This window comes from Desulfomicrobium salsuginis (assembly GCF_054657795.1).
The window spans coordinates 396346-453838 of the sequence record NZ_BAAHYA010000001.1 but is presented as its reverse complement, the minus strand read 5'-3'; the positions used below and the strand labels follow the sequence as shown (position 1 = coordinate 453838).

The 57493-nt window shown below is 65.2% G+C and carries 46 protein-coding genes, 1 tRNA gene and 1 pseudogene (2 of these 48 running past the window's edge); 27 read left to right on the top strand and 21 right to left on the bottom strand.

From position 1 onward, the window contains the following. The 12 genes from ACYQ3G_RS01975 to ACYQ3G_RS01920 form a co-directional block, all read right to left on the bottom strand. Positions 1–358, bottom strand: partial view of a rhodanese-like domain-containing protein gene (locus ACYQ3G_RS01975; protein WP_459821905.1) — the 5' portion only. 350 nt of this gene lie to the left of the window's left edge; 358 of the gene's 708 nt are visible here — the first part of the coding sequence; its start codon is at positions 356–358; the stop codon falls past the left edge of the window. A 63-nt stretch (positions 359–421) separates the two neighbouring features. Then, complete coding sequence (locus ACYQ3G_RS01970) at positions 422–3637, bottom strand: response regulator (RefSeq protein WP_459821900.1); 3216 nt, start codon at positions 3635–3637, stop codon at positions 422–424. 83 nt (positions 3638–3720) lie between these two features. After that, entirely contained in the window at positions 3721–4566 is an 846-nt protein-coding gene (locus ACYQ3G_RS01965) for a CheR family methyltransferase (RefSeq protein WP_459821895.1), read from the bottom strand. Positions 4567–4569: 3 nt separating this feature from the next. Further along, complete coding sequence (locus ACYQ3G_RS01960) at positions 4570–6627, bottom strand: chemotaxis protein CheA (RefSeq protein ID WP_459821892.1); 2058 nt, start codon at positions 6625–6627, stop codon at positions 4570–4572. A 23-nt stretch (positions 6628–6650) separates the two neighbouring features. Continuing rightward, on the bottom strand, positions 6651–7013 hold the full coding sequence (locus tag ACYQ3G_RS01955; RefSeq protein WP_028578452.1) for a response regulator: 363 nt from the start codon (positions 7011–7013) through the stop codon (positions 6651–6653). After that, a complete protein-coding gene (locus tag ACYQ3G_RS01950; RefSeq protein WP_459821889.1) occupies positions 7010–7327 on the bottom strand; it encodes an STAS domain-containing protein in 318 nt (105 codons plus the stop codon). Before ACYQ3G_RS01950 ends, ACYQ3G_RS01955 begins: the two co-directional genes overlap by 4 nt. A gap of 15 nt (positions 7328–7342) precedes the next feature. Next, on the bottom strand, positions 7343–9265 hold the full coding sequence (locus ACYQ3G_RS01945; RefSeq protein WP_459821886.1) for a methyl-accepting chemotaxis protein: 1923 nt from the start codon (positions 9263–9265) through the stop codon (positions 7343–7345). Positions 9266–9319: 54 nt separating this feature from the next. Beyond that, positions 9320–9814 (bottom strand): chemotaxis protein CheW, encoded by a 495-nt coding sequence (locus ACYQ3G_RS01940; protein ID WP_459821883.1) that lies wholly within the window; start codon positions 9812–9814, stop codon positions 9320–9322. 18 nt (positions 9815–9832) lie between these two features. Then, the gene (locus ACYQ3G_RS01935) at positions 9833–11866 is read right to left on the bottom strand and encodes a methyl-accepting chemotaxis protein (RefSeq protein ID WP_459821879.1); all 2034 of its coding nucleotides are present in this window, start codon (positions 11864–11866) and stop codon (positions 9833–9835) included. A gap of 200 nt (positions 11867–12066) precedes the next feature. Further along, the gene (locus tag ACYQ3G_RS01930; protein ID WP_459821875.1) at positions 12067–12552 is read right to left on the bottom strand and encodes a chemotaxis protein CheW; all 486 of its coding nucleotides are present in this window, start codon (positions 12550–12552) and stop codon (positions 12067–12069) included. Positions 12553–12570: 18 nt separating this feature from the next. Further along, entirely contained in the window at positions 12571–14598 is a 2028-nt protein-coding gene (locus ACYQ3G_RS01925; protein ID WP_459821871.1) for a methyl-accepting chemotaxis protein, read from the bottom strand. A 71-nt stretch (positions 14599–14669) separates the two neighbouring features. After that, positions 14670–16619: a PAS domain S-box protein gene (locus ACYQ3G_RS01920; protein ID WP_459821869.1), complete on the bottom strand. Its 1950-nt coding sequence runs from the start codon at positions 16617–16619 to the stop codon at positions 14670–14672. A gap of 411 nt (positions 16620–17030) precedes the next feature. Between ACYQ3G_RS01920 and ACYQ3G_RS01915 the strand changes: the two genes are divergently transcribed. The 5 genes from ACYQ3G_RS01915 (at position 17031) to ACYQ3G_RS01895 (ending at position 28366) form a co-directional block, all read left to right on the top strand. Further along, the gene (locus ACYQ3G_RS01915) at positions 17031–19886 is read left to right on the top strand and encodes a response regulator (RefSeq protein ID WP_459821866.1); all 2856 of its coding nucleotides are present in this window, start codon (positions 17031–17033) and stop codon (positions 19884–19886) included. Then, the gene (locus ACYQ3G_RS01910; RefSeq protein WP_459821862.1) at positions 19880–23164 is read left to right on the top strand and encodes a PAS domain S-box protein; all 3285 of its coding nucleotides are present in this window, start codon (positions 19880–19882) and stop codon (positions 23162–23164) included. Before ACYQ3G_RS01915 ends, ACYQ3G_RS01910 begins: the two co-directional genes overlap by 7 nt. Further along, entirely contained in the window at positions 23161–26148 is a 2988-nt protein-coding gene (locus ACYQ3G_RS01905; protein WP_459821860.1) for a chemotaxis protein CheB, read from the top strand. The genes ACYQ3G_RS01910 and ACYQ3G_RS01905 overlap by 4 nt, the downstream gene beginning before the upstream one ends. After that, a complete protein-coding gene (locus ACYQ3G_RS01900) occupies positions 26145–27908 on the top strand; it encodes an ATP-binding protein (protein ID WP_459821858.1) in 1764 nt (587 codons plus the stop codon). Before ACYQ3G_RS01905 ends, ACYQ3G_RS01900 begins: the two co-directional genes overlap by 4 nt. A gap of 62 nt (positions 27909–27970) precedes the next feature. Next, positions 27971–28366 (top strand): response regulator, encoded by a 396-nt coding sequence (locus ACYQ3G_RS01895; protein ID WP_028578144.1) that lies wholly within the window; start codon positions 27971–27973, stop codon positions 28364–28366. A gap of 9 nt (positions 28367–28375) precedes the next feature. On the opposite strand, the gene ACYQ3G_RS01890 is transcribed toward ACYQ3G_RS01895, so the two are convergent. Further along, entirely contained in the window at positions 28376–29446 is a 1071-nt protein-coding gene (locus ACYQ3G_RS01890) for a protein-glutamate methylesterase/protein-glutamine glutaminase (RefSeq protein WP_459821855.1), read from the bottom strand. A 93-nt stretch (positions 29447–29539) separates the two neighbouring features. After that, on the bottom strand, positions 29540–30202 hold the full coding sequence (locus ACYQ3G_RS01885; protein WP_459821853.1) for a CheR family methyltransferase: 663 nt from the start codon (positions 30200–30202) through the stop codon (positions 29540–29542). 70 nt (positions 30203–30272) lie between these two features. Here ACYQ3G_RS01885 and ACYQ3G_RS01880 point away from each other — a divergent pair, with 70 nt between their 5' ends. Next, a complete protein-coding gene (locus ACYQ3G_RS01880) occupies positions 30273–30833 on the top strand; it encodes a chemotaxis protein CheD (RefSeq protein ID WP_459821851.1) in 561 nt (186 codons plus the stop codon). Positions 30834–30919: 86 nt separating this feature from the next. Here ACYQ3G_RS01880 and ACYQ3G_RS01875 read toward each other — a convergent pair whose 3' ends face one another. The 3 genes from ACYQ3G_RS01875 to ACYQ3G_RS01865 form a co-directional block, all read right to left on the bottom strand. Then, positions 30920–33034, bottom strand: a complete 2115-nt coding sequence (locus tag ACYQ3G_RS01875) for a putative bifunctional diguanylate cyclase/phosphodiesterase (protein ID WP_459821849.1) — start codon at positions 33032–33034, stop codon at positions 30920–30922. Positions 33035–33230: 196 nt separating this feature from the next. After that, entirely contained in the window at positions 33231–34310 is a 1080-nt protein-coding gene (gene corA / locus ACYQ3G_RS01870; RefSeq protein WP_459821847.1) for a magnesium/cobalt transporter CorA, read from the bottom strand. 231 nt (positions 34311–34541) lie between these two features. Beyond that, positions 34542–34618, bottom strand: a tRNA-Pro gene (locus ACYQ3G_RS01865). A 170-nt stretch (positions 34619–34788) separates the two neighbouring features. Between ACYQ3G_RS01865 and ACYQ3G_RS01860 the strand changes: the two genes are divergently transcribed. From ACYQ3G_RS01860 to ACYQ3G_RS01850, 3 genes are read left to right on the top strand one after another with little or no spacing between them, the layout of a single operon-like run. Beyond that, positions 34789–36252: an HD domain-containing phosphohydrolase gene (locus tag ACYQ3G_RS01860; protein ID WP_459821845.1), complete on the top strand. Its 1464-nt coding sequence runs from the start codon at positions 34789–34791 to the stop codon at positions 36250–36252. A gap of 41 nt (positions 36253–36293) precedes the next feature. Then, positions 36294–37145 carry a pseudouridine synthase gene (locus tag ACYQ3G_RS01855; RefSeq protein ID WP_459821843.1) on the top strand — a complete coding sequence of 284 codons (852 nt, stop codon included), beginning with the start codon at positions 36294–36296 and terminating at the stop codon, positions 37143–37145. 13 nt (positions 37146–37158) lie between these two features. Continuing rightward, positions 37159–37578: a DUF1499 domain-containing protein gene (locus tag ACYQ3G_RS01850; RefSeq protein ID WP_459821841.1), complete on the top strand. Its 420-nt coding sequence runs from the start codon at positions 37159–37161 to the stop codon at positions 37576–37578. A gap of 38 nt (positions 37579–37616) precedes the next feature. On the opposite strand, the gene ftsY is transcribed toward ACYQ3G_RS01850, so the two are convergent. Both ftsY and ACYQ3G_RS01840 read right to left on the bottom strand, forming a co-directional pair. Continuing rightward, positions 37617–39215 carry a signal recognition particle-docking protein FtsY gene (ftsY, locus tag ACYQ3G_RS01845; protein WP_459821839.1) on the bottom strand — a complete coding sequence of 533 codons (1599 nt, stop codon included), beginning with the start codon at positions 39213–39215 and terminating at the stop codon, positions 37617–37619. Between the two features lie 34 nt (positions 39216–39249). Further along, positions 39250–39933: a Smr/MutS family protein gene (locus ACYQ3G_RS01840; RefSeq protein ID WP_459821837.1), complete on the bottom strand. Its 684-nt coding sequence runs from the start codon at positions 39931–39933 to the stop codon at positions 39250–39252. Between the two features lie 175 nt (positions 39934–40108). Here ACYQ3G_RS01840 and ACYQ3G_RS01835 point away from each other — a divergent pair, with 175 nt between their 5' ends. Next, positions 40109–41074: a response regulator transcription factor gene (locus ACYQ3G_RS01835; protein ID WP_459821835.1), complete on the top strand. Its 966-nt coding sequence runs from the start codon at positions 40109–40111 to the stop codon at positions 41072–41074. Positions 41075–41077: 3 nt separating this feature from the next. On the opposite strand, the gene ACYQ3G_RS01830 is transcribed toward ACYQ3G_RS01835, so the two are convergent. After that, the gene (locus tag ACYQ3G_RS01830; protein WP_459821833.1) at positions 41078–41926 is read right to left on the bottom strand and encodes an HDOD domain-containing protein; all 849 of its coding nucleotides are present in this window, start codon (positions 41924–41926) and stop codon (positions 41078–41080) included. A 138-nt stretch (positions 41927–42064) separates the two neighbouring features. On the opposite strand from ACYQ3G_RS01830, the gene ACYQ3G_RS01825 reads away from it, so the two are divergent. From ACYQ3G_RS01825 to ACYQ3G_RS01805, 5 genes are read left to right on the top strand one after another with little or no spacing between them, the layout of a single operon-like run. Continuing rightward, complete coding sequence (locus ACYQ3G_RS01825; protein ID WP_459821831.1) at positions 42065–43708, top strand: MBL fold metallo-hydrolase RNA specificity domain-containing protein; 1644 nt, start codon at positions 42065–42067, stop codon at positions 43706–43708. Positions 43709–43711: 3 nt separating this feature from the next. Continuing rightward, on the top strand, positions 43712–44326 hold the full coding sequence (gene rsmD, locus ACYQ3G_RS01820) for a 16S rRNA (guanine(966)-N(2))-methyltransferase RsmD (RefSeq protein ID WP_459821829.1): 615 nt from the start codon (positions 43712–43714) through the stop codon (positions 44324–44326). Continuing rightward, positions 44257–44799, top strand: coding sequence for a pantetheine-phosphate adenylyltransferase (gene coaD / locus ACYQ3G_RS01815; RefSeq protein ID WP_459821827.1), 543 nt, complete (start codon positions 44257–44259; stop codon positions 44797–44799). The genes rsmD and coaD overlap by 70 nt, the downstream gene beginning before the upstream one ends. Beyond that, positions 44796–45719: a tRNA (adenosine(37)-N6)-dimethylallyltransferase MiaA gene (gene miaA, locus ACYQ3G_RS01810; RefSeq protein WP_459821825.1), complete on the top strand. Its 924-nt coding sequence runs from the start codon at positions 44796–44798 to the stop codon at positions 45717–45719. The genes coaD and miaA overlap by 4 nt, the downstream gene beginning before the upstream one ends. 58 nt (positions 45720–45777) lie before the next feature. Further along, positions 45778–46665 (top strand): hypothetical protein, encoded by an 888-nt coding sequence (locus ACYQ3G_RS01805; RefSeq protein WP_459821823.1) that lies wholly within the window; start codon positions 45778–45780, stop codon positions 46663–46665. Between the two features lie 64 nt (positions 46666–46729). On the opposite strand, the gene ACYQ3G_RS01800 is transcribed toward ACYQ3G_RS01805, so the two are convergent. Further along, positions 46730–46927 carry a twin-arginine translocase TatA/TatE family subunit gene (locus ACYQ3G_RS01800; protein WP_028578157.1) on the bottom strand — a complete coding sequence of 66 codons (198 nt, stop codon included), beginning with the start codon at positions 46925–46927 and terminating at the stop codon, positions 46730–46732. Positions 46928–47093: 166 nt separating this feature from the next. Here ACYQ3G_RS01800 and ACYQ3G_RS01795 point away from each other — a divergent pair, with 166 nt between their 5' ends. The 12 genes and pseudogenes from ACYQ3G_RS01795 to ACYQ3G_RS01740 all read left to right on the top strand — a co-directional run. Next, positions 47094–47480 (top strand): hypothetical protein, encoded by a 387-nt coding sequence (locus tag ACYQ3G_RS01795; RefSeq protein ID WP_459821820.1) that lies wholly within the window; start codon positions 47094–47096, stop codon positions 47478–47480. A 9-nt stretch (positions 47481–47489) separates the two neighbouring features. Then, a complete protein-coding gene (locus tag ACYQ3G_RS01790) occupies positions 47490–48242 on the top strand; it encodes a hypothetical protein (protein ID WP_459821818.1) in 753 nt (250 codons plus the stop codon). Positions 48243–48258: 16 nt separating this feature from the next. Further along, positions 48259–48828 (top strand): helix-turn-helix domain-containing protein, encoded by a 570-nt coding sequence (locus tag ACYQ3G_RS01785; RefSeq protein ID WP_028578160.1) that lies wholly within the window; start codon positions 48259–48261, stop codon positions 48826–48828. Between the two features lie 25 nt (positions 48829–48853). After that, positions 48854–50506 (top strand): AMP-binding protein, encoded by a 1653-nt coding sequence (locus tag ACYQ3G_RS01780; RefSeq protein ID WP_459821816.1) that lies wholly within the window; start codon positions 48854–48856, stop codon positions 50504–50506. A 2-nt stretch (positions 50507–50508) separates the two neighbouring features. Beyond that, positions 50509–51183: an HAD family hydrolase gene (locus tag ACYQ3G_RS01775; protein ID WP_459821814.1), complete on the top strand. Its 675-nt coding sequence runs from the start codon at positions 50509–50511 to the stop codon at positions 51181–51183. A gap of 75 nt (positions 51184–51258) precedes the next feature. Continuing rightward, a complete protein-coding gene (locus tag ACYQ3G_RS01770; protein ID WP_028578163.1) occupies positions 51259–51552 on the top strand; it encodes a YggT family protein in 294 nt (97 codons plus the stop codon). Positions 51553–51561: 9 nt separating this feature from the next. Then, complete coding sequence (locus ACYQ3G_RS01765) at positions 51562–51870, top strand: DUF167 domain-containing protein (protein ID WP_459821812.1); 309 nt, start codon at positions 51562–51564, stop codon at positions 51868–51870. A gap of 29 nt (positions 51871–51899) precedes the next feature. Beyond that, positions 51900–52130, top strand: coding sequence for a hypothetical protein (locus tag ACYQ3G_RS01760; RefSeq protein ID WP_028578165.1), 231 nt, complete (start codon positions 51900–51902; stop codon positions 52128–52130). Positions 52131–52135: 5 nt separating this feature from the next. Continuing rightward, positions 52136–53824, top strand: coding sequence for a biosynthetic-type acetolactate synthase large subunit (gene ilvB, locus ACYQ3G_RS01755; RefSeq protein WP_459821810.1), 1689 nt, complete (start codon positions 52136–52138; stop codon positions 53822–53824). A gap of 9 nt (positions 53825–53833) precedes the next feature. After that, complete coding sequence (ilvN, locus tag ACYQ3G_RS01750; protein WP_459821808.1) at positions 53834–54322, top strand: acetolactate synthase small subunit; 489 nt, start codon at positions 53834–53836, stop codon at positions 54320–54322. 40 nt (positions 54323–54362) lie between these two features. Beyond that, positions 54363–55370 (top strand): annotated as a pseudogene (ilvC, locus tag ACYQ3G_RS01745) (ketol-acid reductoisomerase); the annotation flags it as partial. Between the two features lie 63 nt (positions 55371–55433). Continuing rightward, positions 55434–57493, top strand: partial view of an ATPase, T2SS/T4P/T4SS family gene (locus tag ACYQ3G_RS01740; RefSeq protein WP_459821806.1) — the 5' portion only. The gene runs 49 nt beyond the window's last position; 2060 of the gene's 2109 nt are visible here — the first part of the coding sequence; it begins with the start codon at positions 55434–55436; its stop codon lies beyond the right edge, outside the window.

The following is a 57493-nucleotide window of genomic DNA, read 5'->3' as shown; positions in this document are numbered from 1 at the left end:
CTCCGCCGGCCGGGGGAACGGTTGCGTTCTCAGCGGGCGTGAACTCCTGCGATGCGTTGCCGGTGTCGGCGCCGACGTTCTCGGCGGGGGTGGAGTTGTCCGTTCCCGGCATCGTTTCCGCCGTTGTTTCGGCGGAGGCCGGCTGGGCCGCGGATGCGTTCTCCGACAGGGAATCGGCGTCCGTCGGCGTTGTCTGGTTCTGTGCTGCGGGAGCCTGGGAGACGGGGGCGGCCGGTGCCTTTCTGGCCTCGACCAGCGGCAGGCTGACGGGCCGTGAGGCGTTGAAGGCCAGCCCGAGGCCCACGGACAGGCCGACGGCGACCAGGGTCTGGAGGACGAAACGTGTGGATGCTTTCATGCCTGCTCCTGTATGGTTCGGCCTGTTCCTACGGCCTGAAGGCCTCCAAGGCAAGGGCGGCGTTCACTCTCCCCCAGGCGGACGTCTCCCCTCGGGCATCGTGCGATGGAATTCTTCCAGAAGCCGGTCCAGGGCCTCGGACAGCGCGTCCAGGCCGTCCCGGCACGCGTTCACCCGTCCGGTGGCCGCGACGGTTTCCAGGGTCATGGCCGTTTCGCGCAGCCTGTCCGCACCCAGGTTGGCCGAGGCGCCCTTGATGCTGTGGGCCTGGGAGGCCAGAAGATCGAAATCCCCCTGCGACAGGGCCCGGCGCATGATGTCCAGGCGCCGCGCGGCATCGGCGCGGAAGCCGCCGACGATGTCGCGGGCCAGGTCCTCGTCGTCCAGGATGCGGGCCATGAAGGCCTGCCTGTCCCAGACGGCCTGCCGCGCGTCATCCGCGGCCGGGGCCTCGCGCGGAATCTGCCTGCGGCGGTCCCCGCCCGGCAGCCAGGCCTGCAGCGCCTCGGCCAGGGTCGTGAGGGCGATGGGCTTGGGCACGTAGTCGTTCATGCCCGCTTCGAGGCATTTCTCCTTGAAACCCGTCTGGGCGTGGGCCGTCATGGCGATGATCGGCACGTCATGGTCGAGGGCGGGGCCTGCGTGGTCGCGGATGAGGCGCGTGCACTGGAAGCCGTCCATGACCGGCATCTGCACGTCCATGAGCACGAGGTCGTAGGCCGTGCGGGACAGCGTCTCCAGGGCCAGGGATCCGTTCTCCGCGGCGTCGGCCTTGATGCCCATGTTCGACAGGATGCCCAGGGCGACCTGCTGGTTGGTCACATTGTCCTCCACCAGGAGGATGCGGGCATTGCGGTCCGAGAAATTCGGGATGACCCGCCTGACCGCCTCCCGCGCCACATGCCGGGTGACGAAGGCCGGCCCCGCGCCCCTGCCCATGACGATGTTCAGGCAGGTCTTCAGTTCGCCGTGCAGGACAGGCTTGCACAGGTAGCCGGAGAAGCCCGCCTCGCGGAAGCGTTTGGCGTCGCCGCGCTGGCCCAGGGAAGTCATGAGCAGCGTGCGGGTGTGCCGGAACCTGTCGTCGGCATGGATGGCCCGTCCCAGGGATTCCCCATCCATGACCGGCATGCAGTGGTCGAGCACGGCCAGGCGGAAGGGGTCCCCCGCCGTGGCGGCCCGGGCCAGCTTGTCCAGGGCGCCCGGTCCGCCCTCGGCCTCGTCGGGGCGCATGCCCCAGGCCGCAAAGCGGGCCATGAGAATTTCGCGGTTTGTGACGTTGTCGTCCACGACCAGCACCCGCAGCCCTTCGAGTCCGCCGGGATCGAGGGCTCTGGCTCCCGCCGCAGTGGATGCTTCGAGCCGGACGGTGAACCAGAAGGTGGAGCCCCGGCCCAGGACACTCTGTACGCCGATCTCGCCGCCCATGAGTTCGACGAGTTTCTTCGAGATGGACAGGCCCAGTCCGGTGCCGCCGAAACGTCTGGCGATGGATGCGTCCGCCTGGGTGTAGTCCTCGAACAGGCGCTCCCGCATGTCTTCGGGGATGCCGATGCCCGTGTCGCGGACGGCGAAGAGCAGGGTGATGGGCTCGGCGTCCTGCGGGCTCGCGGCGTGGGCCAGGGAGACGCGGACCTCGACCTCGCCCTCGGGGGTGAACTTGATGGCGTTGCCCGCGAGGTTGGTGATGACCTGGCGCAGCAGGGCTGGCTCGCCGCTGAAGTGCTCCGGGACGTCCGGGTCGGCGGAGCAGATGAATTCGATGCCGCTTTCCGCCGCCTTCACGGCGAGCATGGAGGCCACGTCGTCGAGGAGCGGGCGCAGATCGAAGTCCAGGCCCTCAAGTTCGAGGCGGCCGGATTCGATCCTGGAAAGGTCCAGGATGTCGTTGACCACGGCCAGGAGGGATTCCCCGCTGGATTTCAGTGTGCGTACGTAGCGGCGCTGCGTCTCGTCCAGCCGCGTGTCCATGAGCAGTCCCGTCATGCCGATGACGCCGTTTAGCGGCGTGCGGATCTCGTGGCTCATGCGGGACAGGAAATCGCTCTTGTCGCGCGCGGCCTGCTCGGCCCGCAGCCGGGCGTCGTCGAGTTCCAGGTTCTTGAGCTCCATCTGCTGGGCGAAGTCGTTGAGCCTTTGCTCGGCCTTCTTGCGGTCGGACACGTCTACGAAGCATTCCAGCAGCTTTTCCCGGCCTTCGATGATGACTCGCTTGACGGTCTTCAGGATGGCCAGCCGGCTGCCGTCGGCCCGGAGCATTTCCCGTTCCGAGTTCTCCAGCGTCATGCCCTGGTCGCAGACGGGGCATTTTCCCCTGGCCGACGGGCAGAGCAGTTCGTGGCAGCAGCGGCCGATCAGGTCCGCGGGATCGGCGCCGAAAAGGGCGGCCACGTGTTCGTTGGCGCGCTCGATGGCCCGCGTCTGGCCGTCGACGATGACCACGCCGATGGGCAGGATGTCCAGCAGGACGCGCTGCAGGTCTTCGCTCTCGCGCACGGCCCGTTCCATCCGGGAGCGTTCCGAGATGTCCTCCAGGGTCGCGATGGCGCCCGTTGGGGACTGTCCGGGCTGGATGGGCTTGAAGTTGGCGCGCAGAACCCGTGTCGCCCCGCCGGTCACGGACGTGTACTCCCCCTCGATGAACGCCGGCTTGCCGTTCAGGGCCCGCTCCAGTCCGGCGCGTGCGATGGGGGATTCCAGATGGGCGGCGCTGAAGCCGATCAGTCGGTCGCGGGTTGAGGACATGAGTTCCACGACCACGTCGTTGCAGTCGATGATGGCGCCTGCGCTGTCGAACAGGATCATGCCCAGCGGCGAATTCTCGAAGATGATGCGGTGTCGCAGCTCGCTTTCGACCAGGGCCTGCTCCACGGCCTTGCGGCGGGTGATGTCGGTCATGAACCCCTGGTAGAGGTTCACACGGCCGTGCTTGTCGCGCATGGCCCTGGCGTTGCTCGAAACCCAGAGGGTCGAACCGTCGCGGCGTTTGAAGCGGCATTCGTAATTGATGAGCCGGCCGTCGGACTCCATCCTGAGGATGAACTCGTCCCGATCTTCGGGGGCGAAATAGATCTGCGCGGCGATGTCCGTGATGGAGCGGACCATGTCTGCCGGAGAGTCGTAGCCGAACATGCCGGCCATGGCCGGGTTGACGGCCAGGAAGCGGCCGTCCAGGGTCGACGTGTAGACGCCGATGGGGGCGTTGGCCAGGACGTCGTCGCTGTCGAAGCCGTCGGCGGCGCCTTGCGTGACGCGGCGGGCGAGGAGTCTTTTGAGCATGCGCGGTGCCGTTCTCGTTGTACTGCGTTCCGGGGGATACAGGGCTTTGGGTGCGTCGCTTTCGGCGTTCTCGGGCGTCCGGTCTAGATGCGGACGTAGGTGGCCGGCGCCAGCTGCTGCAGCGGCAGGCCCGTCCCGGCCAGGCTTTCCGAGTGGCCGATGAAGAGGTGTCCGCCGGGTTCGAGGTGGTTGCAGAACTTCTGCACCAGCTCGTTCTGGGTCTTTTTGTCGAAATAGATCATCACGTTGCGGCAGAAGATGAGGTCCATCTTCTCCCGGAACTGGAAATTGTCCATGAAGTTCAGGCGCCGGAAGCTGACCGTCTCGCGCAGTTCCGGCGCGATGCGCACCATCCGCATGTTCTTGTCCTTGCTGCGCAGCAGGTACTTGCGGCGGAATTCCACCGGGATGGTGGCGATCTTCTCCTCTTCGTAGACGGCCCTGGCGGCCTTGTGCAGGATGTCGGTGGAGATGTCCGTGGCCACGATGGAGAAGCGCAGGGGACTGACCCGCTCGTGATAGTCCATGAGGGTCATGGCCGTGGTATAGGGCTCCTCGCCCGACGAGCAGCCGGCGTTCCAGACGGTGAAGACCCGTCCGGCGTTTTTTTTCTGCCACTGGGGCAGAATCGTCTGGGACAGGAATTCGAAGTGCCTGGGCTCGCGGAAAAAGCTCGTGGTGTTGGTGGTCACGGCGTCGACCATCTGGGGCAGCTCCACTTCGAGCCCTTTGAGGGACTGCAGGTACTCCAGGTACTGCCCGTAGGAGCGCATGTTCAGGGTGCGCAGGCGGCGCTGCAACCTGGCCTGGAGCATGGTCCTCTTGGCCTGGGTGATCTTGATGCCCAGTTCCGAATAGATGAACTCGCTGAACTGCTTCAGCTCCCGGTCCGTCATCAGGGGGGCGTTCTGGCCGCTTGCGTCGTACATGGGTCAGATGCTCAGGGCCGCGATGTCGAGAATGAGAGCCATGCTGCCGTCGCCTTTGATGGTGGCCCCGGAGATGCCGCGCACGTCGCGGTAGACCTTGCCCAGGCTCTTGATGACGGTCTGGTGCTCGCCGATGACCCTGTCCACGACGATGCCGACCCTGCTGCTCTGGGAATTGCAGACCACGACCTGCTCGATGGGCGGCCGCTCGCCGGGGATGTCGAAGTTCGTGCGCAGGCTGACCCATGGCACCATCTGTCCGCGCAGGTTGATGAAGGTCGCGCGCTCCCCGTCCTGGCGGATGAGCTCCACGCACTCCTCCACGGCGGCCAGCGGCATGATGAAATAGCTCTCGCCCACCTGGACCTGCAGGCCGTCGATGATGGCCAGGGTCAGGGGGATGCGCACGGACACCGTCGTGCCTTCGCCCGGCGCGCTGTCCAGGGACACGCGGCCGCGCAGGGCGTCGATGTTGCGCTTGACCACGTCCATGCCCACGCCTCGCCCCGAGACGCTCGTGATCTTCTCGGCCGTGGAGAAGCCCGGCGCGAAGATGAGCATGAGGGCGTCCTTGTCAGAGATCTGGGCGTCGGCGGCGATGAGTCCCTTCTCCACGGCCTTGGCCCGGATGCGGTCGGGGTCGATGCCCGCGCCGTCGTCGATGATGCGGATGAGCACCTCGCCGCCCGAGTGTTCGGCCGAGAGCACGATGCGTCCCTCGGGGTTCTTGCCGCGCGCGGCGCGTTTCTCGGGGCTTTCGATGCCGTGGTCGATGCTGTTGCGGAGCAGGTGGACCAGGGGGTCGCTCAGGCGCTCGATGACGGTCTTGTCGAGCTCCGTTTCCTCGCCGTGGGTTTCCAGGGCGATGCGCTTGCCGAGCTCCTGGGACAGGTCGCGCACCAGGCGCTTGAAGCGGCTGAAGGTCGTGCCGATGGGCAGCATGCGGATGCCCAGGGTGTTGTCGCGCAGTTCGTCGGACAGACGCTCGATCTCCTCGGAGATGGCCTGCAGCCGCGGGTCGTTCTGCTCGCTGGCGAACTGGGTCAGCCGGGCCTGGGCCGTGACCAGCTCGCCCACCAGGTCCACCAGGAAGTCGAGCTTCTGGGCCGGCACGCGGATGCTCGAAGCCTGGGCTTCGGCTCCGGCCGTCTGCTTGAGGCGCTTGACCTCCTGCTGTTCTGCCAGGGCCGCCTCGACCTGGCTGCGGCTGACCAGGCCCGCCTCGGACAGGAGCTGGCCGATGGGCTTGCGATCCAGGAGGATGCGTTCGAGGGCGTCCTTGGTGATGTCGTTCTTGTCGACCAGGATCTGGCCGATGAGCTGGTAGGACTCCTCGTCGATGGTCTGGCAGCTGCCGACCTTCTGGATGTCCAGCTCGCAGTCCTCCTCGACGAAGATGAAGACGTCGCGGATCTCGTCCTCGCTGCGGGTCGTGGTCAGGATGACGTCCCAGAAGACCATGCACTGCTCGGGGTCCAGGGCGGAGAGCTCCGGGATGTCGCGGGTGTGCATGATGACGTGGTGTTCGCCCATCTCGCACAGTTCTTCGAGCAGCGCGGCCGGATTGGTGCCGGTCATGAAAATGTTGCGGGCCGGGACGAAGCGGATGCGCCAGGCGGCCAGCTCCGGGGCATTGTCGCAGCAGGGCGGGGCTTCGGCTTCCGGGACGGCCGGAAGCTCCTCCGTGGCCGGGGTGAGGGCCTTGAGGCCGACGATGACCTCCCTGGCCCTGGCCTCGCCGCCCTGGTCCTCGCCTTCGAGCATGGCCAGGATGTGGTCCCTGGCCAGCAGCGTCAGGTTCAGAAGCTCCTTGGACACGGCGATCTGCCCGTTGCGGGCCAGGTCGAAGACCGTTTCGACCTCGTGGGTGAAAGAGGCGATGTCCTCGAAGCCGAACATGGCGCCCGAACCCTTGATGGTATGCATGGCCCGGAAGACCCTGTTGATGACTTCCGAGTCTTTCGGGTCCTCCTCCAGTTCGAGGAGGGAGGACTCCAGTTCGCCGAGCAGTTCGAAGGCCTCTTCCCGGAATGCCTGCCGGTTCAGTTCTTCTCTGGACATGGGCGATCCTTGGGTCAGGGTTTTCAGCGCAGCAGTTTCTTGGCCACGGCCAGGAGCTGGTCCGGTTTGAAGGGTTTGACGATCCAGCCCGTGGCGCCGGCGGCCTTGCCCTGTTCCTTCTTGTCGGCCTGGGATTCCGTGGTCAGCATGACGATGGGAACGAACTTGTACTGGGCGTTGGCCCGCACGTTGCGGATGAATTCGATGCCGTCCATGTTGGGCATGTTGAGGTCCGTGACGATCATGTCCACGGGTCCGGACAGTTTGGCCAGGGCGTCCTTGCCGTCGCAGGCCTCGATGACGGAGTAGCCGGCGTCCTTGAGGGTCAGGCTGACCATCTGCCGGACGCTGGCCGAGTCATCGACCGTCATTATTGTCTTGCTCATACGTGTTCCTCGATTCGGGTCGATATTTCCTTGATCAGGCTGTCGGCGCCCACGCTCGCCGCGAGTTCGACGAGCCCGTCGGGCAGGGGCAGGAAGCCGATGCGCCGGGACTGGTCCTTCAGCAGGGCGTGGAGCATCTGGACGAAGGACAGGTCGAATCTGTCCGCCTCCCGGAGGTCCAGGCTGAAGGGCTCCGGCGCGGCCAGGCGGGCCATGAGTTCCGCATGGATCTGCGTGGCGTGTTCCAGGGTCAGGCTGCCTTCGAGCCGCAGGACCGGATGTTCCGGGGTGCCGTGGATGGTGCTCGCGAACATGGGGGCTCCTTCGGGTTAGAAAAGTTCCACGTTGTCACCGAAATCCTCATCGGGATCGGCGGTCTTCTCGGCCTTCCGGGGGGGCTTTTCCGCTTCCGGGGCATCGAAGAGCTCGACGTTGCCGTCGTCGAAGAGCTCGACGTTGTCGTCTCCGAAGAGTTCGACGTTGTCGTCCCCGAAGAGCTCCACGCCGTCGTCGCCGAAAAGTTCCGCGTCGCCGTCCGTCGCATGGTGCCCGAGCACCGCGAGGTGCACGAGACGCTCACTGTCCATGGTGTAGCGGGACAGCTGCTCCTTGAGCTTTTCGGGCTGGCTGGCGGCGTCGAGTTCCGGGCCGAAGGGGGTGAAGCCGCGCTCGAGCTCCAGGATGCCCTTTTCCAGCTCCTGCAGTTGCCTCGAGACCGTCTCGTGGAAATGGATGGAGGAGGTCAGGGTGCGGATCTGGACGATGAGTTCCCTGCCCAGGCCGGAAAGGTGGCCGATATCGCGTCCGAGTTCCGCGTCCAGGGAGGCCAGGCGGCCCAGGACCGACTCGAAGCGGTCCTGGATGCCTCCGACGAGTTCGGTCACGTCCGACGAGCGGGCCAGTTCGGACAGCCGGTCGGCCAGGGTCGAAATGTGGTTCAGGATCGTGGCCACTTCGCCCGTGCGGGTCCGCGCCTCCACCGAGAGGTTCTGGATTTCCATGGCGATGACGCCCAGCGTGCGGCCCAGGTCGCCGGTATGGGCCGCCTTGACGCGGGCATTGAGGGCGATGAGCTCGATCTCGGCCCCGATGTCCTCGATGCCGTGCACGAAGGAGCTGACCGTGGAGATGGTCTCGGCCATGCCGGACATGGTTCTGGACATGTCCGCCACATGGCTGCTCGACATGCGCATGGCGTCCATGACCTGGGCGATCTGCCGGCGGATGGAGTCGAGGACCGACGGGCCTCCCTGGTCCGCGTAGGCCACGGCGGCAATCCTGTCGCCGAGCCCGCGGGTGTTGTCGGCGATGGAATTCAGGTTGCTGATGAACTCTTCCACGGCCTGGCGGAACATTTCCTCGGCCTGGCGCAGCAACGGGGCCTGCAGCCGCAGGACGTCGCGCACCCAGGCGCCCATCCCGACCATGTCGCCGTCTGCGGGCAGTCCGCGGATCTCGCCCTCGGCCTGGGCCAGGATCTCCTCGACGTGCTCGACCTGCTGACGGGTGATGTCGTGGAACTGCACCGAGGCGATGACGTGTCCCATGCTCTCGGTCACCTGGCGCGACCCCTTGGCCAGGTCCACGACCAGGGCCGCGGAATCCGTGCGCATGGTCTCCAGTTCGGCGATGCCCGAGAAAAGCTGCGCGAACATGTCCTTGACGCCTTTCTCCTGCGCGGAAATCTGACCTCTGCTGCGGTCCAGGGACGAGGCGACCTGGTTCATGAGCAGGGCCGAGTGTTCGCCGATCTTGGCCGTGTGCTCGTCGATGACGTTTCCCAGGGCCTTCACGTCGTCGGCCAGGGTGGTGAAGCCCGAGCCCGAGGCGCCGAGGCGGGCGCTTTCGATGCGCGTCGTGATTTCCAGGACCTTGAGGGTCCGCACCAGGGGGGTGAAGCGGGCCATGGCCTGGTCCAGGGTGCGGATGAGCCCCAGGACCTCGGTCATGCCCTGCAGTTGCTGCGTCGCGGAAACCGAGGAGAACACGGCTTTGGCTTCGGCCGTGTGCTTTTCGAGTTCCGCGATGGCCGCGTGGAGGGCGCCTTCGCCCACGGACGAGGCCATTTTCGTGGCCGTCGAGGAGAATGTGTTCGCCTGGGAGTTGATGCCGAAGACGGTGGTTCCCAGCCGAAGAAAGTCATCCTCCCGGTCCTTGATCACGCTGGACAGGCGGGGCAGCAGCGCGGGCAGGCCGCGGGCGCATTCCACCAGGACGGGGCCTAGGGGGTTGGGTGCTGTTTCGTTCGACATGAACCAATCCTTTTCACGAAGCGGGCCGCGCCGCAAGGCCCGGCCCGCAGTGTTTCAGTCGGGAGCGTTGTCCGGTTCTTCCAGGGCTTCGAGCAGATGGAGTTCTTCGGACGAGAAGACCTTTCCGATGTCGAGGATCATGATGAATTCCTCGTTCTGCTTGCCCATGCCCTTGATGAAGTCGGCGCGGATGGACGTGCCCATGCGCGGCGGCGGGTTGATCTGGTCGCTGCCCATCTCGAAGACCTCGCGCACGGAGTCCACGATGGCGCCCATGTGGCTCTTCTCGCCCTCCACCTCCACGTCGACGATGATGATGCAGGTGTTCACCGTATCCTTGACCCGGGGCATGTCGAACTTGATGCGCAGGTCCACCACGGGCACGGCGTGGCCGCGCAGGTTGATGACCCCGCGCATGAAGGGCGGGGTCTTTGGGATGCGGGTCACGGGCACGAGTTCGATGACCTCGCGCACGGACCCCGTTTCCAGGGCGAAGACCTCCTCGCCCAGGCCGAAGGTCAGATATTGCTGCGTCGTGTTGTCGCTCATGAGTTACCTCGGCCCTGGTTAGAAGCGTTCGAATTCGTCGTCCTCGTCGTCGCGGCCCATGTCCAGGGCCAGGCCCGCACCCGCGCCCTTCTGGGGCAGTGCCTTGGCCGGCTTCCTGGCTGGCTGGGGCTTGCCGCGGCGTGCGGCCTGGCGTGTGACGCGGGCGGCCGTGGCGCCGAGATGGAAGAAGGAGATGGTCGACTGCAGCTGTTCGGCCTGGCTGGACAGTTCCTCGGAGGTGGATGCCATCTCCTCGGAGGCCGATGCGTTCTGCTGGATGACCTGGTCGAGCTGCTGCAGGGCCTTGTTGATCTGCTCGGCGCCGGCGTTCTGCTCGTTGCTGGCCGCGGAGATCTCCTGCACGAGCTCGGCCGTGCGCTGGATGTCCGGGACGAGCTTGGTCAGCATCTGCCCGGCCTGGTCGGCCACGGAGACGGTGGAGGAGGACAGCTCGCTGATCTCGGCCGCGGCGGTGCCGCTGCGTTCGGCCAGCTTCCTGACCTCGGCCGCGACCACGGCGAAGCCCTTGCCGTGCTCGCCGGCGCGGGCGGCCTCGATGGCGGCATTGAGGGCCAGGAGGTTGGTCTGGCGTGCGATCTCCTCGACGATGGAGATCTTCTCGGCGATGTTCTTCATGGCGCCCACGGCCTGGACCACGGCCTGTCCGCCGGCCTGGGCGTCCTGGGCTGCCTTGAGGGCGATCTTCTCGGTCTGGGTGGCGTTGTCGGCGTTCTGGCGGATGTTGGAGCTCATCTCCTCCATGCTGGACGAGACCTCCTCGACGGACGCGGCCTGCTCGGTGGCGCCCTGGGAGAGCTGCTCGGACGAGGCGCTCAGCTCCTCGGAGCCCGAGGCCACGTTGTCGGAGGCCGACTGGACCTCGCTGACGACCTCGCGCAGCTTGGCGACCATGTCGCGCAGGGCCTGGGCCAGGATGCCCAGTTCGTCCTTCTGGTTGACGTCCACCTCGGCCGTCAGGTCGCCCTGGGCCAGCTTGCGCGCGAAGTCCACGCCCTTGTACACCGGGCCGGTGATGGACCGGGTCAGCAGGAGACCGAGGGTCAGCGCGATGATCACGCCGACGACCATGCCGCCGATGGCCATGGCGGTGTCCGTGTTCGCCTCCTGGCGTGCGCCTTGGACCGCGGTCTGGCTTTCGCCGACGCCGAGCTCGACGAGCTCGAGCATGTGGCCGTCCAGCTTGGCCTGCGTGGCCTTGGACTCTATCATGAGCAGCCGTCCCATCTCCTGGAACGTTTTCTGGGCGTCTTCGGCCTGGCCGCGCATGGCGCGGAACTGGGCGAAGACGTTTTCGGCGATGGGCAGCAGGGTCATGTACTTGGCCTTGGCTTCCTCGCTGCGGCCGGCGGCGGTCAGCTCCTTGATCTCGCGAATGGTCTGGTGAAAGGCTTGGTGGTTCGGCGCGACCGCGTCCATGGCGCCCTTGAGCTGGGCGTTGGCGGTGGAAAAGCCGGCCGCCCACTTGCCGAAGCCGCACGCGGTGTGGTCAGTCCCCCCCTCGAACGCCTCGCCCGTGGCCATGAGCTTTCCGACCTCGGTCATGAGTTTGTAGTGGTCGCCGCGGTATTGCTGCAGCCGGCCCATGAGGTCGTCGGGGTTCATGATGTCCAGGGTCAGCAGATGCTGGTTGAGCTCCAGCACCTTGTTGTTGGCGCCGGCCAGGGTTGCCAGGGTCGCCTGGCACTCCTTCCATTTGGCGTCCTCGGTGGCGGTGCGCGGCAGGGCCGTGTAGGTGTCGGCCGATTTCTTGTAGTGTTCGCGGATGCCCTGGATCTGGACCGGGATGTCCCTGCGGTCCTGGGCCGAAAGCTCTGCGCTCAGCAGGGTGCGCAGGTTCGTGGACAGGTCGGAGATGCTTCCCTTGATGCGTAGCAGATGTTCGACGGACGGCAGGGAAACGTTGCCGAGGGTTTCGATGCTGCCGGAGAGGCCGCGCATGCCTGCAATGCAGACGAGTCCGATGATCAACGCGATGATGGCGGTCATGCAAAAGCCGCCGATGAGCTTGAGACCGAGTTTGATGTTTTTCACGAACGTCTCCCTGGGGCGGTGGGGTTAAAAGTGTATGAGCTTGTACCCTCTGTCACAAGGCGCCGCGTTATGCAATGCCTCGTGTGATTGTATGACAAGGTCCTACATCTTTTACCTGCATACCCCTTTCCCGCTGTCGCCCTTGTCCGGCGGCTCGTATACGGGCCGCCGGACAAGAAACGCTCGTTTTTCATCGTGTCTCAGTCTTCATCAAGATCGTTTTCCGCCATCATCTGGAGTTCTTCGGACGAGAAGACCTTTCCGATGTCGAGGATCATGATGAATTCCTCGTTCTGCTTGCCCATGCCCTTGATGAAGTCGGCGCGGATGGACGTGCCCATGCGCGGCGGCGGGTTGATCTGGTCGCTGCCCATCTCGAAGACCTCGCGCACGGAGTCCACGATGGCGCCCATGTGGCTCTTCTCGCCCTCCACCTCCACGTCGACGATGATGATGCAGGTGTTCACCGTATCCTTGACCCGGGGCATGTCGAACTTGATGCGCAGGTCCACCACGGGCACGGCGTGGCCGCGCAGGTTGATGACCCCGCGCATGAAGGGCGGGGTCTTTGGGATGCGGGTCACGGGCACGAGTTCGATGACCTCGCGCACGGACCCCGTTTCCAGGGCGAAGACCTCCTCGCCCAGGCCGAAGGTCAGATATTGCTGCGTCGTGTTGTCGCTCATGAGTTACCTCGGCCCTGGTTAGAAGCGTTCGAATTCGTCGTCCTCGTCGTCGCGGCCCATGTCCAGGGCCAGGCCCGCACCCGCGCCCTTCTGGGGCAGTGCCTTGGCCGGCTTCCTGGCTGGCTGGGGCTTGCCGCGGCGTGCGGCCTGGCGTGTGACGCGGGCGGCCGTGGCGCCGAGATGGAAGAAGGAGATGGTCGACTGCAGCTGTTCGGCCTGGCTGGACAGTTCCTCGGAGGTGGATGCCATCTCCTCGGAGGCCGATGCGTTCTGCTGGATGACCTGGTCGAGCTGCTGCAGGGCCTTGTTGATCTGCTCGGCGCCGGCGTTCTGCTCGTTGCTGGCCGCGGAGATCTCCTGCACGAGCTCGGCCGTGCGCTGGATGTCCGGGACGAGCTTGGTCAGCATCTGCCCGGCCTGGTCGGCCACGGAGACGGTGGAGGAGGACAGCTCGCTGATCTCGGCCGCGGCGGTGCCGCTGCGTTCGGCCAGCTTCCTGACCTCGGCCGCGACCACGGCGAAGCCCTTGCCGTGCTCGCCGGCGCGGGCGGCCTCGATGGCGGCATTGAGGGCCAGGAGGTTGGTCTGGCGTGCGATCTCCTCGACGATGGAGATCTTCTCGGCGATGTTCTTCATGGCGCCCACGGCCTGGACCACGGCCTGTCCGCCGGCCTGGGCGTCCTGGGCTGCCTTGAGGGCGATCTTCTCGGTCTGGGTGGCGTTGTCGGCGTTCTGGCGGATGTTGGAGCTCATCTCCTCCATGCTGGACGAGACCTCCTCGACGGACGCGGCCTGCTCGGTGGCGCCCTGGGAGAGCTGCTCGGCCGAGGCGCTCAGCTCCTCGGAGCCCGAGGCCACGTTGTCGGAAGCCGACTGGACTTCGCTGACGACCTCGCGCAGCTTGGCGACCATCTCGCGCAGGGCCTGGGCCAGGATGCCCAGTTCGTCCTTCTGGTTGACGTCCACCTCGGCCGTCAGGTCGCCCTGGGCCAGCTTGCGCGCGAAGTCCACGCCCTTCTGCACGGGCACGGTGATGGCCTTGGTCAGGAACACCGCCGTGAAGATGCCGATCAGCACGCCCACGGTCAGGCCGCCGATCATGACGGTCGATGCCGTGGACAGGTTCTGCACGGCCTCGTCGGCGATCTTCTGGGTGCCTTCCAGGCCCGCCTCGGCCGTCTGCTGGGCGGCCGCAAGGACATCCTGACCGGATTTGGCCCGCTTGGCGTTGATCTGGTCGAGTTCCTTCCAGTGCTCGCCCAGACTGGTCATGGCCGTCTTGTACTGCATGGCGGCCTCGCGCGTGGCCGCGATCTGCTTGAGGTTGACTTCCTGCCTCGTCACGGTCTTGAGTTTGTCGAACAGCCCTTCCATTTTGGGAAAATTGTCCATGGCGGCTTCGACGAGCTTCAGGTCGCGTGTGGCCTGGGCGCGCCAGACCTTGATGCGGGTGTCGTTGCCGAGGTCGATGATGTCGTTGAGCCAGGTGATCTTGTCGAGGCGCTCCGACAGTTTCTCGGCCGAGGCGCCTTCGGCCATCTCACGTTTCATGGCCTCGTTCTGGGATTCGAGAAAGTCGGCGCAGTTCTTCATGTACGATGCGGCGCCCTGGTCCAGGGCCTTGCGGTCGTTGTGCATCGCCTCGACGACGTCCACGGTCTGGTCGGACAGGGCGACGTAGGCGGCGACCTCGCCCTTGGCCGTGACGACCTGCTCCTTCAGTTTGACCAGCGAAGGATAGGCCTGCGCGTGCTTCTCGGCCACGCCCAGGCCCTGCTGCACGGCGGCGAGCTTCTTGCGCCCCTCGTCCAGGAAGGTCTGCTCTTCCGTGAAGGCGTAGCCGCGCCAGGCGTACATGGCCAGCAGGGACGAGCGCTCGATCTCGTTGGCCATGCCAACTTCCGGGACATACTCCTTGGCCAGGCGGATGGAGTCGCCCTCGACGCCCTTCATGTTGAACACCGCCATGCCGCCGAGGATGCATGCAATGAGAATCAGAACTCCGAAGCCTCCGCCGATCTTGATTCCCAACTTGATGTTTTTCATTCGTCCCTCCTTGTGAGTGAAACGGCGGAAATCCGCCAAAATTCTTTCCCTCTGGCCTGTGTATTGCGGTCTCATCGGATGTCGCCAGGGACGAGCTCGCGGCTCTTCCTGGCCTGGATGTCCTCCAGAAATACGTCCCAGCCCCGTACGCCGCCGCGGTCGCCGCGGGCCACCCTGATGGAGCGGGAGGTCCAGGAGGTGGTGCCGTCCTTGCAGCGGATGCGGCATTCGAAACCCGTGATCTCCTCCCTGATCAGGACCTGCTCCTGCAGGGCGGCCCAGTCCGAAGGCGAGGCGAAGGCCTCGGATTCGGAGTGCACGGAGCGCATCATCTGCCTGGCCGAGGCGTAGCCGTGCAGGCGGGCGTAGCGGGCGTTCATGCGCACGAACCGTCCCGCGGCGTCCACGGTGCACAGTCCGATGGGCGCGGACTCGTACATGTCCTGGAGCTGCGCGTCGCTGTCCGGGGCGATGCGTGACTGCCGCTTGGCGGTGATGTCGCGCACGAAGACGATGACGCCGGTGACCTCGTCGCCGCTCATGTCCCGGATGGGGTAGGCGCTGAATTCGATGGAGCGCACGGACGTCGACGACGTGACCTCCAGCACCTCGAACTCGTTGCGGCCCGTGCGCAGGGACCTGACGGCGGGGCAGCGTGCGCAGCACTCGCCGAGCTGGTGGAAGGCCTGGTGGCACTTCTTGCCCACGGGGTTGAAACCTTCGGCGTACCAGCGGACCATGGTCGGGTTGGCGTAACGCACCGTCATGTCCGGAGCCAGGACGCTGATCCCCTCCTCGATGCTGCCCAAGAGCGTTTCGAGGAAGGCTTCGTTGGCCAGGATCTGTTCCTCGATGGCCTTGCGCTGGCTCATGTCGTGGTGGGTGCCCGTAATGCGCGTGGCCGCGCCCGTGGCGCCCTTCTCCATAAGCTTGCCGCGGGAGTGGATCCACTTGTAGGACCCGTCCTTGCACAGCAGGCGGTACTCGAAATCGTAGAACTCGGTTTCGCCGCGCACGTGCGCCGCCAGCGTGTCCATGGCCGGGCCGCGGTCTTCGGGGTGGAGCATGCGCTCCCACTGGTCGATGGTCAGTTCGAATTCGTTGCCGGCGTACCCGAGCATGGCCATCCACATGGGCGAGTGCTGCACCCGGCCCGTGGGGATGTCGTAGTCCCAGACCGCGCCGCGCGAGCCTTCCAGGGCGAATTTCCAGCGTTCCTCGCTGGCTTCCAGGGCCTGCCTGGCCTGCAGCAGTTCCGTGACTTCGAACTGAAGGTGCACGATCTGGGTCACGGTCCCGTCCGCCGCCAGCACCGGGGCGCTGCGGAGCAGCCAGTGCCGGCCGTCGATGCTGCGGTATGCCCCGTTCTGGATGGCGCGTGTCTTGAGCGCCCGCCAGGCCGTGCAGTAAGGGTTGGCTTCGGAGCCGTCTGGGCCCAGCTGGCCGCAATTGCCCGCGCCGAACTCGTGCATGAGGCTCGACGGGTTGTCCGTGACCGGGGCGTTGGACCAGACGATGCGGAACTGGGTGTCGAGGAGGACCACGGACACGTCCCGCAGGTTCTGGAGGATGGTGCTCTGCACCTTCTGCTGTTCGCGCAGCTGACCTTCGAGAACCTGCCGCTGCCGGATCTCGTCGCGCAGCAGCCTGGTCAGCTCTTCGAGTTCGTTCTTGCGCTGGGCCAGACGCTGGGTGGGCGAGTCGGCGGTCAGTCCGGCCATCACGGACTGAAGGGAGACCAGGGACTCCTGGAAGGCTGCAGGGTTGGAGCGTATCAGGGCGGTGGTGCGCTCCGAGAGCTTCCCGGCCAGGGCCATGAGCACTTCGGGGTCTTCGCCCAGCAGGCGTGCCAGGGCGTGGATGCGCTCCTCGGTCAGGGGGGCGTTCTCGCCGCGTTCGAGCTTGCTGAGGTAGGAATGGTGGATGCCGATGCGCTTGGCCACACTGCGGATGGAATAGCCCGAGTGCTTTGCGGACAGCGCCTCCCTGCGCTCTTTGACGTAACTTCCGAGGGAGCTCATGTGTCTATTATGAAGTAGCCATAATTTCCGGTGCAAGCATTATTTCGTCCGACGCGCCATGTTTGCAAAAAATAATCAGGACGGATGTTGTTTTCAAAAATTCGCATGGTTGAGATGCTGCTGCCGTCATACGCTCTCGCCCGGGCCGAGATCTCCTTGGGCTGAGATTGGTAGCCGGCCTGGGCCGCAGTGGTCATCTGCGGGTCGACAAAAGTTGTGCTCGCGGAGCAAAATTACATTGACCATGGAAAAGTGGCTACCACATAATCGTCATCAGGGGCGCCTGGTGACTGCCGAAGCCGGAACGAGTCCAGGTTGGCCCCCGGACGGGTCTTTTCTGATGGATGGCTTCCCGCTGGCATCCGGAGCATCATGCCAGGGACTGTAACGCAGCAAAGGACGGACGCGACCATGGAAGGACTGTTCAGGAGCAAGGCGTGCCCAGAGGGCGTCCGCACGAGCGCCGGCCCGTCGCAGCCAGGGACCCGCGGCGTTCCCTCTGCGCGTCGGGTCGCGATTGCCCTTTGGCACGTGGCGCAGGGTGTGGCCACGCCGCGGGCCAGGGTGCGGCCGTTCAGGGTCCTGGCGGCGGTCCTGCTGTGCGCGTTTTTTGCAGTCAGTGCCTGGGCCGGGGGGCGTCATGCGCTTCTGATCAGCTCCTACCATCCGGGATTCCCCACGTTCTTCGACCAGGCCGGCGGACTTCGCGAGACCCTGGAGCCTGCCGGGGTGGCCCTGGACGTCGAGTTCATGGACACCAAGCGTTTTTCCGTGAGCGAGGCCTCCGCGCGCTTTCTCGATTCCCTGCGTTTCAAGCTGGCCGCGCTTCCGGCCTACGATGTCGTGGTCACGGCCGACGACGCGGCCCTGCATTTCGTGCTGGACCACGGGCGCGAGCTGTTCCCTGGCCTGGACGTGGTCTTCTTCGGGGTCAACGATCAGGACCTCGCCCACGGCCTGAGCCGTTCCCAAGGGTTCACCGGGATCATCGAATCCGTGTCCATGGGCGAGACCCTGCAGGACATCCGCTCGCTGCGGCCGGGAACCCGGGGGGTGCACGCCGTGGTCGACGGTCAGCCCGGCGGCCGCGGCGACCTGAGGACGTTCCTCTCGCAGCAGGGTCGCATCCGGGACCTCGAACTGCATGTCCTCGACCTGGACACGATGTCCTGGGACGAACTCGGCAGCAGGCTGTCCGCCGTGCCGAAAAGCGACGCGATCCTGCTGCTCTCGGCCTACAGGGACCGGCAGGGGGAGGGTCGCTCCTTCGAGGACGGCCTCGGGTTCATCCTGCGGCATGCCGGGGCGCCCGTGTTCCATCTCTGGGAGCACGGGATCGGCCAGGGCATCGTCGGGGGCAAGGTCATCTCCCACCGGGAACAGGGCCGTCTCGCCGGCGGGCTCGTGCTGCGCATTCTGGGTGGCGAGGCGGCGCGCACCCTTCCGGTCATCGAAGGCGACGACGCCAACAGACAGGTCTTCGATCATGCCGCGCTCACGCGCTTCGGCATCGACGAGGCGCTCCTGCCGGATGGGAGCGACGTCCGGGGCCGGCCCGTGTCCCTCATCTCGCGCTACATGCCGCACATCCTGTTGGCCGGGGCCGTGGTCTGCGTGCTGGTGACCCTGGTCGCGGCCCTCTTGCAGCACGTGTTCCGCCTGCGCAGCGCCAAGGCCAGCCTCATGGACAGCGAGGCGCGCTACAAGGCCCTGTTCAATGCCAACGCGGACGGCATCCTGGTGGCCGAAAGGGCCGGAGGGCGCTTTGTTTTCGCCAACCCGGCGGTGTGCCGGATGTTTGGCTACTCGGAAGGGGAATTCCTCTCCCTGGGCGTGGAGGACATCCACCCGCGCGAGCATCTGGCGGAGGTTTTCGCCAACTTCGATCAGCAGTCCAGGGGACAAAAGGATCTTGCCGAGGGTTTACCGTGCCTGTGCCGGGATGGGGGAGTCTTCACGGCCGACATCAGGAGCTTTCCCCTTGAGGTCGACGGGACGCCGTGTCTGGTCGGCCTGTTCCGCGACGTGACCGAGCGCAGCCAGGTGCTCGAAGTCCTGTGCCAGGCCCGGGACGCGGCCGAGGCGGCCAACCGCAGCAAGTCGGAATTCCTGGCCAACATGAGCCACGAAATCCGCACGCCCCTGAACGGCATCCTCGGCATGCTGCAGCTCCTGGAGGGCCTGGAACAGTCCGTCGAGCAGCGGCAGTACGTGCAGATGGCGGCGAACTCCGCCCGGCGGCTGACCGGGCTTTTGAGCGACATCCTGGACCTTTCGCGCATCGAATCCGGCCGATTGGCCGTCTGCGAGCTGCCTTTCGAAGTGCAGGAGGTGTGCGCCTCCATCAAGGAGCTGTTCTCCCAGGCGGCCGGCAGGAAGGGCGTGCGCCTGGAGGTGGCGGCGGCTGACGGGCTGCCCGGGAGGCTGACGGGGGATGTCCTGCGGTTGCGCCAGATTCTTTTCAACCTGGTCGGGAACGCCGTGAAGTTCACCTCGGACGGGTTCGTGCGCGTGGACATGGAGTCGCTGGGCCAGGACGCGTCCGGGCGGGAGCGGATCCTGTTCTGCGTCGGCGACAGCGGGCCCGGCATGGACGACGCCTTCCTGTCCAAGGCGTTCGAGCCGTTCGTCCAGGCCGAGAAGGAGTATGTCCGTCAGCACCAGGGCGCCGGGCTCGGTCTGGCCATCGTCAAGCGCCTGGTGCACATGTTGGGCGGGACCCTGGCCATCGACAACGCTTCGGGTGGCACGACGGTCTGCTTCACCCTGCCCATGGCGGCCGCGGGAGAGGCCTGTGCGGCGCATGGCGAGGCGGCGCCTCCGGAGTCGGACTCCCTCAGGATCCTGCTGGCCGAGGACGATCAGGTCAGCGTGTTCGCCGCCCGCCGCCTCCTGGAACGGATCGGCCACGCCGTCGTCTGCGTCGAGAACGGGCGGCAGGCCCTGGAGGCCCTGCACGGCGGGGAGTTCGACGTCGTGCTCATGGATGTCCAGATGCCGGTCATGGACGGGCTGCAGGCCGCGCGGCTGATCCGGGCCGACGCCGGCCTTGGGTCCATGGCCAGGGTGCCGATCATCGCCATGACCGCCTACGCCATGAGCGGCGACCGCGACATATGCCTGGCGGCGGGCATGAACGACTACATCTCCAAGCCGGTGGGCGCCCGCGAGCTGAAGCGGGCCCTGGCCTGCGCGGTCCCGTCCGGGTCGGGACGGAACGGGTTAGGGGAGCAACGCACAATTGGCGATGAGGACGCGTCATGCTGAGACAGACAGGCGAAGGACCTTCCGGCGAAGTCCGCTTTCAGGACATTTTTGACCTGGACGAGATCCAGAAGATTCAGGACGGCTTCGCCATGGCCACGGGGGTGGCGTCCCTCGTGACCACACCCGCCGGGACCCCCCTGACCCGGCCGAGCAACTTCACCCGTCTGTGCCGCGACATCATCCGCGCCACCGAGCCGGGGTGCGCCAACTGCATGCGCTCCGACGCCCTGCTCGGGGTCCACAACCCCGGAGGACCCGTCGTGCGGCGCTGCCTGAGCGCCGGCCTGTGGGACGCCGGGGTGAGCGTCACCGTGGATGGCGTGCACGTGGCCAACTGGCTCATCGGCCAGGTCCGCTCCTCGGGCGAGGACGACGCCCGCATGCTCGACTACGCCCTGGTCATCGGCGCCGACCCGGGCGAATACCGCCTGGCCCTGGCGGCTGTCCCGTTCATGACCGAGGAGCGCTTCCGGCAGGTGGCCGACGCCCTCTTCGTCATCGCCAACTCCCTGTCGGAAAAGGCCTACCACAAGGCGCAGCTGATGCGGGAGAAAAGGGAGCGGGAAGCGCGGGAGGCCATGCGCGCCATGCTCATGGACCGCAGCCGCGACGGCATCGTCATCATCGGCCAGGACCACCGCGTCGTCGAGGCCAACCGGCGCTTCGCCGAGATGCTCGGCTACGACATGGACGAGGTGACGGGCCTGTACACCTGGGATTACGAGGCCATCCTCGGGGAAGCCGAGATTCGGGAGATTTTCGGCGACTTCTCCATCATCAAGAATACCTTCGAGACCAGGCACCGCCGCAAGGACGGGACGGTGTTCGACGTGGAGGTCAGCGTGGCCGGAGCGGCGGTCGGCGACAGCTCCTGCGTCATCGGGATCTACCGTGACATTTCCGAGCGCAAGGAAGCCGAACGGCAGGTCCGGCAGAGCGAGGAGCATTTTCGCGCCCTCTTCGAACTGAGCCAGGACGGGTATGTCCTGGCCGACCCGCAGGGGCGCTTCCTGGACGCCAACAGCGCCTACTGCCGGATGACTGGCTACTCCCTGCCCGAGTTGCGTCAGCTCGGGGATTTCTACGCCATCACGCCGGAGAAATGGCGGCACTGGCAGCGGACCGAAATCTGGCCCAGGCTCCGGAAGACCGGCGACACCGGGGTGTACAGCAAGGAATACATCCACAAGGACGGCCACATCTTCCCCGTGGAACTGCGGGACTTCGCGGTCTTCGACGAGGAGGGGGACGTCCGGTACGCCTGGGGCATCGTGCGCGACATCTCCGAACGCATGCGCACCGAGGCGCGCATCAGCACCCTGATGCAGATGGTCGAGCAGAGCCCGGTCTGCATCGTCATGACGGACCCGCAGGGGCGCATCGAGTACGTCAACCCGAAGTTCACGCAGATCTCCGGCTACACCTTCGCCGAGGTCAGGGGCCAGAACCCGCGGATTCTCGGCTCCGGCCGGAAGTCCAGGGAGGAGTACGGCGAACTCTGGGCGACCATCTCCTCCGGGCGGCAGTGGCGCGGGGAGTTCCACAACCGCCACAAGGACGGCAGCCTGTACTGGGAGTCCGCCCTCATCGCGCCCATTTTCGACCCCGACGGGAAGATCACCCATTACGTGGCTATCAAGGAGGACGTGACGAAGCGGCGCCAGGCCGAGGAGGAACTGCGCAAGCGAGAGGTCAACTTCAACCGGGTCGTGGACATCCTCCCCCAGTTGGTCTCCTACGTGGACCGCGGTCTGTGCTATCGTTTCGTCAACAAGGCCTACGCCGGCCTCTTCCCGGCTGGCGACATCGTCGGCAGGAACGTGCCCGAGGTCATCGGGCCGGATGCTTTCGAGAAGTCCCGGGAATTCATCGAGCAGGCATTCCAGGGCAAGACGGTCCATTACTCGTACATGCTGCCGTACCCCGGCGTTGGCGAACGGTTCATCGACGCCTATCTCGTCCCTGATTACTCGGGCGAGGGGGAGGTGGAGGGCTACTACGCCATCCTGAACGACCTGACCCATCTGAAGAAGGTCGAGGACTCCCTGCGCCGCGCCAAGGACGAGGCCGAGGCGGCCAACAAGCTCAAGTCCGAGTTCCTGGCCAACATGAGCCACGAGATCCGCACCCCCCTGAACGGCGTGCTGGGCATGCTGCAGCTGCTCATGTCCACGCGGCTCGACGCGGAGCAGCAGGACTGCCTGCAGACCGCCATGAAGTCGTCCGGGCGGCTGACCCGGCTCCTGAGCGACATCCTCGACATTTCCAAGATCGAGGCCGACAGGCTGGTCTTCAGGGAGCGTTGCTTCGACATGGTCGAGATCGAGCAGGCCTTGGCCGACCTGTTCTGCCAGACCATCAGGGAGAACCGCGTGGCCTACGCCTTCCGTCGCGACCCCGGCCTTCCGGGGGCGCTGCTCGGAGACGACGCCAGGCTTTTGCAGGTGCTCTTCAATTTGGTGGGCAATTCCCTGAAATTCACGGACAAGGGGAGCGTCGAGGTCGAGGTTTCGTCCCTGCCGCGCACGGCCGGTGCGGCCGTCAGGCTCCTGTTCACGGTCAGGGATACGGGGCCGGGCATGTCGGCGGAGACGCTCAAGGACATTTTCGAGCCGTTCATCCAGAGCGACGGATCGTACACGCGCCGCCATCAGGGAGTGGGGCTGGGGCTGTCCATCGTGCGCAAGCTGGTCGGCCGCATGGGGGGGACCTTGTGCGTGGATTCAGAGCCCGATCAAGGGACGGCCATCCACGTCTCCCTGCCCTTCGGGCTGCCCACTGTGTGTCCGATCGAGGAGGTCGTGGCTTCCGGGTCCGGCAGGCGTGAGCTGCGGGTGCTGCTGGTGGAGGACGACGAGGTCAACCTCCTGTGCGGCCAGCGTCTCCTGAACAGGTCCGGGCACGCCGTGACCACGGCCCGCAACGGACAGGAGGCTCTGGAGGTTCTGCGTGCGCGCCGGGATTTCGACGTGGTGCTCATGGACATCCAGATGCCCGTCCTGGACGGGATTCAGGCCGTCAGGGCCATCCGCCGCGCCGCGCCGTTCGAGGCCGTCGCGGACATCCCCATCATCGCCTTGACAGCCCATGCCATGGCCGGAGACAGGGAGAAGTTCATGGCCGCGGGGATGGACGGTTATCTGAGCAAGCCCTTCGACATCCGCAAGGTCGAGGAGAAGATGGCGCGCATCCTGAAGGAAAAGGGCGGCCTGGCCGGGCAGGGTTGTCCCGCGCGGGACGTTGGCGAATCATCGGCACTGGAGGTAGCGAAGACATGAAGGCGAAGGGAAAGGACATGGCGGAAGACGCCGAAGCGGCGGCCCTGGCCGGTGCGCCGGAGAACGGGCCGCAGCTGTATGTGGGCATCGGCGCTTCAGCTGGCGGGCTCGAGGCCATCGAGGCCTTCTTCACGCACATGCCGGCTGGCAGCGGTCTGGCCTTCATCGTCGTTCAGCACCTTTCGCCCGACTACAAGAGCCTTATGGTTGAACTGCTGTCCAAGAAAACGCCCATGCCCGTGCACAGGGCCGAGGACGGCATGCCGGTCCTGCCGAACAACATCTACCTCATCCCGCCCAAAAAGAACCTGACCATCTTTCACGGCCGGCTCCTGCTGAGCGATCAGGACCACGTCCGCGGCGTCAACCTGCCCATCGACGTCTTCCTGCGCTCCCTGGCCGAGGACCAGGCCGAAAAGGCCGTGGCCATCATCCTCTCCGGCACGGGTAGCGACGGCATGCGCGGCGTGCGCTCGGTCAAGGAATGCGGCGGCATCGTCATGGTCCAGGACGAGGAGAGCGCCAAGTTCGACGGGATGCCGCGTTCGGCCATCTCCACGGGCCTGGCCGACTTCGTCCTGGCCCCGGAGAAGATGCCTGCCCAGCTCCTGGCCTTCGCCAAGCACCCCTACAGCACCAAGGCGACGCGCTCCGGGACGATCCTCTCGGACGAGGACGGGCTGACCCGCATCTTCGCCCTGTTGCGGGAGAAGTGCAAAATCGACTTCACCTACTACAAGCCGAACACGGTCACCCGCCGAATCGAACGGCGCATGACCATCACCCAGACCGACACCATCAGGGACTACCTCGCCCACATGCTCGACTACCCCGCCGAGGTGAGCGCCCTCTACCGAGAACTGCTCATCGGCGTGACCTGCTTCTTCCGGGACCAGGAGGCCTTCGACTTCGTGGGCGAGACAATCCTGCCGGAGATATTCCGCAACGCCCCCAAACGCGAGGTGCGCTTCTGGGTATCGTCGTGCTCCACGGGCGAGGAGGCCTACTCCCTGGCCATCCTGACGCGGGAGTGCCAGGAGCGGTACGGCTTCCGTCACGACGTGAAGATTTTCGCCACGGACATCGACCGCGACGCCATCCACTTCGCCGCCAGCGGCTCTTACCCCGAGAGCATCGCCGCGGACATTTCCCCCCGCTTTCTGGCCAAGTACTTCCACAAGCGCGGTGACAACTTCCAGGTCGCGCGCTCCATCCGCGAGATGGTCGTCTTCGCCCAGCACAACCTCATCAAGGACCCCCCCTTCACCAACATCGACCTGCTGTCCTGCCGCAACATCCTCATCTACCTGCAGCCAGTACTGCAGCGCAAGGTCATGGAGTTTTTCAATTTCTCGCTCATTCCCGGGGGGATCATGTTCCTGGGCAGCAGCGAGACTACCGGCGACATGAGCGACTATTTCGACGCCGTGGAGTCCAGGTTCAAGATCTACCGCTCGCGCGGGCGCGTCCGTTCCGTCGGCGGCGACATCGTCCTGCCGTCGGTCACGGACACCAGGGCGCGCGACATGAAGGGGCAGTTCGGCGCGGCGCGGCGCGCCCTGAAGCATGCCGAGGATGAGCGGCTTCTGGAGCGTTTTCTCGACGCGGCCTCCGATCACCTGCCCCTTTCGCTGCTGGTCAACGAACAGATGGAGGTTCTGCAGATCATCGGTGACTCCGAGGGGTTTCTCCGGCTGCCCTCGGGCAGGATGGTCAACGACATCTCCAAGATGGCCGCCAAGGAGATCGCCATTCCCCTCGGCACGGGCATACAGAAGGCTTTCCGCGAGAATGCGGAGGTCCGCTTCTCGGGCATCCGCATCCCGCGGGCCGGGGGGAACGAGACGGTCAGCCTGCACATCAGGCCCCTGCCGGGCAGGAAGCGTCAGGACCCGTTGGTGGCCGTGTTCATCGAAACGGTCAAGGCCACGTCGAACGAAGCTGGGCCGGACGTCTGCGCCTTCGACCTGTCCAGGGAGACCGAGGACCGCCTGCGGGACATGGAGCAGGAGCTGCAGTTCGCCCGCGAGAATCTGCAGGCGACCATCGAGGAACTGGAAACCTCCAACGAGGAGCTGCAGGCGACCAACGAGGAACTGCTGGCCAGCAACGAGGAGCTGCAGTCCACCAACGAGGAGCTGCAGTCCACCAACGAGGAACTCTTCACCGTCAACGCCGAGTACCAGAGCAAGATCATCGAGCTGACCGAACTGCACAACGACGTGGACAACCTGCTCTCTGCGACCCAGATCGGGCACATCCTGCTGGACGAGAACCTGGAGGTGCGCCGGTTTTCCCACAAGGCGGCGGACGTGTTCGGGCTTCTGGAAAGCGACGTGGGGCGCCCCATCACCCACATCCCCCATGCCATCACGGACGCGGACCCGATCCAGACCGTCCGGGACGTGCAGCGCACCAGCAGACCCGCGGAGACCGAAGTGCGGCTGCAGAGCGGGGCGTGGGCGCTGATGCGCGTGGTCCCCTACGCCATCGGCCACGGGAACTTTTCCGGCATCGTCATATCGTTGGTGGACATCTCCTCCGTCAAACGGGTCGAAGAGGAGCTGCGCCGCTCCCAGCAGCTTTTCTCCACCGTGGCCAACCTGTCGCCCGAGATGGTCTGGATGTCCGGGCTGGACAAGAAGTGCAACTGGTTCAACCAGACCTGGCTCCGGTTCACGGGGCGGACCCTGGAGCAGGAGCGCGGGGACGGCTGGCTGCAGGGCGTGCACCCGGAGGACATGGAGGCCTGCCTGCGCGACTATTCCGACGCCTTCGACATGCGTGTGCCCTTTTCCATACGCTACCGGCTGCGCAGGCACGACGGGGAGTATCGCCTCATCGTCGACGAGGGGCGTCCGCGACTCGACGATCAGGGCGGCTTTGCCGGCTATGTGGGCTTCTGCCGGGAGGCCGTGGACGGGGACCTCTCGCGGACCGGCGGCCCACGGGTCGGAAAGCGCGGGCGGGGAGGGGCGGCATGAAAAAGTCCGACGGTCGATACGACAGCCTCAGGAAGAGGGCTGAAGCCGTCCTCGAGTCCTCGGGCGCCGTCGTCGAGGACCTCACGGCCCTGGACATGAGGACGCTGATTCACGACCTCTCGGTCCACCAGATCGAGCTCGAGATGCAGAACGACGAGCTCATGGCTGCCCAGTCCGCCCTGCATCGGGCTCGCGACGAGTACCAGGGCCTTTACAACAACGCACCGGTCGGGTTCCTGACCCTGGACGGCAAGGGGATGATCCTGCGGCACAACCAGACAGCCGCAGCCATGTTCGGCAGCCCCGAGCAGACCTTCCTGGGGGTCCCCCTGGCGTCGCTCATGGCCGCCGCGGAGCGCGACATTTTCCTGGCGCGGTTCAGGGCCTTTTTCAGTTCGCCGGAGGGGAAGAACGTCGACGTGCGGTTCGTCCGCACCGACGGGTCCGGTTTCTGGGCCAGGATAACGGGCCGCCGGGACGTGGCCGGCGAAGGCCCCGGCAGTCCGGAGGTGCGCCTGCTGATCAGCGTGTTGGACATCAGCGCCGAGAGGCTGGCCCTGGAGGAACTCCGCCAGGCCCGGGATGTTGCCGAGGCGGCCAGCAGGGCCAAGAGCCAGTTCCTGTCCAGCGTGAGTCACGAGATCCGCACGCCCATGAACGGCATCCTTGGCATGGCCCAGCTTCTGGATATGACCGGGCTACAGGGCGACCAGCGGACGTACGTCGATCTGATCAATGTTTCGGGCAAGAACCTGGTTACGCTCATCAACTCCGTGCTCGACCTCGCCAAGATAGAGTCGGGGCGGCTTGAGCTCGACCATTCCGAATTTCCCCTGAAGCGCTGCCTTGCGGACACGGTGGGCTACCTGCGGCCCCTCGCGGTGCTCAAAGGCCTCGAGATGCGCATGGATATGGCGCCGGACCTCCCTGAGTTCGTCACGGGCGACGAGATGCGTCTGGTCCAGGTCGTCACCAACCTCGTCTCCAACGCCGTAAAATTCACGGAGCGCGGGAGCGTCCGCATCCTGGCGGAGGTCGGGAGGGTCGACGGGCGGGGTGGGCTGCTGACGGTGTCCGTGTCCGACACCGGCATCGGCATCGACCCGGCCGACCACCCGCGCATCTTCGAGCCCTTCGTCCAGACCGCAGGAGGGCTGTCCAGAGGGCCGGGCACGGGGCTCGGCCTGAGCATCTGCCGCCGTCTGGTGGACGCCATGGGCGGTGCCATCGATCTGGAGAGCGCCCCCGGCCAGGGCAGCGTCTTCCGCGTGCGGCTGCCTTTCTCCATCCCCGGGTCGGACGGAGCCGCCCCGGGGCCAGCAATCCGGGAGGCGGACGGCCTGTCGCCCCTGCGCGTGCTCGTCGTCGAGGACAACGAGGCCAACCGGTTCTACCTGCTGCGGGCCCTGGAAAAGATGGGCCATGCCGTGGCACTGGCGGAAGACGGGCGGCAGGCCTTGGAGGTCTGGCGCCGCGGCGGGGTGGACTGCGTCGTCATGGACATCCGGCTGCCCGTGCTCCGGGGCGACGAGGTGGCCACCATCATGAGGGCCGAGGAGTCCGGGACGGGGCGGCGCACCCCCATCCTGGCCCTTTCGGCCTTCGCCCTGGCCGAGGAGAAGGCCGGCTACATGGAGGCCGGCTTCGACGCATACCTGACCAAGCCGGTCCTTTTCGAGACCCTTCGCGACGCCATCGCCAGGGTGGTGAGGCGCGGCGAGGAAGGTCCGGGGCCCGGCGGGGGGAGTGAGCGTGGATAGCCCACCCGTGCGGGCTTGCCCGCACGGAGACGTGAACAGGATATCAACATGAAGAGGATGCAATGCGAATTCTGATTGTCGAGGACGATTTCGTCGGCCGCAAGATCATGCACAAGCTGCTTATGGAGTACGGGGAATGCGACATCGCCGTGGACGGGGCCGAGGCGGTCAAGGCCTTCGACCTGGCCTGGGAGGCGGGGAACCCCTATGACGTCCTGTTCCTGGACATCATGATGCCCAACATGAGCGGCCACGAGGCCCTGAATATCATCAGGAGCAAGGAGAAGGAGCGGGGCGTGCCGCTGTCCAGGGAGGTCAAGGTGATCATGACCAGCGCCCTGGACGACGTGAAGAACGTGACCCAGTCCTTTTTCCAGGGCGGGGCGTCGGCCTATCTGGTCAAGCCCATCGAGCGTCGCAAGATCATCGACGAGCTGCGCAAGCTCGAGCTGATCTGAGCCGGGGCGTCAGTCCCGGCAGAGCTGGAGCACCGTCGGCGCGATAAGGTTCAGGGGCACGACCTTGTCCACGCCGCCCAGCTTGATGGCCTCGCCGGGCATGCCGAAGACCACGCAGGACGCCTCGTCCTGGGCTACGGTCACGGCCCCGGCCTCGTGCATTTCGAGCATGGCCTTGGCCCCGTCGTCGCCCATACCGGTCATGATCACGCCCACGGCGTTCTTGCCGGCGTAGCGGGCGGCCGAGCGGAAGAGCACGTCCACGGATGGGCGGTGGCGCGAGACCAGGGGGCCGTCCTTGATCTGGACGTAGTACCGGGCCCCGCTGCGCTTCAGCAGCATGTGCAGGTTGCCCGGCGCGATGAGGGCCTGGCCGCGCAGCACCGTGTCGTTGTCCGCGGCCTCCTTGACCGTGATGTCGCACAGGGTGTTGAGCCGCTGGGCAAAGGCGGCCGTGAACTTCTCGGGCATGTGCTGCACGATGACGATGCCCGGACAGTCCACGGGCATGGCCTGCAGCAGGGTCAAGAGGGCCTCCGTGCCACCGGTGGACGCCCCGACCACCAGGACCTTCTCGGTGGTCTGAACCATGGCCTTGGACGCGGGCTTGGGCAGCATCGCGTCGGCCGTGAGCTTCTGGCTGACCTTCAGGGTGCGGGGCACGTACTTCTGCAACTTGGCCTTGGCCGCGGCCTTGACCTCGTCGCACAGCATGATCCTCGACTCCTCCATGAACTGCTTGGTGCCGACTTTGGGCTTCTGGATGACGGACACGGCGCCGTATTCCAGGGCCTTCATGGTCGTTTCGGCATTCTTCTCCGTCAGCGTCGAGCAGATGATGGTCGGGATGGGGTGCTGGCTCATGATCTTCTTCAGGAAGGTGATGCCGTCCATGCGCGGCATCTCCACGTCCAGGGACAGCACGTCCGGAACCTGCTCGCGCATGATCTCGGCGGCGGCGAAGGGGTCGCCGGCGGCGCCGATGACCTCGATCTCCGGATCCGAGGAATAGATGGAAGTCAGAGTCTGACGGACCAGGGCCGAGTCGTCGACGATCAGTATGCGGATTTTCGTGCTCATGTTCGTGCGCTCCGGAAACGGGTGGGATGGCCTGATTCTGGGCACTATATATGCAGAATCATGGCGAGTAAATCGTCAAGGGGCGCGAAGGGCTCAGACGGCCTGGTACAGGGCGTGGCCCAGGTGCCGCAATCCGGGCGCGCGGGACATGCGCGCCCCGAGCACCAGAATGCCGCCCGGGGCCAGGTATCCGCGCAGCCTCTGCGCCAGGGCGGTGGCCAGGGCGGGGTGGAAATGGTGCAGGACCTGGCGGCAGACGATGACATCCATGGGTTCGCGCAGGGAAAAGGACTCGAAGATGTCCTGGCAGCGGAAGCTGACGCGGTTGCGCACGCCGGGACGCAACCGGACCAGATCGTCGGGGGCGGTGCGGCTGCGAAGGAAGTAGCGTTTGGTCAGGGCCACCGGCAGGGCGCTGACCGTGGATGCGGGGTAGACCCCCCGCACGGCCTGGCCCAGGTTGGCGGGCAGGAAGTCCGTGCCCAGGATGGAGAACTCAAGGCCGGGCAGCCTGGCCGCTTCCTCCAGCAGGGCGATGCACAGGCTGTAGGCGTCGATGCCGCGGTCGCAGCCGGCCACGAGGAAGGACGTCAGCGGTTCCCCGTGGCGGTGGTGGTCGGCCACGATTTCGCCCAGGAAATCGAACTGCCGGGTGTCGTGCAGAAACCCGTGGTCTTTGGCCAGGGCGTCGACCAGATAGGGAAGCTCCAGGCGCAGGCCCGGACAGAAGGTGTTTTCAGCTGATGACTTCTGCATTGAGAAAAGTTATTGTTTGCAAACTGGAACGGCGTTTCCTCAACCTACACCCCAGGACTTCGTGACGGCAATGCACAAGACCGCTAAAAAAAAGATGTCCCTGCCCCCCAAGGACCTGGAGGGCGTCGAGGACTGCCGGGACATGCCTCACGAGTACCTCCTTGTGGGGCAGGGCGGGGTCTACAAGACTCCGACGGTGGTGCAGACGGTACTCGGCTCGTGCGTATCCGTGACCATGTACTGCGCCCGGTACCGGTGGGGAGGGATTTTTCACGCCCTGCTGCCGCGCATCGGTGACTTCTCCAAAACCTCGGCGCCTGACGAGCGCTTCCGCTACGTGGACTCGTCCATCAAGGAACTGCTGCGGGAATTCGCCAAGGCGGGCATCTATCCGGACAGCCTGGAGTGCAAGGTGTTCGGCGGGGCCTCGCCCCTGCACCAGAACTGCGACGCTTCGGCCGGGAAGCGCAACGTGGAGGCGGCCATGGAGGCCCTCGCCCGCGAGGGGGTGGCTGTCTGCGCCTCCAGCGTGGGCGGCAACGTGGGCCGCAAGCTGTTCTTCCGCACCGACACGGGCCTGGTCTTGCAGAAACGCTTCCAGGTCAAGACATGCAAGGAGTGCGGGCGCTGAAGCCCGCACATCGCCGTTTTCCCCTCCCCATCCATTCCCATTCGCCAGCCCATGCCATTGCAGGGCAGCAGGGAGTCCGGCGTTTTTCAGCGCGCGAAATACGCGGCGATGAAACCCTCGACCTGGTCGAGGAAGATGGGCCGCGAGAAATGGAACCCCTGGGCGAATTCGCAACCCATCTCCTTGAGGACCTGGTACTGGCGCTCGCTCTCGATGCCTTCGGCCACCACCGACAGGCCCAGGCTGTGGGCCAGGTTGACGATGGTGCGCACGATGACGCGGTTGGCGTGCTGCTCCAGCTGGGTCACGAAGCTGCGGTCGATCTTCAGGGTGTCGATGGGAAAGCGCTGCAGGTAGCTCATGGACGAGTAGCCCGTCCCGAAATCATCGACCAGGATCGCCACGCCCAGCTCCTTCATGAGTCTGAGCTTCTGGACCGTGATGTCGGGGTTGGTCATGACGTCGCTCTCGGTGATTTCGAGCTTCAGCAGCGACGGGGAGATGCCGTTGGATTGGATGCAGTCGAAGATGTTCTGCACCAGGTCCGGGCTTGAGAACTGGCGGGCCGAAAGGTTGACGGAAATGCTCAGGCCGCTGTCCGGAAAGGTGGTCGCCCACGAGGCCAGGACACTGCAGGACTGTTCCAGGACCCACTGTCCGATGGGCAGGATGAGGCCGGTCTGTTCGGCGATGGGGATGAACTCCGCCGGCGAGACCCAGTCCCGGTCCGCGGGCTTCCAGCGCAGCAGGGCCTCGAAGCCGGTCAGGACCGGCTCCTCGCCGATGGCGAAGATGGGCTGCAGGGCCAGATGCAGTTCGTTGTCGCGGATGGCGTTGCGCAGCCTGCTTTCCGTGTCCATCTTGCGCAGGGCCTTGTCCTGCATTTCATGGGCGTAGAAGCGCAGCTGGTCCGGTCCCTGTTCCTGGGCGTGGCGCAGGGCTATGTTGGCGCCCTGCAGGTAGTTTTCGGGCGTTTCGTAATCGCTCGGGCCGAAAAGGGCGCCGAGGCAGGCGCTCAGGTGCAGGGCGTGCCCCTCGATGATCAGGGGGCGGTTCAGGGCGGCCTTGATCTTCTTGATGGCGGTCACGGCGCTTTTCTTGGACGGCAGTTCTTCGAGCAGGACCACGAATTCGTCGTCGCCGAGCCGGGCCACGGTGTCGATGGACGATACCTCGTCCTGCAGGATGCGGCCGATGGTCTTCAGGAGCGTGTCGCCGACAAAATGCCCGAGGCTGTCGTTGATGTCCTTGAAGCGGTCGACATCAACCTGCACGACGGCGAAAAGATAGTCCTCGCGCACCCTGGCGCGGTCCATGGCCTGCTTGATGCGGTCCAGGCACAGGGCGCGGTTGGGCAGGTTGGTCAGGGCGTCGTGGAAGGTGCGGTGCTGCAGCCGCTTTTCGGCGTCCTTGCGGGCCGTGGTGTCCTCGAAGATGGCGGCCACCTGACGTTCCTGGGGGCTGAAGGCCACGATGGAGAAATGCCGGCCCAGAAAGGCGGCGAAGCCGTCGAAGCGGATGGACTGGCGGCTTATGGCGGTCTTGCCCAGGACGTCTATCCAGAAGGGCTCGACCCTGTCGGAAAGCTCGCGCAGGCTGCGGCCGACGATGTCCTGGGCAGGCAACTCGAAGAAATTGGCGAAGGCCGGATTGACGTCGAGCAGCACGAGATCCACGGGCCGCCCCGCGTCGTTCAGGATCACCTCGTGCAGGGCGAAGCCGTTGAGCATGGAGTTGAAGAGCAGCCGGTACTGCTGCTCGCTCTTCTGCAGGGCCTGGGTGGCGGCGTGCTTGTAGAGGGCGATCTCGATGGCCACATGCAGGTCGCGCGGCTTGGCGGGCTTGATGATGTAGCCGAAGGTCTCGGTGATCTTCGCGCGGCCCAGGGTCTCCTCGTCGTCATGGCCCGTGAGGAAGATGATGGGGATCTGACTCTTTTCGAGGATCTTCTGGGCGGCCTCGATGCCGTCCATGCGGCCGTCGAGGAAGATGTCCATGAGGATGAGGGCCGGCTCCTGCCGGGCTACGGTCTCGACGGCCTCCTCGCCGGAAGCGACGATGCCCTGGACCGCGTACCCGAGCTGCTGCAGGCGCTGCTGCATGTCGAAGGCGACGATGACGTTGTCCTCGACGAGCAGGATGGAAGGTTTGTTCCGCCGCGTTTCCGGAGAGGAGGGCGAATCAGCGAACATACTCTGCATGATGGTCCGGAAATCCTTGGGAAAATGTTCAGTGTCACTGAAACGTATGCCTCTTTCCGCAGGCCCAGACAAGCATTTTCTGGAAACCAAGGACCAGAGCGTCTGTAGCGGGGAAAATCCGCATCAGGGGGAGACGGTTACGAGTTGCTGAGAGGCCTCAATGGTGCCGGGTGGGCCCAATGGTCACGGCGGACCATCAAATCCACTTCTTGCGTTTGAAAAACAGCACCATGCCGACGCCTACACCGGCCATGACCAGCCAGATCAGATAATATCCCCATGGCCATTTCAACTCGGGCATGTGTTCGAAATTCATTCCATAAACTCCGACGATGAACGTCAGCGGAATGAAAATGGTCGCGATTATCGTAAGCACCTTCATGATTTCGTTCATGTGGTTGCTGACACTCGAAAGATAGGTGTCATGCATGCCGCCCAAAAGGTCCCGGAAGGTTTCCACCATATCGATGACCTGGATCGTGTGATCGTAGAGGTCGCGAAGAAAAATGCGGGTTTCATGATGAATGAGCGGTGATTCGCTTTTTTCGATAGCGCCCACTTCCTCTCTCAGTGGCCAAACCGCTTTGCGCAAAATCAGTATCTCGCGTTTGAGGCGGTGAATTTCCTGCACGTCATCAGGCTGGGGATCAGCTAGGAGACGGTCGTCGATATCCTCGATAAAATCGCCGATCCGCTCGACGGCGAGGAAATAATGATCGACCACGGCATCCATCAGGGCATAGGCGAGATAATCGGGCGGCATCGCCCGTATCCGGCCTTTTGCAGACCGGATGCGCGCACGAACCGTATCGAAGACATCCCCCTCGTTTTCGAGAAAGGAGATGACGTAGTTTTTGCCCAGAATGAGGCTGACATGTTCGACGTCCACGGAATTGGCGGTTTCGTTGTAGCTCATCATTTTCAGGACGATGAACAGATAGTCGGGAAAGATCTCCGCCTTGGGACGTTGGTTGGTGTTGACGAGGTCTTCGATGGTCAGGGGGTGGAGATTGAAGCGCTTGCCGATCAGTTCGATCATCCCGAGATCTTGAAGGCCGATGACGTTTATCCAGGTCACCGTTTCCGATTGGGCCAGAAGCGTGCATTGCTCCACGGTTGTGTCCGGAAATTCATTGAGGGCGGCATCGTCGTAGTCGATGATGTCTATTCGTGTTGTTTCCCGCTTGCGTTCCCCGATGAAGACCGGCGTCCCAGGGGCCAATCCGGATTTTGTGCTCTGCCGTCTGATATTTTTCCGCTTTTGTCTCTTGCTCATGCGGTCTCCTTGCTGGCGCGGATTCATGTTCCCCGCAATATGGTTCCTCGCGTCGGGACGTTGGTCGCCAATCCCTCCGCTGTGCTGTGGAGGGTCCGATACGGCGGCACATGAAGGTCGTCATTCCGGAGCCAAACAGTGAAATGCTGGTTCCCGGTCGCCTTGTATTACCGGAAAAGAGTGCAAAAAAAATAGGGCTTGGATTTTTTATATCCAAGCCCTTGATTTTTATGGTCGGGATGAGAGGATTTGAACCTCCGGTCTCTGCGTCCCGAACGCAGCGCTCTACCAGACTGAGCCACATCCCGAATGAGGAAATGGCATCTACCCAAGATGGTTTTCCTTGGCAAGGATTATTTTCATCCAGGCCTCGTGTTGTCAGGTCATTGTTTTTCAAATACGAAAATGGCGTGTTCCAACGTCAACGGCTTTGGCGAGGCCGGCCCGGCAGGGGCGGTTTGGTTGAAGAGGTGGGAAGATGACTTCTTCGTTTCACGTGCTGGTGGTGGACGACGAGCCGGCCCTGAGGGAAATCTGCGAAGAGGCCCTCGGCGGGGCGGGGTATCGCGTCACCCTGGCCGCCAACGGGCAGGAAGCCCTGGCCAAGGCCTGCGAGCGCTGTTTCGATCTGGTCATCAGCGACCTGCGCATGCCCGCCATGAATGGCCAGGATCTCCTCAGCCAGATCCGCCAGCGCAACATCGACTCGGACTTCCTGGTCATCACCGGCTACGGCACCACCGAGACGGCCGTGGACCTCATGAAGAACGGGGCGGCCGACTACATCGCCAAGCCCTTCGACATCAAGCACCTGCTGCTGCGCGTGCGCTCGGTCATGGAGCAGCGCCGGTTGCGCAAGGAGCAGGAGAAGCTCTCGGCCGTGGTGCGCATGCTTGGCCTGAGCAAGCGCCTGGGCAGCCAGCTCAACCATCTGGCCGTGGTCGAGGAGTTCCTGAGCCACCTGCGCGAGAATTTCACGCCCGACGCCATCTGCCTGCTCATGCCGGAGATGATGGAGCAAAAGCCCTGCCGCATCCAGGGGCGGCTTTTGGAAACGAGCGAACTGCTGCGCGTCTTCGTGACGAAGCTGTGCGACAAGATCATGCGCCACGGCCGGTCCTACCTGCTGGACCAGTTCACCCTGCGGCAATCCTCCTTCAATATCGCATTTTTCCCGCAGGGCTTCCCGTATTCCGTCATGGCCGTGCCCCTGGACCTGCCGCACAAGCGGGTCGGCGTCATCGCGCTGGTGCGCGACGAGAAAAACGCCCTGTACCGCGAGCAGGACCTCCAGCTTCTGGGAGTCTTCGCCTCCCACACGGCCTCGGCACTGCAGAACTCGCACCTCTATTCGCGTCTGCGGACCATGAACCAGGACGTGATCCGCTCCTTTGCCCAGGCCGTGGAGGTCAAGGACTACTACACCCGCGGGCACTCCGAACGCGTGGCCGAGTACGCCTGCCGGCTGGCGCGGGCGCTGGGGCTGGGGACCAAGGAGATCGACCTTCTGCACATGGCCGGCATGCTGCACGACATCGGCAAGATCGGCATCCCCGACCACATCCTGAACAAGCCGGGCGCCCTGACCGAGGACGAGTACGAGATCATGAAGCGCCACAGCGTCATGGGCCGCGAGATTCTCGGCCAGGTCGAGGCCATGAAGGACATCACGGGCCTCATCTACCACCACCACGAGCGCCTGGACGGCCAGGGCTACCCCGATGGTCTGGCCGGCGACGAGATCCCCTTCCTGGCCCGCATCATCTGCCTGGCCGACAGCTACGAGGCCATGACCTCCAACCGGGCCTACCGGCAGGCCCTGCCCATGGACAAGGTCATGTACGCACTCGAACGCGGGGCCGGCACGCAGTGGGACCGGGAACTGACCGTGGCCTGGATGTCCATCGTGGAGCGGGAAAAGCCCGGCTACCCCCAGCAATGACCCTGCCGCAGCACGCATCAGGGCCGGCACCGCAAGCGCACATGAGCACGTTCCCGCACCCCGCGCATCTTTCCCCCGAGCGGCTGGACAAGGTCCTGGCCGCCAATCTCGGCCTTGGGATCAGGCGCAGCCGGGCCTTGATCGAGGCCGGCCTGGTCCTGGTCGACGGCCGGCCGCTGGCCAAGGGCGGACTGGTGCTGCCCGGCCAGCTCGTCAGCGTTGAGGAACCGGCGGACGCGGGCCCAGGCGTCTGCGACGTCGCCGGCGTCGAGGTCGTTTTCAGCGCCATGGGGTTTGCGGCCATCTCCAAGCCCGGCGGGGTGCACACCGTGGCCGGGCGCGGCGGGAACAGCCTTGAAGGGTGCCTGCCGGGGCTGGGCCTGGCCGGGTGGCGTCTCCTCAACCGTCTCGACCTGCTGACTGGCGGGCTGGTCCTGGCCGCCGTCGGGGAGCGGGAGGCCGCCCTGTACAAGGGGTGGCAGGAGGCCGGGCTGGTGCGCAAGTGGTACCTGGCCCTGGTCCATGGCTGCGTGGGGGAGCTTGAACTGACGGGGCTGATCCTGGACGACAAGCGCCGCGTGGTGCGCGTCACCGGGCAGGAGGACGAAGTCCTGCGCCATACGGTGGTCCGCCCGGTGCGCGCCGTGGAGGGGAACACCCTGGTCCTGGTCCAAATCCTCAAGGGGCGGCGGCACCAGATCCGCGCCCATCTGGCCCATGCCGGGCACCCCCTCGTCGGCGACCCCGTCTATGGCGTTGGCGAGCATGGCGGTCTTTTCCTGCACCACTGGAGGCTGGACATGCCTGGTTTCACGGCGGAACTGCCGCCGGAGTGGGACTTCGTCGATGTCCGCGCCGTCGAGGCGGTCCGTCTGTCCTTTCCTGCATCGTAACCCTGGAGGAAGCATGTTCCGGATTGCCCCGTGTCTTGCCCTTGCGGTCTGTCTGGGCCTGGCGTCCTGCGCCGCGGCCGGGCCTTCGGGCCCGGACGGCGGCAGGCTGCGCGCCTGTCCCGGTTCGCCCAACTGCGTGAACTCCGAAGAAGGGAGCGCCCCGCCCCTGCCCGTGACCGGCGAAGACGGCTGGGTGCGGCTGCGCGAGGCGATCGTCTCGCTCGGCGGCAGCATCGAGCGCGAGGAGGGCGGGTACCTGCACGCCACCTTCCGTTCCCGCCTCTTCGGCTTCGTGGACGATCTGGAATGCCGCCGGGACGGCGACGTGGTTCAGGTGCGCTCGGCTTCGCGCACTGGCTGGTGGGACCTGGGCGTCAACAGGCGGCGGGTGGAGAGCCTCCGGCGGGCGCTGGGGGATGCGACGGGGAAGTAGGACGATGCGGGCGGGACCATGATCCCGCCCGCGTTTTTTCAGTCGAAGAGGGCGCTGGCGAATTCCTGGCCCGAGAAGGGGCGCAGGTCTTCCATCTTTTCGCCCAGTCCCACGAAGCTGATGGGGATCTTGAACTCCAGGGCGATGGCCACGATGATGCCGCCCTTGGCCGTGCCGTCGAGCTTGGTCAGGATGACCTCGTCCACGGGCGAGGCCTGGGAGAAGAGCTTGACCTGGGACAGGGCGTTCTGGCCCGTGGTGGCGTCCAGCACCAGGACGGTGCGGTGGGGCGCGCCGTCGAGTTTCTTGCCCAGGACGCGGTTTATCTTTTTCAGCTCCTCCATGAGGTTGTGCTTGGTCTGCAGGCGTCCGGCCGTATCCACGAAGACCAGGTCGTAACCCTCCTTCATGGCGTAATCCACGGCTTCGAAGGCCACGGCCGCCGGGTCGCTGCCGTGGGTCTTGGCGTAGAAGCCGGCCCCGACCCGCTTGGACCAGACCTGCAGCTGCTCGATGGCCGCGGCGCGGAAGGTGTCGCCGGCCGCCACCAGGACCTTGCGGCCCTGCATCTGGGCGCGGTGGGCCAGCTTGGCGATGGTCGTGGTCTTGCCCGCGCCGTTGACGCCGATCATGAGCACCACCTCGGGCGCCTGGGGCACCGTGGGGGCCTTGGGCTCCAGGAAGACCGCGGCCAGTTCCTCCTTGAGCAGGGCCTTGAAGTCCGCGGCGTCGCGCCCGCCCGCCTGGCGGACCTTGGGCCGCAGGCGCTTCAGGAGCTCCTGCGTGGCGCTGACGCCCACATCGGCCATGAGCAGAATCTCCTCCAGCTCTTCCCAGAAGGCGTCGTCGTAGCCTCCGGCCATGGACAGGAGCCTGTCGATGCGCATGGTCAGCTGCTCGCGCGTCTTGCCGAGGCCCGCCGAGAGCTTCAGGAAGAGGCGGTTGCGCTCGTCCTCCTCGTCCTCCAGCTCCAGGGCCAGGGCCATGCGGTACTGCAGTTCCGAACGGAACTCGTCCACATGGTCGTAGTCCATGTCCGAGAGCCACGTGTCGAAGCGGGCGATGAAATCTTCGGCCTCGGCCGTCGGCACGTCCAACTGCGCGAACAGGAAGCGCAGGCGGCCCCACAGGGCGTCGCCGCGTTTGGTCACGCCGTCCAGGATGTGCGTCATCCAGGTCGAAAGCTTGGGCTCGGCCTCGCCGAGGGCCTGCACCAGAGCCTGCTGCCAGGGCTCCAGGGCGGCCTTGGCCGTGGGCTTTTCCTGGAAGAGCACGGCCGGCTCAGCCGGTTCGGTCGGCTCCGTCGGGACGGGCACCGTTTCCGTGGTCTCTTCGCCGCCGAAACCGAAAAGCCTGCGCCAGCCGCCTTCCTTGCGCGCGGGCTCGGCAGGTTGCTGCGGCTCCGTGGGCTTTGCGGGCTCGGCGTCCCGCGTCGCTTCGTCGGCCGGGACAGCCTGGGTGGGTTCCGGAGTTTGCGCTTCGCTGCGGGGCGGCTCGGGCGGTGTCGGGGCCCCTTCATGCGGGGGGGCTGCTTCGGGACGTTCCGGAGCCTCGGGGGCCTGCGGCGGCGAGGAGGCCTGGGGCTGCGTTTCGGTTTCGGAGCCCCAGAGTTTCTTGATGCGGGAGAAAAAGCCCATGTTCAGGTCCTTTGGTGATGCAGATGAATGAAATTCAGCCGTCCAGATCGACGAAGACGTCTTCCCAGACGATCTTGCCCCTGTCCTTGCGCACCTGGCGCAGCAGGAGATAGATGGCCCCGCTGCCGCCGTGCTTGGGCAGGGCGGTGGTGAAGGCCAGTACGACGCGCTTCAGGGGGGCCTGGGTCAGCCAGGCGGTCAGCTCCTGGCGCAGCACGCCCTGGCCCATGGGGGAGTTGCGGCCGCGCCCGGGAATGAGCAGCACGCAGCGCTTGCCTTCCATGTAGCAGCGCCGCAGAAAGTCAAGGACAGCGAGCTTGGCCTGGTCGGCGTTCATGCCGTGCAGGTCCAGGTGGGCCTGCACGCTGAACTCCCCGCCCTTGAGCTTGCGGAAGATCTTGGGATCCAGCCCCCGGATCTGTCCGGTGATGAACTCGTGGGTGTAGTCCATCTCGAACTCGATGTTTTCCTCCAGCAGCCTGGCGAAGGTCGGCTGAGGGGCGGGGGCCGCCTGGGGCGGAGCCGCCGCCGGTGCCACGTCGCGGCCGCCCTTGTTCAGGGGGACCACGTCGGAGAAGGCGTGCAGGAAGAGCTCGTCCTCGGATTTTTCCCGAGGGCCTTCGGCCGGAGCGGGCGCCGTGGCCGCGGGCTTGCGTCGTTTTTTCATCCTGGCCTTGAGGCCTGGATCTTTTTCCAGCGATTTGAAAGGATTATGCATGTGTGGTGTCCACTGTGGACAGGGGCCATACACCATAACGCGTCCGAGGGCAAAACCCAAGGGCCCGGCCCCGCGCCGGGTCTGTGGACAAGGCGCCCCCGGGTCTGCTACCCGAAGGCGATGGCGGTTCCAGGCATCCGTGCATCCAACCCCCCGTAACGCAAAGGCGCAGCTCATGACCCAGACCATGGAAGACAAGGACAGGTTCACGTTCCTGCTCGTGGAGCCCGACGACGACGTCGCGCGGGAAATGATCGCCGTGCTGCGGCGGCTCGATCTGAAGGTCGATCACGTGCGCGGCCATCTCAAGGCCGTGGCCCTGACCGAGGACATCGCCTACGACTGCCTGCTCGTCTCCTCCCTGGGGGTGGACATCTCGGGCCTGGAACTCTGCGCCATGGTCCGGGCCCGTGAGTCCAGGCGTTCCCTGACCCCTGCCTACATCATCCTGTCGGGCCCCCAGGCCGATATGATCCCGATCTTTTCGAGCCAGAACGAGGTCGACGACGTCATCGCCGCCCCCTGCCTCGACCTGGAGCTGGAATGGAGAATGCGCCGGGCCCTGCGGGCCATGTCCCTGTGCCGGAAGTACGGCGCGTCGCGCCTGCTGGACAGGGAGACGGGCCTGCTGACGCCCGATGGCCTGCGCATCTATCTGGGCGAGGAGGTCAACCGCATCGGCCGCCGGGAAGGGTGGGTTTCCCTGAGCGTCCTTTCGGTGCCAGGTCTGGCGGACCTGCGTCTGAACTACGGGGATGGCTGGATGGAGTGGTTCAAGAACGGCATCTGGGCCTCCCTGCGCCGGCAGCTGCGCAACTACGACCGGCTGGCGTCCATGGACAACGGGTTCCTGTGCCTCGTCTCCCCCGACCTCGACGAGGAGGGCACGCGGTCCATGCTGGCCCGGCTCGGCGCGGCCATCGGAGAATACCAATTTCAGGATGACGTCCCGGCCGCGCGCATGGCCCTGGCCGCACGGTATCTGTGCGTGCGGGTGCTGGGCGATTACAGGCAGTTCGACCGGACGAGCGACGTGCTGTGGAACTGGGTCTGCGAGAGGATGAACGAGCCTGCGCCCGAAGGGGTCATGGGGCACACGGGCGCCGTCGATCTCGAACTGCGCTGCACCACGGCCCCCTGAACCTCAGGCGAAGGCCTGGTTGACGAGCGTCTCCACCTTCAGGGCCACTTCATCGACCACGGGCTGGTAGTCGTTTTCGAGCAGGAAGAGCGGGACGCCGAGGCCCTTCATGTCCGCCGTGAACATGGGGTTGAAGTGGTACCCGGCCTTGGTGGCGAGGTAGTCCGCCAGCTTGATGAGCATGATGGAGGGGGGGGAGTCCTGGGCCACAGCACGGTGATGGGCGTAGACCGCGAGCTGCACGTTTTTCGGGAATTTCCAGAGCTTCAAAGCCTTGGCGCTCAGGAGCGGGTGGCTGACGCCGAAGAGTTTCTCTTCGACGGCCATGGGGTCCCGTCCACCCTCTTCCCAGATCTTTGTCATCACGGTGAACTCTCCGGGCATCAGGGTGGCCATGACCACGTACCCGATGTCGTGCAGCAGGCCGGCCAGGTATGTTCCGTCCTGTTCTTCCGGGGACATGGGAAAGAGGCTCGGGTAGTACTGGATGAGCTTTTTGGACAAGAGGGCCGTGCTCAGGCTGTGGGTCCAGAAGCGCCGTATGGAGAACGAGGGCGGGAATGCGTTCTTGGTGACCGAGTCGGCCAGGGTCAGGTAGTAGACGATGCCCTTGACCTCGTTCAGACCCAGCCGCACAAGCGCCTTCTGCGGCGAGGTGATCTCGTCGAGGCCGCGGTACATGGGCGAGTTGGAGATGGCCATGATCCGGGCGCACAGGACGGGCTCGGCGCTCATGGCCTCGACGATGTCCTGCAGGCGGGTGTTGGGGGCATTGAGGAGCTGCCACAGCCGGATGACCATCGGCTTGAGAGGGGGCAGATCCCGGTCGCTGAGTTTGTCCAGATTGATCATGGGTTGGTTCGTCTTGGCAAAAAGGTTGTCGCCCCGTCATGGGACACGGCGTGTCCTCGGGGCTAGCACACCCGGCCCTTCAAGGGCAATGGGTTGCGGGGCATTGTTTTCATCCATTTGGAATATAGGGAGAAAAGAATGAAGATAACGTTTCTTGGCGCGGCAAGGACCGTGACGGGCTCGTGCTACGTGCTCGAGTGCGAACACGCCCGTTTCGCCATCGATTGCGGCATGCACCAGGGCAACAGGGTCATCGAGGCGCGCAACTGGGACGAGAACGGCGTGTACCGTCCCGAAGCCCTCGATTTCATTCTTCTGACCCACGCCCACATCGACCATTCGGGACTGCTGCCGCGCCTGGCGGCCAAGGGGTTCAAGGGCCGGGTGCACACCACCGCGCCGACCCGCGACCTGCTGACCATCATGCTCGAGGACAGCGCGCGCATCCAGGAGACCGACGCCCAGTGGCGCAGCACCAAGAAAATGCGCGCCGGCGACCGGCCCGTGGAGCCTCTCTACACCGTGGAGCAGGCCCAGAAGGTCCTGAAGCAGCTGAAAATCGAGGAGTACAGCACGGCATTCGAGCCGGCCCCCGGCATACGCGTGGTCTTTAACGACGCGGGACACATTCTGGGCTCGGCCTTCATCGAGCTGTGGGTCAAGGAGGGGGACGAGGAGACCAAGCTCGTCTTTTCCGGCGACCTGGGCCGCCCCAACCAGCTTCTGGTCCGCAACCCGCAGACCGTGGAGCATGCCGATTTCCTCTTTCTGGAGTCGACTTACGGCAGCCGCAACCACAAGAACGAGACCCAGAGCCGGCAGGAACTGGCCGAGGCCATTGCCTACAGCTACGAGCGCGGCGAGAAGGTCATCATCCCGGCCTTTGCGGTGGAGCGCACCCAGGAGCTGCTGTACTCCTTCTATCTCCTGCGCCAGGAAGGGAAACTGCCCGAGGACCTGCCCGTCTACGTGGACAGCCCCCTGGCCATCAAGGCGACCGAAATCTTCCGGCGGCATTGGGACTACTATGACCACGAGACCAAGCAGCGGGTCAAGAACGGCGAGAACCCCCTGGAACTGCCCAACCTGCGCTACACTCTGACGGCCGAGGAGTCCCGGGCCATCAACACCTCCCAGGGTCCGGCCATCGTCATCGCCGGCAGCGGCATGGCCAATGCGGGCCGCATCAAGCACCACCTGCGGCACAACATCTGGAAGCCGGGGGCGTCCATCGTCTTCGTCGGGTTCCAGGCCGAGGGCACGCCGGGCAGGCGCATCGTCGACGGCGCCCAGACCATCCGCATCCTGGGTGAGGAGCTTTCGGTCAAGGCCAAGGTCTTCACTATCGGCGGCTTTTCGGGGCACGCCGGGCAGTCGCAGATCCTCGACTGGCTGTCCCACTTCCGCAATCCCGATGTGCAGATCTACCTGGTCCACGGCGAGCATTCCGGGCAGAAGGTCCTGGCCGAGCTCATCCGCGAGAAGTTCAAGTACGCCGTGCACATCCCGGACTATCTGGACGAGTGCCTGTTGGAGAAGGGCGGGCGTTTCGAGCTGACGGCGCGTCCGTCCCTGGCCGCCCCGCGCATCGATTGGGAATACCTGCTGGAGGAGACGACCGACAAGCTGGATCAGGTCCGGGAGCGGGTGGAGTTCATCCAGCGCATGGGCCTGTCCAACCAGGTGGAGATCCGCGGCAACCTGCTGGATATCAACGCGCGCTTCACCTCCATCCTTTCGGAGCTGATGTTCGAGCAGAAGCGCAAGAACGGTAAGGCCTAGTCCGTGCGCATCATCTCCGGGGAGTACCGCGGCAGGCGCATCCGCACCACCGAGGGGCCGGGCTATCGCCCGGCCACGGGCAAGGTGCGCGAGTCCCTCTTCTCCATGCTCGAATCCCAGGGTGTGGACTGGGGCGGGACGAGGGTGGCCGACATCTTCGCCGGCAGCGGCTCCCTGGGGATCGAGGCCCTGAGCCGCGGCGCGGCGGAAGCGGTCTTTGTCGAGAAGGCCGCCCACGCCGCGGCCCTCATCCGCTCCAACCTCGATGAGCTGGGCGTCGCGCGGCAGCGTTTCCGGATCGTCAAGGGCGACGCCGCGCGCTGGCTGGGCGGGGACGGTACGGGCTCCTTCGGGCTGGTCTTCATCGACCCGCCCTACGGCAAGGACCTTTTTCTGCCGGCCCTGCGGCTGCTGCTTGACCGAAACGTACTTGCGCGCGAAGGGCTGCTGTGCGCCGAGGTGGAGGCGGGGCTGGCCTTCGACGCCCCCCCGCACCCGGACCTGGCGCTCCTTCGCGACAAACTCTACGGACAGACAAGGATTTGCATATGGCGCAGAAATCAGAGCGCATCGCCGTCTACCCCGGCACCTTCGACCCCTTCCACAACGGACACCTGAGCCTGGTGCGCCGGGGCCTCGAGGTCTTCGACCGCATCATCGTGGCTGTGGCCAGGGACTCGGGCAAGAACCCGCTCTTCACCCTCGACGAACGCGTCGACATGATCCGCGAGGTCTTCCGCGGGCAGCTGCGCGTCGAGGTCGAGGCCTTTTCGGGCCTGCTGGTGGACTACGTGCCCGGCACGCAGGCCAACACCATCCTGCGCGGCCTGCGCGCCGTCTCGGACTTCGAGTACGAGTTCCAGATGGCCCTCATGAACCGCAAATTGAAGCCCAGCATCCACACCGTCTTCATGATGACGGACTACCGCTGGCTGTACATCAGCTCCTCCATCATCAAGGACGTGGCCAAGCTCGGCGGGGTCATCGAGGGGCTGGTGCCCGAGTCCATCCAGGCCCACATCGAGGATCGGCTGGCCGAGACCCGTTCCGGCGCGGCCGCTCTGCCCGCCGGGGGGCCCGCCAGGGCATGAGCGTCACGAGTCTCGTCTGTCTGGTCGGAGCCACGGGCACGGGCAAGACCGCCGCGGCCCTGGCCCTGGCCGGGGCTCTGGGCGGCGGGGTGGTCAACTTCGACTCCCGCCAAGTCTACGCCGGCCTCGGCATCGTCACGGCCCAGCCCACGCCGCAGGAGCAGGCCGTCTGTCCCCACGCCCTCTACGGCTACCTGCCCGTGGACCAGCCCGTCCGGGCGGGCTCCTTCGCGGCCGAGATCCTGGCCCGGGCCGAGGCCTACCGCAGCGAGGGCCTCGTACCCATCCTCGTAGGCGGCACGGGCCTCTACCTGAAGAGCCTCGTCGACGGCCTGGCGCCCATCCCGGACGTCGACCCGCGCATTCGCGAGGAACTGGCGCGGGAGTGCGCGTCCGTCGGGTCGCCGGTCCTGTACGCCCGTCTGCGGGGCGTGGACCCGGACTACGCGTCCAAAATCCATCCCAACGACCCGCAGCGCATCTGCCGCGCCCTGGAGGTCTTCGCCGCCACGGGCCGGACCCTGACCTGGTGGCACGGCCAGACCCGCCGCCCGGAGGGGCTGCGCGCCCTCAAGATCGGCCTGCGCACGGACCTGGCGACGCTGACCCCGCGTCTGGAGCGCCGCATCGGACTCATGCTCGAAGCCGGCGCCCTGGACGAGGTCCGTCTGGCCTACGACGGCTGCCCGCACCGGGACGCGCCGGGGTTTTCGGGCATCGGCTGCCCCGAACTGCTGGCCGTGCTCCTGGACGGCCTGGACATGGCCCAGGCGCGGGCCGACTGGCTGCGCAGCACGCGGGCCTATGCCAAGCGCCAGCTGACCTGGTTCAACAAGGACGGGGACATCGCCTGGCACGACCCGGCGGATTTCGAGGGGATGGCGGCCAGGGCCAGGGCGTTCCTGGAGTCCCCGGCGTAAGGGCCGGGTTGCGGCAGACCGACCCTCGCGCTACAGATTTTTACGAAGGAGTGTATCCATGCAAGGACGCGTTTTCGGTGTGGTTGCGGCCCTGATGCTCTGGTCCACCCTGGTTCTGGCGGACCAGCGCGTGACGGTGCCGCTGGTTCAGGGCGAGGACAGGGCCGCGGCCGTGGGGCGCGGGTTCGACGAGGCCCTGGCCCTGGAAACTCAGGCCATCCTGGGCCCGGCGCTGACGCCGGCGCGGCTCAAGGCCGTCATGGGCGTCCTGGCCAAGGAGCGGGACACCCTGGTCCTGGGCTACAAGGAAACGTTCGGTGACGTCGGCAACGCCACGGCCGGGGGCAACGCCACGGGCGAGGCGCTGACGCTCGACGTGCGGGTTCATGGCGCGGTCCTCAAGACCCGTCTGCGGGACCTGGGCGTGCTCTCCACCCTGACGGGTCCGCTGCCGTACGTGCTCCGCCTGTCGGGCGTGGAGCCTTCGCGCACCAAGCGACTTGGCGCGCTTCAGGAGCTCTCGGGACTCGCCCCGGTGGCCGCCGCCGGCGTGGACGTGCCGGTTCTGACCCTGTCGCAGGGCCGGGACTGGACCGGTGTGCTGAGCCTCGGGGAGTGGAGTACGACCCGCTCGGCCAAGACCCTGGACGAGGTCTGGCTGGCGGTCTGGAAGGACTATTTTTCCCGGCCGGCGCAAGCCGGGGGGAGCGGGGCCGGGGTCGAGGTCCGCATCTCCGGCTGGCTTTCGAGCATGGGGCCCATGGAGTTCGACCGTCTCATGGATGGCTGGAACGCGGAGATCGAGCGCAAGGCCCTGATCGGCGTGGAAATGGAAGGGCAGGGACTGGCCGGCGTGTGGCGGATCACGACCGGGTCCAGGGACGCCCTGGTCCGGCGCCTGGAGGACGCGGCCAAGGCCCAGGGGCTGACGGTGCGGGTCAGGTAGGGGGCTTTTGAAAACAAGAATCCCGGCCGAGGCCGGGATTCTTTCGATTTCAACCGTCTGAAATTCAGTCTTTCTTATCCGTCGTGTCCTTCGAGTCGGACTTGGGCGTCACGTCGATTTCTTCAGGCTCGCTGGTGGCCTTCTTGAAGTTCTTGATGGCCCTGCCCATACCTGAACCGATTTCAGGCAACTTGTTGGCCCCGAAAATGACCAGGACGATGACCAGAATGATGAGAAGCTCTGGGATGCCAATGCCGAACATGTATGCCTCCTCGGAAATGAATGCGCCTCATATACACATAGCCCTTCGGGCAGGTCAACAATTGGGTGACGAAGAAAAATCTTGGTTTCCGGATGGATGGAATGTATTCCCTAAATAGCCTGAGGCCATGCCCGCGGCATCCGGACGCCTTCGGAAGGGTGATTGCGTGAGCCCGCCGCTTCCGCTGCCGGGCAAGGGCTGCCGCTTCTGGGCGGCGGGTCGCTGCCTCTACGAGGAGCGTCTCAACCCCGGCCTCCACACGGCTTTCGCCTGCGCCGCGCTGCAGGCCCTCGCGGACAGCTTCGACGCCTTCGTGGTCCGCGGCGAGAGCCTGGGCCTGTCTTCGGAGGAGGCCGGGCGAATCTGGGAGCGGCGCGTGGATGCGGCCTTGAACATTGGCCTCGACTGTGCAAATTTCGTCCCCCTGCCGGGCGAGGCCGGGGAGGTGCCCTGCGCGCACTTCCTGGACGGCGTCTGCCTGCTGCGCATGCCCTTATGCCCCGGGCGATGCCGCAGGTTCGTGCTGGCGGGTTCTGTCGCGGATACGGTTTAAGGAGATCATATGACCGCAATGCTCGTGCATTTTCCCTGGATGCACCCGAGGCTGGGCCAGGGGCCCCTGCCCGAGGGGCTCGTCTTTTTCGACCCCGGCGTGGACATGGCCACGGACCGGCCGCGCTGGCGGCCCGAGAGCCTGCCCTGTTCGCCGGCCGAGGTGCGCGCGCTGCTGCGCAGCTACATGGAGTTCGGGGAGCGGTTTCCGCGAGTCTCGGACATGAAGGCCTACCAGGCCGCGGGACTGGACAATTTCTTCACGGGCACGAGCCTGGAATTCCGGTCGCAGCTCCTTGGCGGCGCCGAACCCGAGGCGGCCGACCCGCGCCGTCAGGCCCAGGTTCTGCTGGCCATGGCCCTTTCCCGCGAGGAGCAGTTCGTGGCCATGCGCGAGCAGGAAGGTCGGTTCGAGGCGGCCCGGGAAGGGTTCGCCGCGGTGCTGGGTCTTGACGACGAGGAGAGCTTCGCGGAACTCGGCGTGCCCGACGAGGTCATCTTCCCGCGGGCCGGCGCGGAGCTGCCCTGGAAATCCCTGCTGCCGTCCCTGCTGTGCTTCCTGCCCCGGGACGCACGGCTGTTCGTGACCGACGCCGACGTGCTGCGGGAGCTTGCGGCCCTGGACCTGGATTTTTCCCCTTGCGGTCAGGACGGCGCCCTGCTGTGCTGCCGGCTGGACGAGGACGGCCTGGAGCGGCTCTGCGGCGTCCGGGTCGAGCTGTCCGAACCCCTGACCATCGTGGCCCCGTCCCAGCAACCCTAACCAGCGAGACCTGAGTATGAGCAAAGAGCAACTCGGCAGACGCATCAAACGTTTCCGGGAAATGAACGAAATCAGCCTCGAAGATCTGGCTGCGCGCACCGGCCTGCAGCTTTCCTTTCTCAAATCCCTCGAAGAGGACTCGGTCTACCCGTCCCTGGGACCCCTGCTCAAGGTCGCCCGCGGTCTCGGCGTGCGCATGGGCACCTTCCTTGACGACGAACTCGGCCACGACCCCCTCATCGTGCGCCTGGGCGAACGGGAGGCGGGCCTGAACATGCTCGGCGGCAAGGACTGCCCCGTGGACATGAAGTTCTATTCCCTGGGGCGCGGCAAGACCGACCGGCACATGGAGCCCTTTTTCGTCGAGCTCATGCCGTCGGCCTGCGCCGAGCGCAAACTGTCGAGCCACGAGGGCGAGGAGTTCATCGTCGTGCACGACGGCGCCATCGAGGTCACCTACGGCCGCGAGGTGCTGACCCTGTCCAAGGGCGACTCCATCTATCTCAATTCCATCGTTCCGCATCATGTGGCCTGCAGCGGGGACTCCCCGGCCTCCATCTATGCGGTGCTCTACTTTCCGGAATAGTCCGGAATCATTCCAAGGGGGAGTCATGGACAAGCCAGCGTTGCGAGAAATTACCCTCGGGCAGATGCTCGACGAAGCCATCATGCAGCACCCGGACAACGAAGCCGTGGTCTACGTGGACCGCAATTTCCGCATGACCTACCGGGAGTTCGGCGAACTGGTCGACAACCTCGCCAAGGGCCTCATGGCCATGGGCGTGCAGAAGGGCGAGAAGGTCGCCATCTGGGCCACCAACGTGCCGTACTGGGTGGCATTCCAGTTCGCCACGGCCAAGATCGGGGCCATCCTGCTGACGGTCAACACCTTCTACAAGAAGGCCGAGCTCGAATACCTGCTCAAGCAGTCCGAGTGCGAGAATCTGCTGCTCATCGATTCCTTCCGCGACACGGACTACGTGCAGACGGTCTACGAGCTGGTGCCCGAGCTCAAGACCCAGGAGCGGGGCTACCTGCGCAGCGAGAAGTTCCCGGACCTGAAGCGCGTCTTCTTCCTCGGGCAGGAGAAGCACCGCGGCATGTACTCCATGCCCGAGCTGCTGGCCCTGAGCCGCGTGACCGCCGAGGAGGACTACCGGGCCCGCCAAGCGTCCCTCGACGCGCACGACGTGGTCAACATGCAGTACACATCGGGCACCACCGGGTTCCCCAAGGGCGTCATGCTGACCCACTACAACATCGGCAACAACGGCTTCTGGATCGGCGAGAACCAGAAGTTCACCCACAAGGACCGGGTCTGCCTGCCCGTGCCCCTTTTCCACTGCTTCGGCTGCGTGCTGGGCGTCCTGGCGGCCATCAGCCACGCCGCAACGCTGGTCATCCTCGAAGGCTTCAGCCCCCTGCTCGTCCTGACGGCGGTTGAGGAGGAGAAGTGCACGGCCCTCTACGGCGTGCCGACCATGTTCATCGCCGTGCTCGAACACCGCTCCTTCTCCAGGTTCGACCTGTCGTCCCTGCGCACGGGCATCATGGCCGGTTCGCCCTGCCCGGTGCCGGTCATGGAGAAGGTCATGGACGTCATGAACATGAAGGAGATCACCATCTGCTACGGCCTGACCGAGACGTCCCCGGTCATGACCCAGACGCGGGTCAACGATTCGATGGAGCAGCGCACGCGCACCGTGGGCCGCGCCATGCCCGAGATCGAGGTGCGCGTGGTCGAGCCCGAGACGGGCGAGCCCGTGGCCCCCGGCGTGCAGGGCGAGGTCTGCTGCCGCGGCTACAACGTCATGAAGGGCTACTACAACAACCCCGACGCCACGGCCCAGGCCATCGATCCCGACGGCTGGATGCACTCCGGCGACCTGGGCGTCATGGACGAGGACGGGTACCTGAGCATCACCGGGCGCCTCAAGGACATGATCATCCGCGGCGGCGAGAACGTCTACCCGCGCGAGATCGAGGAATTCCTGTACCGCATGGAGGGCATCAAGGACGTGCAGGTGGTCGGCGTGCCCAGCCGCAAGTACGGCGAGGAGGTCGGCGCCTTCGTCATCCTCAAGGAGGGCTTCGACTACGGGACCGAGGACATTCGCGACTTCTGCCGCGGGCAGATCTCCCGTTACAAGATTCCCAAGTACGTGGCCTTCCTCGACGAATACCCCATGACGGCCAGCGGCAAGATCCAGAAGTTCAAGCTGCGCGAGCTGGCGGGGCAGTATTTCCCGGAGGCCATGGGGTAGCCATGCCATCTCGTGCGGGCCGGCCCCGCCGTATCGACCTGCGGCTCGTCCGCGGCGTGGTCTTCGACTGCGACGGGGTCCTCTTCGACTCCCGCGACGTCAATCGCCACTACTACAACCACATCCTCCTGACCCTGGGCCTTGAGCCCATGAGCCCCGAGGACGAGGAGTACGCGTTCATGCACACCGTGGACGCGGCCATGGCCAGGATCATTCCCCCGGACCTCAGGGCCAGAGCGGCCGAGGTCCAGGGGCACATGACCTACAACGACTTCATCGACCGCATGATCCCCGAGCCGGGGCTCTTCGAACTGGTGGAGGACCTGGCCGGGCGCGGGGTGCGCATGGCCGTCAACACCAACCGCAAGAACTCCATGGAGCTGGTCCTGGAACGCTTCGCCCTGACCGGCTACTTCGACCCGGTCATGACCGCGGCCAAGGTCGCCCGGCCCAAGCCGGACCCCGAGGGGCTGCGGCGCATCGTCGAGGCCTGGGGCGTGGGCGAGGGGGCCATGGCCTACCTCGGGGACTCGTCCGTGGACCAGGAGACGACGGTGCGGGCGGGGGTGCCGTTCTGGGCCTACCGCAACCGGCAACTGGCCGCCCAACTCCATGTGGACAGTTTCCATGAACTGCGGCAATGGTTTGAAAGGGGATTTTTTGAGATAATCGATTAACGCTTGCGCGGCCATGGCGCACGGAGTATCCCGCCCCAGCGCCGCGCAGGAAGAATATATTCTTACGGAGGCTTCATGCCGGTTTTTTCGAGCCTGATCACGGCTGTATACTATGTGGTGGACAGCGTCCTGTCCCTGTATTTCTGGGTGGTCATCGCCGCGGTGGTCATGTCCTGGGTCAACCCCGACCCCTACAATCCCATCGTGCGCGGCATCCGGACCCTGACCGAGCCCGTGTTCTACCGGATCCGCAAGTGGATGCCGTTCACCTATTTCAGCGGCATCGACTTTTCGCCCTTCGTGGTCGTCCTGGCCATCAAGTTCATCCAGGTCTTCATGACGCGACTCCTGTCGCAGATGATGTTCTAGGGGGCGACGGTGGCGAAGGACCGCCCGGTCTGGGCCGGCCCGGCCAAGGACGGCGGCTGGCGGATCAGCCTCTGGGTGCAGCCCGGGGCGAAGAAGACGGAGCTGGCGGGCATGCACGGCGACCATCTCAAGATCCGCCTGCGCGCCCCGGCGGTTGACAACAAGGCCAACAACGCGTTGACAGTATTTGTGGCCGAGCTTTTCGGAATGAAGACCCAGCAGGTGGTCATCGAGTCCGGGCACGGGTCCCGGCACAAGAACCTGCTCCTGATGACCGAGGAAGAGCCCGACTGGGACGTCCTGTCCGGCCGGGCATGAGGATAACCATAACGCTAAGGAGACATCCTATGGAACAGCAAGACCTCGAACTGATTGCGGCCCACATGGGTCACGACGAGGAACTCAAGGCTCTGTGGGAGGAACATGTGGGCTACGAGAAGATCCTGGAGCGCTATTCGGGAAAGGCTGCGCTTTCTCCCGCGGAAGATCTCGAGGTGAAGGAGTACAAGAAGAAGAAGCTGGCCGGAAAGACCCGGATCCAGGCTCTGCTTGAAAAATACAGGAAACAGGAGGGATAGGAGCCATGGTGCTCACCGGTGCCCAGATTCTGATGGAGTGTCTGAAGCGGGAAGGGGTGGACCTCATCTTCGGTTTCCCCGGCGGCGCGGTCATCGACATCTACGATGAACTGCCCAAGCACCCGATCAGGCACATTCTCGTCCGGCACGAGCAGGCCGCGGTCCACGCCGCGGACGGCTACGCCCGGGCCTCGGGCAAGGTGGGCGTGTGCCTGGTCACGTCCGGCCCCGGTGCGACCAACACCGTGACCGGGATCGCCACGGCCTACATGGATTCCATTCCCCTCGTCGTCATCACGGGGCAGGTGCCCACGCACCTGATCGGCAACGACGCCTTTCAGGAAGCCGACATCGTGGGCATCACCCGGCCCTGCACCAAGCACAACTATCTGGTCAAAAACGTCGCCGACCTGGCGACGACCATAAAGCAGGCGTTTTACATCGCGCGGACGGGCAGGCCGGGGCCCGTCCTCATCGACCTCCCCAAGAACGTGGTCAACGCCGTCACTGAGTTTTCCTATCCCGAGAGCATCAGCATCCGCAGCTACAACCCCAACGTGAACCCCAACCGCAAGCAGCTGCGCAAGGCCGCCGAGCTCATCGCCCTGAGCCGCCAGCCCGTCATCTATGCCGGCGGCGGCGTGGTCTCCTCGGACAGCGCGGCGGTGCTGACCAGGCTGGCGGACGAGTTCCACCTGCCCGTGACCACGACCCTCATGGGCCTGGGGGCCTATCCCGGCGACCATCAGAACTGGCTCGGCATGCTCGGCATGCACGGCACCTACACGGCCAACATGGCCATCCACAGCTGCGACGTGCTCGTGTCCGTGGGCGCGCGCTTCGACGACCGCGTCACGGGCCGCGTCAACTCCTTCGCCTCGCGGGCCAAGATCATCCACATCGACATCGACCCCACCTCCATCAGCAAGAACGTGGTCGTGGACGTGCCCATCGTGGCCGACTGCAAGCAGGGGCTCGAAGGACTGCTCGAAGAGGTGGCCCGCATCAAAGACGTGGACTGGAAGGACAAGCACGCCGACTGGAACGCCTCCCTGGCCGAGATGAAGACCAAGCACCCCTTGGGTTACGCCAAGAACGGCGGGGCCATCAAGCCGCAGTGGGTGGTGGAGAAGATTTACAAGCTGTCCAAGGGCGAGGCCATCATCTCCACGGAGGTGGGGCAGAACCAAATGTGGGCCGCGCAGTTCTACACCTACAAGAAGCCCCGCACGCTCCTGACTTCCGGAGGTCTGGGGACCATGGGGTACGGTTTCCCGGCGGCCATCGGCGCGCAGTTCGCCTTCCCGGACAGGCTGGTCGTCGACATCGCCGGCGACGGGTCCATCCAGATGAACATCCAGGAACTGGCCACGGCCGTGAGCTACAACGTGCCCGTCAAGATCGTCATCCTCAACAACGGCTACCTGGGCATGGTCCGGCAGTGGCAGGAGCTCTTCTACCAGAAGAACTACTGTTCCACCTGCCTGCACGCCAACCCCGACTTCGTGGCCCTGGCCAAGGCTTACGGCGCCGCGGGGTATCTCGTCGACAAGCCCGAGGATCTGGAGGCGACCCTGGAGGCGGCCTTCGCCTATCCGGGACCGGTCATCGTCGACGTGCGCGTGGAGCCCGAGGAGAACGTCGCGCCCATGGTCCCGGCCGGCGCGGCCCTGTCCGAAATGCTGCTGGTTTAGGAGGCCGCCATGAGACATGTCCTTTCCATTCTCGTCGAGAACGAACCCGGAGTCCTGTCCCGCGTGGTCGGCCTTTTCAGCGGCCGCGGATTCAACATCGAGTCCCTGAACGTCGGCCCGACCCTGGACAACGGGATTTCCCACATCACCATCTGCACCAGCGGCGAAGAACAGATCATCGAACAGATCATCAAGCAGCTGCACAAGCTCATCACGGTCATCAAGGTCGTGGACCTGACCCACCTGCAGGCCGTGGAGCGCGAGATCGTGCTGATGAAGGTCGGCGCCGAGGACGCCAAGCGGGCCGAGGTGCTCAGGGTCGCGGATATTTTCAGATGCAAGGTCATCGACGTCAGCCCGGACGAGCTGACGCTCGAAATCACCGGGGATCAGGGCAAGATCAAGGCCGTCGTGGCTCTGCTGCAGCGGTTCGGCGTGAAGGAGTTCATCCGCGCCGGCACCGTGGCCATGCGGCGCAGCATGCAGCTCGCCGACTGATCCATTTGGCAATGGGGCCCGACAGCGGGCATCACGAACCACGAGAGAAGGAGAAACCATGAAAGTTTACTACGACAAGGACGCCGATCTGAATATACTCAAGGACAAGGTCGTGGCCATCATCGGCTATGGCAGCCAGGGTCACGCCCATGCCCAGAACCTGCGCGACTCGGGCGTGCAGGTCATCATCGGCCAGCGTCCCGGCGGCCCCAACTGGCACCTGGCCCGCGAGCACGGCTTCGAGCCCGTCAGCGCGGCCGAGGCGGCAAAGAAGGCCGACATGATCCAGATCCTGGTCCAGGACCAGTACCAGCCCAAGGTCTTCCAGGAAGAGATCCTGCCCAACCTGACCGCCGGCAAGACCCTGGTCTTCGGCCACGGCTTCAACATCCACTACAACCAGATCGTCCCGCCCAAGGACGTGGACGTGGTCATGATCGCCCCCAAGGGACCCGGACATCTCGTGCGCCGCGAGTTCGAGAAGGGCGGCGGGGTGCCCTGCCTGGTGGCCGTGCACCAGGACGCCACGGGCCAGGCCCTGGCCAAGGCTCTGGCCTATGCTGCCGGCGTCGGCGGGACCCGTTCCGGCGTCCTTGAGACCACCTTCCGCGAAGAGACCGAAACGGACCTCTTCGGTGAGCAGGCCGTGCTTTGCGGCGGCGTGAGCGAACTCATCCGCGCCGGCTTCGAGACCCTGGTCAAGGCCGGGTACCAGCCCGAGATCGCCTTCTTCGAGTGCATGCACGAACTCAAGCTCATCGTGGACCTGCTCTACGAGGGCGGCTTCAAGAAGATGCACCACTCCATCAGCGACACCGCCGAGTACGGCGACTACGTGACCGGCCCGCGCGTCATCAACGACGAGTCCCGCAAGGCCATGCAGAAGGTCCTCGAAGAGATCCAGGACGGCACCTTCGCCCGCAACTGGATCCTTGAGAACAAGGCCAACCTGCCGTTCTTCCTGGCCCGCCGGCGTCAGAGCCACGAGCATCAGGTGGAGCAGGTCGGCGACAGCCTGCGCGGCATGATGGCCTGGCTGAAGAAATAACACCGCTTCCGGGCGGCCTTCTCCCGGGCCGCCCGGCAGCCGACCAACGGGTGAGCGAGACGCATGTCAACCCCTTTGACAGAGGAACAACTCCTGTCCAAGGCCTGGGGCCTCTTTGCCAAGGACGACTACGCGGGTGTGCTGAACATCTGCCGCAGCGGCTATGCCCAGGGCTTGCGGACCTACGACTTGGTCAGGCTCATGCTCGACAGCCTGAACAAGCTTGGCAAGGTCCAGGAGCAGGCCGAGGTCACCCTCAAGGTGCTGGGGGAGAACCAATACCCGCCCAAGGTCGCTGCCAAGCTCTACTTCCGCGCCGGCCTCATCTACCAGCATCAGGAAGACGTCGCTGAGGCGCGCCGCATCTTCGAGAAGGTCCGCATCCTCGATCCCGACTTCCCGGGCATTGAGCAACGCATCAAGGCCCTCACGCCGCGGCCCGTGGCGTCGAGCAGCAGCCGCTATTCCTTCCTGCTCGACAAGGGCGTCATCACCGCCGAGCAGCTCTCCAAGGTTCTTTCCGCCGACAGCAAGGACCCTGACGGCGTCCTGCTCAAGGAATACAAGATCGCCAAGAAGGACCTGGGCGAGAGCCTGGCCCGCTTCTACGGCACGGAGTTCGTGCCGTTCTCCGCGTCCAAGGAGCCGCCCTTCGAACTGTTCGAGAAGCGCCGGCTGGACCCCGATTTTCTCAAGCGTTACGGCTGGATTCCGTTTTCCCAGGAAGGCAACACCATCACGGTGCTCATGACCAACCCCTTCGATCTGGGGCGTTTGGACGAGATCCGCTTCATCTACGGCACGTCGAACGTGCAGGCCAAGGTCACCCTGGCTGCGGACATCGAGCAGTACATCGAGCATTTCTACAAGCAGTTCGGGGCCGGCGAGGACCTGGCCGCGGCCTTCGACGAGGACGTCGAAGCCGGCGACGTGGTGTCTGCCGTCGATGAGGGCGAGGCGGAACTGAGCGACACGGACAGCGAGGTCGTGCGCATGGTCAACGCCCTGCTGGTCGAGGCCTGGCGTAAGAACGTCTCGGACATCCACATCGAGCCCAACCCGTACTCGAAATTCTGCATGTTCCGCTTTCGTCTCGACGGCACGTGCTACGAGTTCCGCAAGGTGCGCCTGCCCCTGGCCCGGCCCATCGTTTCGCGCCTGAAGATCATGGCCAGCCTGGACATCGCCGAGCGTCGCCTGCCCCAGGACGGCAAGATCAAGATCAAGCTCCCGGATCGCAACAAGGTCGTCGAATACCGCATGGCCACCATCCCCACCCTGGAGGGCATGGAGGACGTGGTCCTGCGCGTCCTGGCCTCGGGCAAGCCCCTGCCCCTGGACAAGCTGGGCCTGCTGCCCCGGAACAAGTCCGCCTTCGAGAAGCTCATCTACAAGCCCTACGGGCTGATCCTCGTGGTCGGCCCCACGGGCTCCGGCAAGACCACGACCCTGCACTCGGCCGTGAGCTACATCAACACGCCCGAGCGCAAGATCTGGACGGCCGAGGACCCGGTGGAAATCACCCAGGAGGGCCTGCGGCAGGTGCAGGTCAACCCCAAGATCGGCCTGACCTTCGCCTCGGCCCTGCGCTCCTTCCTGCGCGCCGACCCCGACGTGATCATGATCGGCGAGATGCGCGACAAGGAGACGGCGCACATCGGCGTTGAGTCGTCCCTCACGGGTCACCTCGTGTTTTCGACCCTGCACACCAACTCCGCCCCCGAGACCGTGACGCGCCTTCTCGACATGGACCTCGATCCGTTCAACTTCGCCGACTCGCTGCTGTGCGTTCTGGCCCAGCGTCTGGTCAAGACCCTGTGCCCCAACTGCAAGAAACCCTATACGCCGCCGCAGCAGGAGCTCGACGAGATGGCCTTGGAATTCGGCCCAGGCTGGGAGATCCATGCCAAAGAGTTTCTGGAAGGCTCGCGGACCCTCTACCAGAAGGTCGGCTGCGCCCAGTGCGTCGGCGGCTACAAGGGCCGGCTCGGCATCCATGAACTCATGGCCAATTCCTCGGGCATCAAGCAGCAGATCAAGCATCGCAAGCCCACCGAGGAGATCCGTGCCCAGGCCGTGGTCGAGGGGATGCTCAGCCTCAAGCAGGACGGTATGCTCAAGGT

What these genes read in the sequence shown, in the direction of transcription:
- ACYQ3G_RS01970 (WP_459821900.1), bottom strand. Translation starts at nt 3,637, where the DNA reads ATGCTCAAAAGACTCCTCGCCCGCCGCGTCACGCAAGGCGCCGCCGAC.
- ACYQ3G_RS01965 (WP_459821895.1), bottom strand. Translation starts at nt 4,566, where the DNA reads ATGTACGACGCAAGCGGCCAGAACGCCCCCCTGATGACGGACCGGGAG.
- ACYQ3G_RS01960 (WP_459821892.1), bottom strand. Translation starts at nt 6,627, where the DNA reads ATGTCCAGAGAAGAACTGAACCGGCAGGCATTCCGGGAAGAGGCCTTC.
- ACYQ3G_RS01955 (WP_028578452.1), bottom strand. Translation starts at nt 7,013, where the DNA reads ATGAGCAAGACAATAATGACGGTCGATGACTCGGCCAGCGTCCGGCAG.
- ACYQ3G_RS01950 (WP_459821889.1), bottom strand. Translation starts at nt 7,327, where the DNA reads ATGTTCGCGAGCACCATCCACGGCACCCCGGAACATCCGGTCCTGCGG.
- ACYQ3G_RS01945 (WP_459821886.1), bottom strand. Translation starts at nt 9,265, where the DNA reads ATGTCGAACGAAACAGCACCCAACCCCCTAGGCCCCGTCCTGGTGGAA.
- ACYQ3G_RS01940 (WP_459821883.1), bottom strand. Translation starts at nt 9,814, where the DNA reads ATGAGCGACAACACGACGCAGCAATATCTGACCTTCGGCCTGGGCGAG.
- ACYQ3G_RS01930 (WP_459821875.1), bottom strand. Translation starts at nt 12,552, where the DNA reads ATGAGCGACAACACGACGCAGCAATATCTGACCTTCGGCCTGGGCGAG.
- ACYQ3G_RS01925 (WP_459821871.1), bottom strand. Translation starts at nt 14,598, where the DNA reads ATGAAAAACATCAAGTTGGGAATCAAGATCGGCGGAGGCTTCGGAGTT.
- ACYQ3G_RS01920 (WP_459821869.1), bottom strand. Translation starts at nt 16,619, where the DNA reads ATGAGCTCCCTCGGAAGTTACGTCAAAGAGCGCAGGGAGGCGCTGTCC.
- ACYQ3G_RS01915 (WP_459821866.1), top strand. Translation starts at nt 17,031, where the DNA reads ATGGAAGGACTGTTCAGGAGCAAGGCGTGCCCAGAGGGCGTCCGCACG.
- ACYQ3G_RS01910 (WP_459821862.1), top strand. Translation starts at nt 19,880, where the DNA reads ATGCTGAGACAGACAGGCGAAGGACCTTCCGGCGAAGTCCGCTTTCAG.
- ACYQ3G_RS01905 (WP_459821860.1), top strand. Translation starts at nt 23,161, where the DNA reads ATGAAGGCGAAGGGAAAGGACATGGCGGAAGACGCCGAAGCGGCGGCC.
- ACYQ3G_RS01900 (WP_459821858.1), top strand. Translation starts at nt 26,145, where the DNA reads ATGAAAAAGTCCGACGGTCGATACGACAGCCTCAGGAAGAGGGCTGAA.
- ACYQ3G_RS01895 (WP_028578144.1), top strand. Translation starts at nt 27,971, where the DNA reads ATGCGAATTCTGATTGTCGAGGACGATTTCGTCGGCCGCAAGATCATG.
- ACYQ3G_RS01890 (WP_459821855.1), bottom strand. Translation starts at nt 29,446, where the DNA reads ATGAGCACGAAAATCCGCATACTGATCGTCGACGACTCGGCCCTGGTC.
- ACYQ3G_RS01885 (WP_459821853.1), bottom strand. Translation starts at nt 30,202, where the DNA reads ATGCAGAAGTCATCAGCTGAAAACACCTTCTGTCCGGGCCTGCGCCTG.
- ACYQ3G_RS01880 (WP_459821851.1), top strand. Translation starts at nt 30,273, where the DNA reads ATGCACAAGACCGCTAAAAAAAAGATGTCCCTGCCCCCCAAGGACCTG.
- ACYQ3G_RS01875 (WP_459821849.1), bottom strand. Translation starts at nt 33,034, where the DNA reads ATGCAGAGTATGTTCGCTGATTCGCCCTCCTCTCCGGAAACGCGGCGG.
- corA (WP_459821847.1), bottom strand. Translation starts at nt 34,310, where the DNA reads ATGAGCAAGAGACAAAAGCGGAAAAATATCAGACGGCAGAGCACAAAA.
- ACYQ3G_RS01860 (WP_459821845.1), top strand. Translation starts at nt 34,789, where the DNA reads ATGACTTCTTCGTTTCACGTGCTGGTGGTGGACGACGAGCCGGCCCTG.
- ACYQ3G_RS01855 (WP_459821843.1), top strand. Translation starts at nt 36,294, where the DNA reads ATGAGCACGTTCCCGCACCCCGCGCATCTTTCCCCCGAGCGGCTGGAC.
- ACYQ3G_RS01850 (WP_459821841.1), top strand. Translation starts at nt 37,159, where the DNA reads ATGTTCCGGATTGCCCCGTGTCTTGCCCTTGCGGTCTGTCTGGGCCTG.
- ftsY (WP_459821839.1), bottom strand. Translation starts at nt 39,215, where the DNA reads ATGGGCTTTTTCTCCCGCATCAAGAAACTCTGGGGCTCCGAAACCGAA.
- ACYQ3G_RS01840 (WP_459821837.1), bottom strand. Translation starts at nt 39,933, where the DNA reads ATGCATAATCCTTTCAAATCGCTGGAAAAAGATCCAGGCCTCAAGGCC.
- ACYQ3G_RS01835 (WP_459821835.1), top strand. Translation starts at nt 40,109, where the DNA reads ATGACCCAGACCATGGAAGACAAGGACAGGTTCACGTTCCTGCTCGTG.
- ACYQ3G_RS01830 (WP_459821833.1), bottom strand. Translation starts at nt 41,926, where the DNA reads ATGATCAATCTGGACAAACTCAGCGACCGGGATCTGCCCCCTCTCAAG.
- ACYQ3G_RS01825 (WP_459821831.1), top strand. Translation starts at nt 42,065, where the DNA reads ATGAAGATAACGTTTCTTGGCGCGGCAAGGACCGTGACGGGCTCGTGC.
- coaD (WP_459821827.1), top strand. Translation starts at nt 44,257, where the DNA reads ATGGCGCAGAAATCAGAGCGCATCGCCGTCTACCCCGGCACCTTCGAC.
- miaA (WP_459821825.1), top strand. Translation starts at nt 44,796, where the DNA reads ATGAGCGTCACGAGTCTCGTCTGTCTGGTCGGAGCCACGGGCACGGGC.
- ACYQ3G_RS01805 (WP_459821823.1), top strand. Translation starts at nt 45,778, where the DNA reads ATGCAAGGACGCGTTTTCGGTGTGGTTGCGGCCCTGATGCTCTGGTCC.
- ACYQ3G_RS01800 (WP_028578157.1), bottom strand. Translation starts at nt 46,927, where the DNA reads ATGTTCGGCATTGGCATCCCAGAGCTTCTCATCATTCTGGTCATCGTC.
- ACYQ3G_RS01790 (WP_459821818.1), top strand. Translation starts at nt 47,490, where the DNA reads ATGACCGCAATGCTCGTGCATTTTCCCTGGATGCACCCGAGGCTGGGC.
- ACYQ3G_RS01785 (WP_028578160.1), top strand. Translation starts at nt 48,259, where the DNA reads ATGAGCAAAGAGCAACTCGGCAGACGCATCAAACGTTTCCGGGAAATG.
- ACYQ3G_RS01780 (WP_459821816.1), top strand. Translation starts at nt 48,854, where the DNA reads ATGGACAAGCCAGCGTTGCGAGAAATTACCCTCGGGCAGATGCTCGAC.
- ACYQ3G_RS01775 (WP_459821814.1), top strand. Translation starts at nt 50,509, where the DNA reads ATGCCATCTCGTGCGGGCCGGCCCCGCCGTATCGACCTGCGGCTCGTC.
- ACYQ3G_RS01770 (WP_028578163.1), top strand. Translation starts at nt 51,259, where the DNA reads ATGCCGGTTTTTTCGAGCCTGATCACGGCTGTATACTATGTGGTGGAC.
- ACYQ3G_RS01760 (WP_028578165.1), top strand. Translation starts at nt 51,900, where the DNA reads ATGGAACAGCAAGACCTCGAACTGATTGCGGCCCACATGGGTCACGAC.
- ilvB (WP_459821810.1), top strand. Translation starts at nt 52,136, where the DNA reads ATGGTGCTCACCGGTGCCCAGATTCTGATGGAGTGTCTGAAGCGGGAA.
- ilvN (WP_459821808.1), top strand. Translation starts at nt 53,834, where the DNA reads ATGAGACATGTCCTTTCCATTCTCGTCGAGAACGAACCCGGAGTCCTG.